The following is a 57,671-nucleotide window of genomic DNA, read 5'->3' as shown; positions in this document are numbered from 1 at the left end:
TCACCCGGGCGGAGGTCCCGGCTTCCCAAGCGCTGGAGACCCGGGGCTTCCCGCCGCGGACGATCGACGGTTTCGTCCGTCCGCTGCTGGTCGCGCTCCTCGCCGACCCGGCGCTGCGGACCTCCAGCCGCTGTGCCGACCTGGCCCTGCGCACCTTCGTGACGGGCCGGTTGTGCGTCCCGGAGGGCGGCGCCGACACACTGCCGGAACTGCTCGCGGCCGGGCTGCCACCGGGCTCGGTCCGTACGGGCGTGGAGGTCACCGGGATCAGCACGACCTCGGTGACGACGGTGGACCACGGTGAACTCACCTGCCGTGCCGTGGTGCTGGCCACCGACGCCCGCGCCGCAGCCGACCTGCTCCCGGGTCTGCGGGTGCCGGAGTTCCACCCGGTGACGGTGCTGCACCACGCCACGGACGAGCCCCCGTTGGGCGATCCGGCGCTGCTGCTCGACGCCGACCGCAGCGGGCCCGTCTCGCACACGGCGGTCATCAGCCAGGTGGACCCGAGCCGGGCGCCGGCGGGCCGCGCGCTGATCACCTCCGTGGTGCTCGGCACTCCCCCGGACCCCGCGCACCTCGACGCCACGGTCCGCGCCCAACTGGCCCGCCTCTACCGCACCTCCACCACCCGCTGGGAACTCCTCACCGCGCACCACGTGCCCGAGGCCGTCCCCGCGATGCCCCCGCCCCACGACCCACGACGCCCCGTACGCCTCCTCGCCGGCCTCTACGTCTGCGGCGACCACCGCGACACCGGCACCGTGCAGGGCGCCCTCCACTCCGCCCGCCGGGCCGCCCACGCCGTCCTCACGGACCTGGACACCCGCCCGGCGCACCTGGAGGAACCGCTGGAAACGGCCGCGTGAGAACCGCGTGAGAGTGGGTTCGATGAACGACTGAGGGGCGCCCCGGCCCTCGCGGCGCGGCCGCGTGTCGACGAGGTCCGGGCGCCCCTGCACCGCGTCGTGCGCCTATCCCAGCGCCGCCACCTTGTCCCGGTACCCCCTCACCGGTGCCGCGTCGCGGTACGGCTCCAGCCGCCGCTCGAAGTCGCGGACGTACTCCACGGCCCGCACCGAGCGCATCTCGGCTGCCTGACCGGCGGCCTCCGCGCCCAACTGGCAGGCCTGGTCCAGCTCCCCGAGGCCGAGCCGGGCGGAGGCCAGGACCACCCGGCAGAAGAGGCGGCTCCGGGCGTACGCGGGGGCGCGCAGTTGCAGCGAGCGCTCGGCGTGCTGGGCGGCGGCCCGGTACTGCTGGAGGTCGCGGTGGCTGTGCCCGAACTCGTCGGCGAGCTGGGCCTCGTCGAAGAACCGCGCCCAGTACGGGACCTCGTCCCCGGGGCGGGCCGTCTCCAGGGCGCGTTCGGCCCGTACCAGCGCGGCCGTGGACGCCCGCACCTCGCCGAGCACCGCGTGCCCACGCGCCTCGACCGCGTGCAGCAGTGACTGCACCACCGGCGGCACGGCCGACCCGACGCCCTGCTGGGCGACGCGCGCGAGCTGCACGGCCTCCCGCCCGTGCCCCAGGTACACCGCCTGCCGGCTCATCGTGACGAGGACGTACGCCCCGTACGCCCGGTCCCCCGCCGCCTGCGCCAGGCGCAGCGCCTGCACGAAGTACCGCTGGGCGAGCCCGTGGGCGCCGATGTCGTAAGAGGTCCAGCCGGCCAGCCGGGTGAGGTCGGCGGCGGCCGCGAACAGCCGTCGGCCGGTCTGTTCGCCGTAGGTGCCGCGCAGCATGGGCTCGGCCTCGTGCTCCAGGTAGCGCACGAGGGCCTGGCGGGCGTGGCCCCCGCCGTACGCGTCGTCGAGGGCGCGGAACAGTTCGCCGACCGAGCGGAGGGCGGCGATGTCCCCACCGGTGACCTTCTGGCCGGGGCCGCGCTCGGTCTGACTGCGCTGCCGGGGGACGACCGGACGGCCCTGCGCGGGGACGCGGGTGGCGCCCGGATCGCCCCGGCCCACCCGGTCGTCGGCACGGCCGATCAGCCAGTCCCGGCTGGGGACCACCAGTCCGGCCGGGGTGAACGCGATCTTGCGGAGTTCGGCGTGGCTGCCGGAGTCCTTGCGCCACAGGCCGCCGACGATGTCGATGGCCTCCTCGGGGGTGGCGGCGAACTCCAGGCCCGCGTAGACGGGGGCGCAGGCGTCCAGTCCGAGGTCCTGGGCGGTGAGCCGGCGGCCGAGGCGGCGGGTGAACACCTCGGCGATGAGTGCGGGCGTCGTCCCCCGGGGCTGCTGACCGCGCAGCCAGCGGGTGACCGACGTCTTGTCGTATCTGAGGTCGAGGCCGTGTTCGAGACCGAGCTGGTCCACACGGCGCGCTAGTCCCGCGTTCGAGAACCCCGCTTCTGCGATGAGGGCGGCGAGCTGGCGGTTGGGGGTGCGCTGCGCGGGTCGTTCCGTCATCTGCGGTGCGGTCTCCTGCCTTCCGGGTGTCGGCGGGGTGTCCCGGATTGCCTGGTGAGAAGCCTTTGCGGCCTTGTGAACGGCGCGAATGTAGCGGAGGGTAAGCGTCCGATCGCACATTTCCGCGTCCATTCATCCGATCGTGTGAGGATTTGCCGCACTGCTGACGGGGCCGGCCTCGGACACGCGCCGGCTGGTCCCCCTCGTACGCCCGGCGGCCATGCCGTACGCCGAGCGCAGACCCTCACCGACGCGCCTCGCACGACGGGAGCCGGTCCGCGCGCCGCGTGCCGCGTGCCGTACGGCGGCCGGTGGACGGCGACGGGTGACGGGCGACGGGTGGCGGGTGGCGGGGGACGGGGGACGGGGGACGGCGACCGGGGAACGGGGAACGGCGACCGGCGGCGGGGCGCGTTGGCCGGCAGCCCCGCGCGCGGGACGTCGGCACCCGGCACCACTCGAACACCGCCCGCTCGTACGGTCGTACAGTGGCTTGGGCGCGTCACGCGCCTGACAGAGCCACAGGGCTATGCGGTGCCGCCGCCCGGCGGTGCCGCCGAGGGAGGCGCTTGCCGTGAGTGGGTTGCGGTTCGTCCGCATGGGATTCGGCACGGAGGCCGTCGAGTACCAGGAGGCGTGGGACGAGCAGCGCCGGGTGCACGCGGCACGCTTCGCGGACGAGGTCCCCGACACCGTGCTGCTCCTGGAGCACCCGCCGGTCTACACGGCCGGGCGGCGCACAGCCGACAACGAACGCCCCCTCGACGGCACCCCCGTCATCGACGTCGACCGCGGCGGCAAGATCACCTGGCACGGCCCGGGCCAGCTCGTGGGCTACCCGATCCAGAAGCTGCCGCGCCCGGTGGACGTGGTGGCACACGTACGCCGCCTCGAAGAGGCCCTGATCCGCACGTGTGCGGAGTTCGGGGTCGAGACCACCCGGGTCGAGGGCCGCAGCGGTGTGTGGGTGCTCGGCGATCCGCTCGAACAGCGGCTGGGCGGGCTCTCGCTGGACCTCGACCCCCGGATGACCGACGACGAGTTCGACCCCCGGATGAACGGGCCGGAATACGCGCCCTCGAACGCCGGGCAGCGGCGCGAGGACCGCAAGATCGCGGCGATCGGGATCCGGGTCGCGAAGGGCGTCACCATGCACGGCTTCGCGCTGAACGTGAACCCCGACAACAAGTGGTTCGACCGGATCATCCCGTGCGGAATCCGCGACGCGGGGGTCGCGTCGCTCGCGGGCGAGCTGGGGCGGGACGTCACGATCGCCGAGGTGTTGCCGGTGGCCGAGCGGCATCTGCGGGACGTCCTGGAGAACGCGGACCCGAAGCCCCGGGTGGTGGAACGGGCTTCGGCCTGACGACCGGGCCCCCTCGCCCCCACCGCCCCCGAAGAGGGGCGGCGGGGAAGCTGCGCGAACGGGTTCGGGGCGGAGCCCCGAGTCTTGACCGGGCGTCGAAGGGGCACGCGCCCCCTGGGGACGGGACGGGTAGGGACGGCGGGGGGCGAAGGGAATGCCGCCGTGAAGCCGAAGGTTGCCCACCCCGGAGACCGAGAACCGCACGGGCGTACCCTGGGGGACGCCGAAGAATCGAAGCACAGGGAGCCGATGTGTCCGCAGTCGCACCCGACGGACGCAAGATGCTGCGCCTGGAGGTCCGCAACAGCCAGACCCCCATCGAGCGCAAGCCCGAGTGGATCAAGACCCGGGCGAAAATGGGCCCCGAGTACACCAAGATGCAGAACCTGGTGAAGAGCGAGGGCCTGCACACGGTCTGCCAGGAGGCGGGCTGCCCCAACATCTACGAGTGCTGGGAGGACCGCGAGGCCACCTTCCTCATCGGCGGAGACCAGTGCACCCGACGCTGTGACTTCTGCCAGATCGACACCGGCAAGCCCGAGGCGCTGGACCGCGACGAGCCCCGCCGTGTCGGCGAGTCCGTGGTCACCATGGACCTGAACTACGCCACCATCACCGGCGTCGCCCGCGACGACCTCCCGGACGGCGGCGCCTGGCTGTACGCGGAGACGGTCCGCCAGATCCACCAGCAGACCGCGAACCGCGAGGCCGGCCGGACCAAGGTCGAGCTGCTGGCCCCCGACTTCAACGCCGTCCCGGAGCTGCTGGAGGAGGTCTTCGCCTCCCGCCCCGAGGTCTTCGCGCACAACGTCGAGACGGTCCCGAGGATCTTCAAGCGCATCCGCCCCGGCTTCCGCTACGAGCGTTCCCTGAGGGTCATCACCGAGGCCCGCGACTACGGTCTGGTCACGAAGTCGAACCTCATCCTCGGCATGGGCGAGACCCGCGAGGAGGTCAGCGAGGCGCTGCGGCAGCTCCACGACGCCGGCTGCGAACTCGTCACCATCACCCAGTACCTGCGCCCGAGCGTCCGCCACCACCCCGTGGAGCGCTGGGTCAAGCCGCAGGAGTTCGTCGAGCTGAAGCAGGAGGCCGAGGAGATCGGTTTCTCCGGCGTCATGTCCGGCCCGCTCGTCCGCTCCTCGTACCGCGCCGGCCGCCTCTACCAGATGGCCATCGAACAGCGTCATTCAGCCGCTCCGCAGCGGGGGGACTCGTACGCCGCCTCGCAGGCCGTCTGATTCGTCACATCGCGGCCCCGGCGTCGGCCGGACGACGCTCGGCCCGCGCTGGGCCGAATGGCACGGAGTGCCAGCACATCGTGTGAACCTGAGCACAAGAGGCTACTCGTCAGTAATGGCCGATTGAGCGCGGCCCCGACCGTCCTCGCAGATGAGGGCACTGTCGGGGCCGCGTCGGGGTTTCAACGGCCGCGCATCCACGTTTCATGCGTGTTTGACCAGCCGGTCATGCCCTGGTAACACCAATCAGTGACCCTGGTTTTACACCCGGTACAGGCCTGGCCCAGGCCTGCCATTCCCGAGGGGACCTCCACCATGCAGGCCGCGCCCGTTCGCGCCACCGCGATCCCGTCGTTCACCGATGCACTCCGTGCCGTCGAGTCGCTGCTGCTGAGCAGCGGTCAGCGCACCGCCCGCCGCAACGCCTGGACCTCCGTCCTGGAAGACCGCCGCCGCGCCAAGGACCGGTTCGAGGCCGAGCGCGTCCTCGAAGAGGCCGTCGTCGCGTCGCGCATGTCGTAACCACCGAACCACCGACACCCCGCCCCGACGCATTACACCGTTCGCGCGGCACACCGTTCGCGCGGCATACGGTTCGCGCGGCACACGGTTCGCGTGCCGCAGCGAGGCACCACACCGTTCCCGCACGACCACCGTTCCCGCTCCACGTCGGCCCGCCGCCGCCCGGCGCCGCTTCCCCAGCGCGCTGCCGCCGGTCTCCGGTCCCCACCGGCACCGCCGTCGTCCTCGCTTCCCCGGACACGTAGACTTCGTGCCATGGCGAGGAAGGAAACCGCAGCGGACGCTGCGAACCCCGGGCGACTCAAGCAGATCGCTCTGACGTACAAGATGACCCGCAGGGCCGACAAGAAGATCGGTCTTGTACTCGCGGCTGTCGGAATCATCACTTTCGGTGTCTTCCTCGCGATCGGTTTCTTGATCGGTCACCCCATCTATCTCGGCATCCTGGGCTTCCTGCTCGCCTTCCTCGCGACGGCGATCGTCTTCGGACGGCGGGCCGAGCGGGCCGCGTTCGGGCAGATGGAGGGCCAGCCGGGCGCCGCAGCGGCGGTGCTGGACAACGTGGGCCGTGGCTGGACCACGACGCCCGCGGTGGCGATGAACCGCAGCCAGGACGTGGTGCACCGGGCCGTCGGCAAGGCCGGCATCGTCCTGGTCGCCGAGGGCAACCCGAACCGTGTGAAGAGCCTGCTGGCCGCCGAGAAGCGGAAGATGGCCCGCATCGTGGCGGATGTCCCGGTGCACGACCTGGTCGTGGGCACCGGTGAGGGCCAGACCGAGCTGAAGAAGCTCCGCACGACCATGCTCAAGCTGCCCCGCGTCCTCTCCGGCCCCCAGGTGACCGCCACGAACGACCGCCTGCGCGCCATGGGCGACCTGATGAGCAACATGCCGCTCCCCAAGGGTCCGATGCCCAAGGGCATGCGCATGCCAAAGGGCGGACCCAAGGCTCGCTGACCACCGACGCGGATTTCCCCTCGTACGAGAAAGGGGGCGCCCGGATCATTCCGGGCGCCCCCTTCGTCGTATCAGCGTGCCGAGCCTCTCGTCCTGGCGCCGGGCCGAGATCCTCGTCGTGGCGGCGGGCCGAGCGTCATATCGGCGTCAGATGCGGATCTCCACCGTGCGCGCCAGCCGGTCGTGCAGGCCGCGCCCGTCGCGGTCCCAGACCAGGGGCGGGATGGCCAGGCAGAGGAGCACCGTGCGGACGGCGGCCCGCCAGGGGTTCACCGTGCCGGTGTCCTGGGCGACGACACGCAGGCCGAAGAGGCGCTTGCCCGGGGTGAAGCCCACCGTGCCCAGGGTGAGGACGTGCAGCAGGAAGAAGATGAGCAGGGCCCAGTTGCTGGTCGCCTGGTCGTAGCCGTCGGTGATCAGGCCGTATGCGATCAAGAGGCACAGCCCCCAGTCCACGGCGAGGGCCCCGAGGCGTCGGCCGGGGCGGGCGATGGATCCAGACCCCTCCTCCGGCAGACCGAGTTGCTCTCCCCTGTACCCGAAGTCGACTCCGGCGTCCTCCGCGGCCGCGCGGGGGCCGGAGAGCCACGATCCGATTGCTTGCCTCTTGTCCACCCGACCACGGTACTGCGACCGTTCTGCCATACGGACAGGTGGGGTGCGGGGCGGGATGTCCGGTTAACTTGTGCGAAACAAATGGGTCACGTACGAGAAACCACCCGTCCCTAGTGTCGACGACAGCGTGTGCCACCGCACTGGCAGCACGAACGAACTACCACCCCGGCAGGAGACGTCGGGAGTAGGAGGAGCTGGATGTTCCAGAACGCCGACGAGGCCAAGAAGTTCATCGCGGACGAGGACGTCAAGTTCATCGACGTCCGCTTCTGCGACCTGCCGGGCGTGATGCAGCACTTCACGATTCCGGCCGAGGCCTTCGACCCGGCCGAGGAGCTGGCCTTCGACGGCTCCTCGATCCGCGGCTTCCAGGCCATCCACGAGTCCGACATGGCGCTGCGCGCCGACCTGTCCACCGCGCGGGTCGACCCGTTCCGCCGCGACAAGACGGTCAACGTCAACTTCTTCATCCACGACCCGATCACGGGCGAGCAGTACTCCCGCGACCCGCGCAACGTGGCGAAGAAGGCCGAGGCGTACCTGGCGTCCACCGGTATCGCCGACACCGCGTACTTCGGTCCCGAGGCCGAGTTCTACGTCTTCGACAGCGTGCGCTTCAAGACCTCGGAGAACGAGTCCTTCTACCACATCGACTCCGAGGCGGGCGCCTGGAACACCGGTGCGCTGGAGGACAACCGCGGTTACAAGGTCCGCTACAAGGGCGGCTACTTCCCGACCCCGCCGGTCGACCACTTCGCCGACCTGCGTGCGGAGATCTCCCTGGAGCTGGCCAAGTCCGGTCTCCAGGTCGAGCGCCAGCACCACGAGGTGGGCACCGCCGGCCAGGCCGAGATCAACTACAAGTTCAACACGCTGCTCGCCGCGGCCGACGACCTGCAGCTCTTCAAGTACATCGTGAAGAACGTGGCGTGGAAGAACGGCAAGACGGCGACCTTCATGCCGAAGCCGATCTTCGGTGACAACGGCTCGGGCATGCACGTCCACCAGTCGCTGTGGTCGGGCGGCTCTCCGCTCTTCTACGACGAGGCCGGTTACGCGGGCCTGTCGGACACCGCGCGCTACTACATCGGCGGCATCCTCAAGCACGCCCCGTCGCTGCTGGCCTTCACCAACCCGACGGTGAACTCGTACCACCGTCTGGTCCCGGGCTTCGAGGCCCCGGTGAACCTGGTGTACTCGCAGCGCAACCGCTCTGCCGCGATGCGTATCCCGATCACGGGTTCGAACCCGAAGGCCAAGCGTGTCGAGTTCCGCGCGCCCGACTCCTCCGGCAACCCGTACCTCGCCTTCTCGGCCCTGCTCCTCGCCGGCCTCGACGGCATCAAGAACAAGATCGAGCCGGCCGAGCCGATCGACAAGGACCTCTACGAGCTCGCCCCCGAGGAGCACGCGGGCGTCCCGCAGGTCCCGACCTCCCTCCCGGCCGTCCTCGACTCCCTCGAGCGCGACCACGAGTTCCTCCTCCAGGGCGACGTCTTCACGCCGGACCTGATCGAGACGTGGATCGACTACAAGCGCACCAACGAGATCGCCCCGCTCCAGCTGCGCCCGCACCCGCACGAGTTCGAGCTGTACTTCGACGTGTGATCGAGCCGCGCTCCACGAGTGAGGTGTTGACCGGCCGCTGAGCCGTTGCACGGCGCCCCCGTTCCCGTTTCCCGGGACGGGGGCGTCGTCGTATGGTGCTGGCACGGCTGTTCGAGAGAGACGACGGGGAGACACGGGGATGCCCGAACAGGACGATTACGAGCGCGAGTTCGACATCAAGTGGGCCGACAACGCCGAGCACAAGGAGCCCTCCGCGCGCGCCCGGATGCTGGCCGCCCGCTGGAAGGAGAACCCGCCTCGGCCACAACCGTTCCGTGCGGATCCTGAGCATGTGGGGCGGCGGCGGTCGTCGTGGGTGTCGACGACCGTGGTCTTCGGGACGGTGGCGGCGATCATCGTGTTGGTGGGGTACGTCAACTTCCGGGCGCAGTACTAGGGAACGCTCTTGTGGATACCCATGCCTGCCAGGGGTATCGGGCTGCATGATGTTGTAGAGCCTCTTGGGTGATGCAACGTCGGAGTCCGCGTCAAGATCGGTTGGTCAGGTGTGGCAGCAGCCCGTGCGCGTACAGCGATCATCTTCACGGCCCTTCCGGTCGAATACGAGAAGGTCGAAGCCCATCTCACGAACGCACCGGCCACACTTGTGGCCGACGAGGCCGATCACGTCGTCTACACGCTGAACGGCCGGGTGCCCTGGCGGGTGTACCTCGCGAAGACCGGGGTCGGCAACACCACGACCGCCACGGTGGTGAGCCGCTGGCTCACCGAGGTGAAGCCCGAGGTCGCGTTCTTCGTCGGGATCGCCGCGGGCCGGAAGGACGCCGACCCCAGGGACGTCGTCGTCGCCGAGACCGTGTACGAGTACCAGCGGGGCAGGCAGTCCGCGGACGGCTTCCAGGCCCGCCCCAGGAGCTGGGAGCCGCCGGACGACGTCGTCCGCACCGCAGAGCGGGTGGCCCGCGGACTCAGCGCGCTGAGCACCTACAGGATCCACTTCAAACCGGTCGCGTCCGGCGACACCGTGATCGACTCCCCGGACGCCCCGGAGCACCGGATCATCCGGACCTTCTACGAGGACACGGCGGCCATCGAGACCGAGGGCGCCGGCTTCGCGAAGGCCGCCCAGAGCCAGGTCTCCAAGGGACTCCAGTGGCTCCTCATCCGGGGCATCAGCGACCTCGCGGACGGTGACAAGAAGCTCATGGAGGCGGCGAACGCCCAGGAGCACGCCGCGCTCAACGCGGCCGAGGTGGCCGTCCGCATACTCCGCGCGCTCGACATCGAGCCGTTCGCCCGGCCGGCCCGTACCCTCCCCACCCTCTCCCTTCGCCTGCCCTCGAAGGAGAGCAGGCCACCTGGCGAGCCCGAGCCCGAGGCGGCGTCCCGTCCGGTCCCGCCACCCCCGAAGGAACCGGCCGCCGGTGCCGGCCGGCGAAGACTGCTGTGGGCGATTCCGTCGGTCGCCGTGGTGACCACGCTCGCACTGATCGCCCTCCAGTCGTGCGGGAACGACGACACCGGCACCGAGCGCGGCAAGCCGCTGTCCGCCTCCGCCACGCTGCCGACGTGCGAGAAGGCGGACACCAGCCTGTACATAGCCGCCTCCGTCGACAAGTCGGAACCCCTGCGGAACGCGGCGAAGACCTACGGTCACCGGAGCAGCGACGGACGATGCGTGGAAGTCGTCGTCGAGGACAAGAACTCGGGCGAGGCCATGCGGGCGCTGACGCGGGGCTGGGGTGAGGACGACGGCAACGAGCCCGACGTATGGGCGCCGGCCGGGTCCTCGTGGCTCTCGATGGCCCGTGCCGATGCGAAGGGCGAGGCCAGGAACGTGTTCCCGAAGCAGGCGAAGTCGATCGTGAAGAGCCCGCTCACCGTCGCGATGCCGAAGCCGATGGCCGATGTCCTGGACTGGCCCGAGAACCAGTTCTCCTGGAAGGAACTGGCCGGCTGGTCGAGGAACGCCAAGGGCTTCTGGAGCCGGAAAGGCCGCGGAAAACCGGCGTGGGGCGACTTCAGGCTGGGGAAGACCAACCCCGCCTACTCCACCTCCGGACTCAACGCCACGATCGGCGCCTTCTACGCCGCGACCGGCACCATAGGCGAGCTGACCGAGGCGCGCCTCGACGACGCCGAGAACCGCGCGTTCGTCGAGAGCATCGAGCAGTCCACGGTCCACTACGGCGAGACCACGCTGACCTTCCTCACCAATCTCCGCCGGGCCGACGAGATCAGCCCGCAGAAGGCCATGTCGTACATCTCCGCCGTCACACTGGAGGAGAGCACCGTGGCGGCCTACAACGCGGGATACCCGTGCGGTGCGCTCAGCGGGGAGAAGGGCTGCGAGAAGACCACCGAACCGGACACGCCCCTGGTCTCCTTCTATCCGACGGACGGCATCCTCTACTCCGACCACCCCTACATCGAGCTGAACAGCATGAGCGAGGCGAAGAAACAGGTGGCGGAGGACTTCCTCGCCCATCTGCGGAGCCCTCGGACCTTCGACGAGGAGTTCGCTCGCTACGGTTTCCGCACCCACGACGGCGAGGTCCGCCAGGGCTCCCTGCTGCTGGACAAGGACAGCGGAGTCGTGCCCGACACGCGGCTCGACGCCCTGTCCACGCCCCAGGACGACGTCCTGCTGCACCTGCTGGACATCTGGCCCTCGCTGCGCCGGCACACCAACGTGCTCCTCGTCATCGACACCTCGGGGTCGATGAACGACGAGATACCCGGCACGGCAGACACGAAGCTGGCGCGGCTGAAGCAGGCGGAGGCCGAGCTGTTCGGCGAGTTCACGGGGTCGGACCGGGTCGGACTGTGGAAGTTCTCCGACGCGGAGGACCTGGGCGGCGACAAGGACTACAAGGAACTGGTACCGATCGGTCCCTACCACGAGAAGCTGGCCGGCGGCACGCGGCAGAAGCTGCTGTCCGAGAACTTCAAGGCCCTGGAGGCGGAGGGTGCGACCGGTCTCTACGACACCCTCGACGCCGCCACGGCCGCCATGCGCGCGGCCTACGACCCGAAGGCGATCAATGCGATCGTCCTGCTCACTGACGGGCGGAACGAGGACAACGGCAGCCTTTCGAAGGAAGTACTGCTGGAGCGCATACGGGACACCTCGCAATCCCAGGTGCGGATCTTCACCATCGCCTACGGCAACGAGGCAGACGAGCTGGATCTGAAGGGCAGGACCGTGCTCCAGGAGATCGCGGACGCCGGCAGCGGGCAGATGTACGACGCGCGCAAGGCCGAGACGATCGAGAAGGTGATCACCAGCGTGATCTCCAACTTCTGAAACCGGGGTCGGTGCACACTGGGCAGTGGGACGAGTGCCTGACTGCGGGGTGGTGCAGATGCAGAGCCGGTTCCGGAGCGATCCTCGGCTGACCGCGCGGATGACGGTCACGGTGTTTCTGCTCGGGTTGTTGTACGTGGTGTTCGTGGCCGCGTTGATCGCGCTGCTGAAGTCGTGGGTGCTGGTCGTGGTGATCGCGGCGGTGCTGCTGGGGGCGCAGTACTGGTTCTCGGACCGGGTCGCCCTGTACGCGATGCGCGGGCGGGTGGTGGAGCGGGAGGAGTATCCACTGCTGCACGGGGTCGTGGACCGGCTGTGTGCGGTGGCGGACGTGCCGAAGCCGCAGGTCGCGGTGGCGGACATGGAGATGCCGAACGCGTTCGCGACCGGGCGGAACGCCGACCACGCGGTCCTGTGTGTGACGACCGGGCTGCTCGGGCGGCTGGAGCCGGACGAGCTGGAGGGTGTGCTCGCGCACGAGCTGTCGCACGTGGCGCACCGCGATGTCGCCGTCATGACGGTCGCCTCGTTCCTCGGGGTGATCGCCGGACTCGTCGTTCGGTTCGCGTTCTACTCGCACATGTTCGGCGGGCGGCGGGACCAGAACACCGCCGTCGTGTTCAGCGCGGTCATGGGTGTCTCCGCCGCCGTGTACGTGCTGAGCTTCCTGCTGATCCGCGTGCTGTCCCGGTACCGGGAGCTGGCGGCCGACCGGGCGGGCGCCCTGCTCACCGGGCGGCCCTCGGCGCTCGCCTCCGCCCTCACCAAGGTCACCGGGGACATCGCACGGATCCCGACCCGCGACCTGCGCACCTCGCAGGCCTTCAACGCCTTCTACTTCACCCCCGCGCTCGGCGACCACCCGCATCTGGCCCGCTTTTTCGCCACCCATCCGCCGCTGGAGCAACGGCTCGACCAACTGGCCCGCATCTCGACAGAGTTGAGCGGGGCCTCCTCCATACCGAAATCCGGGGGATCCGGGGGATCCGGGGGATCCGGGGGATCCAGGGGATCCGGGGGATCCGGGGGATCCGGGAAGGCGGGCTGAGCGGGCATGGGGCTCCTGGACATCATCCTCGGCCGTACGAAGCCGGTCGCGCCCGACCTCGACCGTCTCTTCGCCCTGCCGTCGGCCGCGATCACCCTGGAGGCGGCCCTCTCCCTCACTCCGACCGGCACGGGCGCGGTGTGCTTCGCGACCGTGGAGGGCGCGGCCTTCGACGGCGTACGACAGGAGGTGCGAGCCCTGCTCGACGCGGACGCCGGGCGGACCGGGCCACCCGTGGGGATCGAGCGGGACGAGTACGGCTACTCGTGGCTGGTCTCGCGGCGGGAGCCGCAGGATCTGCCCGCCCTCGTGAGCGATCTGCACGCGGTCAACAGCGCCCTCGAGAGCGACGGGTTCGGGCCGCAACTGCTGTGCTCGGTGATCGGCTTCCGGGGAGACCGAGAGGGCCACGGTGAGGACGAGAGGGAGGGGAGGGACGAGGGCGGCGGCGGTGCGCGGCTCGGGATCGTCTATCTCTACAAGCGCGGGACCTTCTATCCGTTCGCGCCGCTACCGGGTGCGGGACGGCGGGACAACGCGCTGGAGCTGAGGGTCCGGGCCGCCCTCGGGGCCGATCTGCGGATAGAGCCCGAGCTGAGCCGGTGGTTCCCGATCTGGGGTGCCCCGGGGCTGTGACCGGCCCCGAGGCGCCCTGCTTCCGTTACCGGTTGCCGCTGCCGCGCTCCTGCCGACGTGTCTCGAAGGGCCGTTCGCGACGGTAACGGCGCTCCCACTTCGCCTGCTGGTCACGGCGGTCGCGGTACGCGCGGTAGGAGCCGGGCTGTGCCGAGCCGCCGCCCGCCGGAGAGCCGGACGAGGACGCCGCCGAGCCTCCACCCGTACGGCCGTAGCGGATGTACAGGTAGAGCAGGGCGACTGCGGCAAGCCACAGAACTTGGTTGGAGAAACCCAGGACGACCAGAACCGCGGTCGCCGAGAGGATCAAGGTGCCCATGACGGGACTCCTTGGGGCGTGGCGTCGGTGATGACTGGCAGAGTAGTCCCGGGGCCGGAAAGCGATGCCTCCCCTGCGGGGGTCCGGTGCTCGGCGACTCCGCTGCGCGTGTCCAGGATGCTGGTGGGAAGGGTGCGCGGGCATCCCATTTATACGGCAGCCTGGTCGCATGAGCTTTGACGGTCAGGAGTGGGAGGCGACTCGGGCGTGGGTCGCCAAGCAGTTGCCGGAAGGCCGCTCGGTGCTGAACTGGGCTGATCTACGGGGTGGTTGGACCTCCGAGATGCGGCGGCTGACGCTTGACGACGGGACGGGCCTCGTCCTGCGGTCGTTCGTGCGGCCGTTCTTCCGGCAGCACGCTCCCGGGCTGTTGAACCGTGAGGCCACGATCCTCACGGTGCTCGCGCCGTACGACGACATTCCCACGCCTCACCTCCACGCCGTCGACCCGACCGCCGAACTCACCGACCATCCCTCGCTTCTGATGTCGTTGCTGCGGGGGTCGGTCCGGGTGGAGGAGGACGCGGACCTGGAGGCGCGACTGGATCTGCTGGCCGGGCAGTTGGCCCGGATCCACGCGGTCGTACCGGCCACGTCGGAGGAACGGCCCCGTACATATCAGGCGTGGACCTCAGCCGAGCGGGTCCGCACGCCCGGCGGCCCGTTGTGGGAGCGGGCCGTGGACGTGATCCGGCGGGAGGCTCCGCCGTACGAAGGGTGCTTTCTGCACCGGGACTTCCATCCGGGGAACGTCCTGTTCACGGGTACAGGTGCGGGTGAGGGTGAGGGGGCGGGCGAGGGTCTGCGGATCAGCGGGGTCGTGGACTGGGTGGAGACCTCGTGGGGCCCCGCAGATCTCGATGTGGCCCACTGCTCGACCGCCGTGGCGCTCTTGTACGGGGCGGAGTACGGGCTCGGGTTCCGCGAGCGGTACGAGGCGCGGGACGGGCGTCGACTGGCCGCGGACCGAGCCCACTTGTACTGGCGGCTGCTGGACGCGCTCGCCTACGCGCCCGACGCGGAGAAGCTGGCGGTGCCCTGGCGGGAACTGGGGCGGACTGACCTGACGCCGGTGGTGCTGGGGGCGCGGCTGGAGGCGTATGTGGGCGGGTTGGTCGAGCGGTACGCGTAGTTCGGCCGACGGGGGGACGGGGGAGGGACGGGGGCGTCCGGCGCCTCGGCGGGCGCACACCGCCTGGACTCCCGGCCGACGGCCCGACGGGCCGGACGAGGACAGGACGAGGGCCGAACGCAAGCCCGACGCGGGCCGGACGCGGGCCAGACGCGGGCCGGAGGCGGGTTACGGGGTCGCCTGAGCGGCGGCACGGCATACGGCGGGCGGCGCGACACCCCCCCTCGTCCCCAGGTCTCCATGGCTCCCCGAGGGAGGCATGTCCTCGGGGCCGGCTCCCGGCGCGTCCGATTGTCAGTGGGGCCAGGGAGGATGTGGTCGAGGACTTTCGGGCCGGGGGCGGAGGCAGCGGGATGGGCGACGGACAGCGGTATGTCGGGGTGGCCGAGCGGCGGGCGCGGCTGGGGCTGCGGCAGAGATTGGCCGGATCCGTGCGGGCGGCCGGGCCGGAGGAGGTGGCCGGCTCGCTGGTCGCACTGCACGGCTCGGATCCCTCCACGGTGTATCTGGCGGTGGGCGCACGGCTCGTCGACCCGGCGCGCACGGTGGCCGAGACCGAGCGGGCCCTGTACGCGGACCGGACGCTGGTCCGGATGCACGGCATGCGGCACACCGTGTTCGTGTTCCCGACGGGTCTGACCGCCGTGGTGCACGCCTCGACCGGCATCACGGTCGCCGCCAAGGAGCGGACCGCGCTGCTGAAGCAGATGGCGGCGGCCGGCGCCCCGGACGCGGCCTGGCTGAAGGAGGTCGAGGAGTCGACACTGGCCGCGCTGGCCCGCCGTGGCCAGGCGACCGCGTCCGAACTCGCCGAGGACGAACCGCGGTTGCGGACGCGGTTCGTGTACGCGGCGGGAAAGAGCTACGAGGGCATGCACACCGTCTCGACCCGGCTGCTCAAGGTGCTGGGAGTGGAAGGCAGGGTCGTACGGGGACGGCCGCTCGGTTCCTGGACGTCCAGTCAGTTCCGCTGGGCCCTGACCCCCGCGCACCGCGAACTGGACGTGGCCGAGGCCCAGGCGGACCTGCTCGAACAGTGGCTCGCGGTGTGCGGTCCGGCGACCGAGGCCGACCTCAAGTGGTGGACGGGGTGGCGGGTCACGGAGGTCCGCCGGGCGCTGACGGCGATCGGGGCGCGGGCCGTGGCGTTGGACGAGGGCACGGGCTATGTGACGGCCGACGACGAGGCGCCCGTCGCCGATCCCGCCGAGCCCTGGGCCGCGCTCCTTCCCGCGCTCGACCCGAGCGCCATGGGCTGGCAGCAACGCGATTGGTACCTCGCCCCTGAACTCCGGCCCGCCCTCTTCGACTACAGCGGCAACGTCGGGCCGACGGTGTGGTGGAACGGCCGTGTGATCGGGGGCTGGGCCCAGCGGGCCGACGGGGAGATCGTGTGGCGGGTGCTGGACGCGGAGGGGGTGGGGCGGGAGGCCGAGTCAGCGATCCGTGCGGAGGCTGAGCGGTTGCGGGAGTGGGTGGGCGCCACCAGGGTCACACCGCGCTTCCGGACCCCGCTGGAGAAGGAGTTGGCGTCGGCGTGAGTTCCGCGCCAGGGCTCGGCGGTCTGGGTTCATCGGCGGGTGCGGGTGGCGGGGACTTCTCGCGCAGTTCCCCGCACCCCTGAGAAGCAGGGGCTACGCCCCTTGCTTTTCGCCCCGCAGGGCCGAGTCTTGAAGGCGCGGGGAACTGCGCGACCAGCCCCCACCGCCCGCGGAAGGACAACGGCCCTCGGAACCCTCGTGCCGGGCGCCCGAAGACAGCAGGCACCCGGCACCACCGGCTCACCCGGAGGGACACTCCTTCCAGGCCAGGTGGTAGATCGTGCTGATGTCACCGTCCGTGGAGTCCATGGTCATGAAGCTCGTGCTGTTCGCCGGCGACGACCCCCGGTTGACGCGCAGCTCCGTGTTGATGTTGAAGTTGCGCTCGACTCCACAGGGCGCCCAGACCAGTTGGGCCCAGTCGGTCTCGTCGGTTGCCTGCCAGTTGTCCTCGTAGGGGCCGTTGAACGTGTGGGTCCTGGAGGCCGTGTCCGGGGAGCCCTGGAAGTAGTACGAGGCCTTCTCGACGCCGCTCGCACCGCGCTGGAGGGAGGCGAAGCCCCGGTAGTCGACGCTGGCGATGGCGTAGGTGAAGCCGCCCGGCACATGGACGATCAGGTTGAGCTGGCAGTTCTTGCGGAACGCGGTGGACGGGGCGCCGCCGCCGACCTGGGCGAGGTAGTCGCTGTACGTCACCGTGAACGCGGTGTTGTCCGGCGAGACGGCGACCGCGGCCGTGCCCTGCGGACAGCCGGAGCCGTTCACCGTGGCGACCTTGATGATGATCTTGTCCGGCGGCGGGTCGACGAACGGGGATTCGGCCTGCGCGGGCAGCGCGGAGGCGAAGAGGGCGGCCACGGCGCCACCCAGGAGGAGACCACGAACCATGGGGGGTTCTCCCATCAGAGACATGCACATGTCAATAGACATGCACGAGGACCCCGCGGCCTGTGAAAGAGCTGTGAAGACCGAGGGGCGACCGCATCGTATGGACCCGGGGCGGGCACGGCTAGAGCGATCTCCGGCCAACCCTGGCGGCCGGAGATCACCCCCCTCACCCCTCGACGCCACCGCCGCCACCGACGCCACCGACGCCACCGACGCCACCGACGCCACCGACGCCACCGACGCGAGACCCTCGACGCACCGGTGCCGCCCGACTCCCGAGGAGTGGACGGCACCGGAAGAGTCGACCGGGCGGTGTCAGCGGGTGTAGCGCATCAGCGCCCGGACCATGTGGCACGTGGTGTCCGACGGCGGATGCACACCGATGATCTCCGCCGTGCTCCGGATCGTCTCGTTGCGTGCCTGGTTCGGCATGTGGACACCGGAGTCGAGCAGGGCGATCGCGAGGCGCATGGCCTTCAGGCGCCGGTTGTGCGTGATGTACCACTCACGCGGACGGCCCGGCGGCAGGGTGTGCTTCACCACCGGGGCGTAGGGCAGGTCGAGCAGGACGGGACGCTGAGCGGTGGACTGGGTGGGCAGCGGCTTCGACTTCAGTGCGGCAGCGGGCACGGACATCCTCCTGTCGCGGTCTGGGCGCCGCCGGAAATCCCCCGTCGGCAACCCTCGAACACTGCTTCTATTTTACTACCCCCCACTGACAATCGCCCCTGGCCAGACGGCATTTCGGGGGCTCTGTGACACGGGTGCAACACGGGTCCCCGGGACGCTCCCGCTAACGTTGGCCGCATGGAGATCTGGATCAATCCGGCCTGTTCCAAGTGCCGTAGCGCGCTCAGTCTGCTCGACGCCGAGGGCGCCGACTACACCGTCCGCCGTTACCTGGAGGACGTCCCGAGCGAGGACGAGATCCGGGACGTACTGGACCGGCTAGGACTCGAACCGTGGGACATCACCCGCACTCAGGAGGCCGCCGCCAAGGAACTCGGTCTCAAGGGGTGGGCCCGCGACGCCGACACTCGAGACCGGTGGATCAAGGCGCTCGCCGAGCACCCGAAGCTCATCCAGCGGCCGATCATCACCGCGGACGACGGCTCGGCGGTGGTGGGCCGCACGGACGAGGCCGTACGGGACGCGCTGTCCCGGTAGCGGATGGCACGCGGAGCACCGCTCCGGAAGCGGGCGGTACGGGTCGACAGTTCCGCGATGACCCGGCGACGCGGGTAGCACCCGATCGAATCGGTGAGGTGAGGAGATCGGCCGCCGCCCGGGCAGCCGTACCGCCGTTCGGCTCCGCCGCTCTCCTCGGAGGGCGGCGGAGCCGACGCACGTTGGGCGCCGACGGGCCACGCGCCCGGTTCAACCGCATCGCATACGAGCCGTCGAGCCGTCGGGCCGTCCCGCGCCGTCGCCTCACAGCGGGGGAACGGCCGGTGTGAACAGCGCGTGCGCACACTCGATGGACGTGAGTCGCGCCACAGAGACACCAGGTAACACGGGGTTCACATTCGAGCAATGACCGGGAAATCGCACGTTGACAGGCTGCCGGGCATCAACGCGGCGTTTCAGTGCCGCAGCGCCGCAGCACCCGCACATGCGCCTAGTGACCCACCCCGAAGGATGTGTCCCGTGACCTTCAAGGCTGAGTACATCTGGATCGACGGCACCGAGCCGACGGCCAAGCTCCGCTCCAAGACCAAGATCATCGTGGGTGAGCCCGCCGGTCTGGACGCGCTGCCGATCTGGGGCTTCGACGGGTCCTCCACGAACCAGGCCGAGGGGCACTCCTCGGACCGCGTGCTCCAGCCGGTCTTCACCTGCCCGGACCCGATCCGCGGCGGCGACGACGTCCTCGTGCTCTGCGAGGTCCTCAACATCGACATGACGCCGCACGAGTCCAACACCCGTGCCGCGCTGCGTGAGGTCGCCGAGAAGTTCGCCGCGCAGGAGCCGATCTTCGGCATCGAGCAGGAGTACACGTTCTTCCAGGACGGCACGCCGCTCGGCTTCCCCAAGGGCGGCTTCCCGGCCCCCCAGGGCGGCTACTACTGCGGTGTCGGCGCCGACGAGATCTTCGGCCGTGACATCGTCGAGGCCCACCTGGAGAACTGCCTGGCCGCCGGTCTCGGCATCTCCGGCATCAACGCCGAGGTCATGCCCGGCCAGTGGGAGTTCCAGGTCGGCCCGCTCGCGCCGCTGGAGGTCGCCGACCAGCTGTGGGTGGCCCGCTGGCTGCTCTACCGCACCGCCGAGGACTTCGACGTCGCCGCCACCCTCGACCCCAAGCCGGCCAAGGGTGACTGGAACGGCGCGGGCGCGCACACCAACTTCTCCACGAAGGCGATGCGCGAGGGCTACGACGCGATCATCACCGCGTGCGAGTCGCTGGGCGAGGGCTCGAAGCCGCTCGACCACGTCAAGAACTACGGCGCCGGCATCGACGACCGTCTGACGGGCCTGCACGAGACCGCCCCGTGGAACGAGTACTCCTACGGTGTCTCCAACCGTGGCGCCTCGGTCCGTATCCCGTGGCAGGTCGAGAAGGACGGCAAGGGCTACATCGAGGACCGCCGCCCGAACGCCAACGTCGACCCGTACGTCGTGACGCGGCTGATCGTCGACACCTGCTGCACCGCTCTGGACAAGGCCGGCCAGGTCTGATCCACCCGGGCCTTCGGAGCCCGAGCTTCCGAGAGGGCGTCCACCAATTCCGGTGGGCGTCCTCCGGCGTTGTCGGTGGGGCCTGTCATGGTGGGGGCATGAAGATCGACGGGGGCGACCCGAGAGAGATGAACACACTCGCCGTCAAGGTCGAGACGGAGAACCGGGAGACGCACGTCCGGATCTCCGCCGAGCGGCTGCGCGAGCTGGTGCGCCGGATCGGGGCGGACGGCGACCGTTTCCTGGTCGTGCAGCGGATACCGGACGTGCCGGACGTCTTCGTCCAGGTCTGGCACCAGCGGGAAGGCGACGGCAGCGGCGACGGGTCTGACGGGTCTGACGGGTCTGACGGGTCTGACGGCGAGTATCAACTGGAGTACCGGGAGGGCCGGGACCGGTTCTACGGGGCCGTCCTCACCGACCGGGAGCGGGTCGCCGAGGCGATGACCGGCTGGGCGCGGCGGGCGCCGGGCTGGGAGAGCGGCATCGACTGGACCTCCCTCGACCACGACGCCCCCGAGGAGGTACCGGAACTCCCCGAGGAGGTGCGGCACCAGGTCGAGGAGCGGGTACGGGAGCTGCTGCGCTGCGGTTACGACGACCGGGCCCGGTTGAGCGAGACCGCCGAGGAGTATCTCGTCGACGGCGCCCACCGGCCCGTCTCCCGCGCGCAGGCGCGACAGCTCGTCGACCGGCTGTGGGTGGAGCGGCTCGCCGAGCAGGAGACCTGGGACGGCATCACCGACCCCGAGCGCCTCACCCTCGCCTTCGAGGCGCTCCGGACGGTCCACGGCATCACGGCACGGGAGAACTTCACCTGCTGCCGCACCTGCGGTACGAGCGAGATAGGCGCCGAAAGAGCGCCGGGGGACCGGGGATTCGTCTACTTCCACTCGCAGTGCACGGAGGGCGCCGCCGCCGGGCACGGACTGATGCTGTTGTACGGCGGGTTCGACGGGTCCGCCGACTCCACGGCGGCGGTCGGGCACCAGGTCGTCGCGGCCCTCGCGGCACAGGGTCTGTCCACAGAGTGGGACGGCGATCCCTCCACCGCCATCACGGTCACCCCGCTGGACTGGCGCAAACGCCTGGTCGGATGAGGGCACGGCCCAGGTGCCCGGAGGTTCGAGAAGCGTCCGAGCAGTGAAAGGAGACTGCTGCGGTGGGCCGGTGTCTGCTTCAATGGGACGCATGGCCAGCCTCCAGAACCGACGCGCTACGGGTCGCCATGACCTGGAGCCCTTCTGGCCCTCCCGTCAGCACCACGACTTCGACCGGGTGTGTCGCCGCGTGATGAACGCGCCGGCCCTCTAAAGCCGCACACCCGGCCTTCGGTCGGCGCGAACGACGTACGTCCCTCGGCGGGTCCGACCACGAACTCGGTCGCCGAGGTCCTCCGGACGAACCTCTCGCGCGAAAGAGCTGACCTCTCATGGCACACACCGGTTCCCTCCCGACCGCCACCTCTCGCACCGCCACGCCCGGCTCCGCCCCTGCCGCCGTCCCCTCCCCCGGCACGTCCCCCCGGCACCGGCTGCGTGCCGTGGGCCGGGACGAGGTCGTCGACCAGCCGGGCTTCCTGCCGCCGGGTGCCACCTGGCTGCCCGCTCCCCAGCACACGCTGCCCACTCTGCCGGGCCGGCCGCCGATGGTCGGCTATCTGGTCCTCGTACCGGCCGATCAGCGACTCCCGGTGCCGCCCTTCGCGGTCGCCGCCGAGCAGGCGGCCGAGGAGGCCGGCTCCGGGGAGGCCGAAGCCGGGGACCGGTTGGTCCGTGTCGACACCGTGCGGCGCACCGCCGAGGTCGCCGGGCGACCGCTCGACCTCACCTACCTGGAGTTCGAACTCCTCGCCCACCTCGTCGCCCATCCCCACCGGGTCCACACCCGCGACCAGTTGGTCACCACCGTGTGGGGCTACGGGCACGTGGGCGACGGCCGGACCGTCGACGTCCACATCGCCCGGCTCCGCCGCAAGCTCGGCGCGGAGTTCCGCCAGACGATCCGGACGGTACGGCGGGTCGGCTACAAGTACACGCCGCCGCTCGGCCGTTGACCGTCGTCGCGCTCTCCTGAGAGCAGATCACGGTTCCGTACCGGCCGCCCTGCGGGCAGAGTCGTCGGCATGAGACTTCTGATGCTGGGTGGTACGGAGTTCGTGGGTCGCGCCGTCGTGGAGTCGGCGCTGGCCCGCGGCTGGGAGGTGACCGTCTTCCACCGGGGACGACACGAACCTCCGGCCGGGGTGCGGTCGTTGCTGGGCGACCGCACCGCACCGGACGGGCTCGCGGCACTCGTCGACGCCTCCACCACCGGCCCGACCACCGGCCCCGCCTCCGGCGGGCGCGGGTGGGATGTCGTCGTCGACACCTGGTCGGCGGCACCGCGAGCCGTCCGGGACACCGCGCGGCTGCTGGACGGTGTGGCCGAGCGGTATGTGTACGTGTCGAGTTGCTCGGTGTACGCCTGGCCGCCGACCGCCGGCTACGACGAGCGGGCGCCCCTGGTGGAGGGCGCCTCAGCCGACGCGGAGCAGACCGACTACGCCCTCGACAAGCGGGGTGGGGAGCTCGCCGCGGTCGAGTCGTTCGGCGCCGGCCGCTCCCTCCTCGTACGCTCCGGGCTGATCCTCGGGCCGTACGAGAACATCGGCCGTCTGCCCTGGTGGCTCAACCGTGTCGCCCGGGGCGGCCCCGTCCTGGCGCCGGGCCCACGGGACCTCCCCCTCCAGTACATCGACGTCCGCGATCTCGCCTCCTGGACGCTCGACGCGGTGGAACGGGAGTTGAGCGGTGCCTACAACCTGGCCGGGCCGCCGGGGACCACCACCATGGGTGAACTGCTGGAGACATGCGTACGGGTGACCGGTGGCGCGGCCGAACTCCGCTGGACCGCGCCGGAGTCGATCCTCGGCGCCGGGATCGAACCGTGGACGGGGCTGCCGGTGTGGGTGCCGGAGGGAAGCGACCTCCATGACGCGCTGCACCGGGCGGACGTGTCGCGGGCAGTACGGGACGGGCTCCGCTGCCGGGACGTGACGGAGACCGTACGTGACACCTGGGAGTGGCTGACGGACCTCGGCGGGGTCGCCCCGCGTCGACCGAACCGGCCGGTGGTGGGACTGGACCCGGCGGCGGAGGCGAAGGTGCTGGAGCTGTAGTCCCTCACCCGTCGGCGCGGGGCTGTCCCTCACCGGATCGTCGGCGCGGGCTGTAGTCCCTCTTCGGCGCGATCGCGCCCCGATCCGGACGAGCGGTGCCTGGGGACGACAATCGGCGTGGGGACGGCGGTTCTCGCGCATCCCGGCCAGGGCCGCCGAAACGGTGCCTTCCCGGACTCCGCCGGGGCCGTCACCACGCACACGCCGTAGGGGATCGACAACTCCCGGTGTTTCGTGGGGTGTTGAAACCAGTTTGTCCCACGAATCTCTCATCAATTCGTGAGTCGTCTGAACGCTCCTGGGACTCACCGCGTATCTGAGGGAGCCGCTTCACTCCTGTCGGGCGCCTCGATGCCCCGCAAGGAAGTCAGAGGAGTTCCATGGGACGCAACACAAGGAAACGACGTTCGCCGCTGGCCGTTCGGGCCATTGCCGCATCCGCGGCGCTCGCGGTCGCGGGCGGCGGCCTGGTCTGGGCGAACTTCTACGCCTCGGCCGGTGAGTCGAAGTCCAAGCAGAACAGCACGCTCGCCTCCGCACAGGTGGCCACCATCGACTGCCCGGATGTCGGCCAGCAGCTGACGAACGTGCCCGACAAGGCGCGCGCGAACGTCGCCAAGGAGCTGGCGCTGCTGGACCAGCAGATCACCGAGGCGTACAAGCGTCTCGCGGACACGCGCCAGGCCCAGGCGGGGGATGCCGGCTTCGTCGACAACGCCATCGTCGGCCCGCTCAAGTCCAAGCGGGTGGCCACCATCGACCGGATCGGCATCAACATCCGGAACGCGGGCGGCCAGGTTCCGCAGGGCATGGACCAGCTCGCCGCCTGCAAGGGCGTCGCAGACCCGAACCAGGCCAACGCCGGCGGTGGCCAGAACCAGGGCGGCAACGGCGGCGGCCAGAACCAGGGCGGCAACGGCGGTGGCCAGAACCAGGGCGGTGGCCAGGACGGCCAGAACCAGGGTGGCGGCGGTCAGAACCAGGGCGGCAACGGGGACGGTCAGAACCAGGGCGGTAACGGCCAGGGTGACAACGGTCCGGCCGCGGGCGACTTCGTCGACATCACCCAGGTCCAGCCGAACGGCGGCCCGAAGGGCGTCAACGGCAACGGTCTCGCCGCGAACGGCGACAGCGGTTCAACGGGTACCTTCACGACGAGCTGTGGCACCAACGGGAACGACAACCACAACTCGGACAACGTCATCGTGGCTCCTGGTGTCAGCAACGGTGCGCAGCACATGCACGACTACGTCGGCAACCAGGACAACGACGCGTTCACCAGCGACCAGGAGTTCCTCCAGGCCGACTCCAGCTGCCAGAACCAGGGCGACAAGTCCTCGTACTACTGGCCGGTGTTGCGTCTGCGGGACGGTACGGCCGAATTCGACGCGAACGCCCCCGGTGGCGGCCAGGACGGCAACATCGGCAAGATCCTCGAAGCCAGCGAGGCCCAGCTGAAGTTCGTCGGAAACAAGAAGAGCGATGTCGTGGCGATGCCGCAGGCCCTGCGCATCATCACCGGTGACGCCAAGGCCTTCACCAACGGCCTCAACAACGCCAACACAAACTGGAGCTGCACCGGCTTCGAGGACCGGCAGCTGACGGACAAGTACCCGATCTGTCCTCAGGGCAGCTCCGTCGTACGGACGTCCTTCTTCCAGAGCTGCTGGGACGGCCAGAACATCGACAGCGCCAACCACCGCACGCACGTGGCCTTCGTCCAGCAGGACGGCAGCTGCCCCAACGGTTTCCAGGCTATCCCCCAGCTCCAGGCGCGCCTGGTCTACGACGTCCCGGCCCCGCAGATCCAGAACGGACAGGTCGTTAACCCGTACGCGGTGGACGGCTTCCCGGACCAGCTGCACAAGGCCATCACCGACCACAACGACTTCATCAACTTCTTCGACGAGAACACGATGAACCAGGTGGTCGACTGCATCAACAGCGGCCAGGACTGCCAGTAGTACCCCATACCCAGGCGGTAGCGCCGAAGCAGTGACGAGGAAGCCGGCGGTGGGATCTCCCACCGCCGGCTTTCGTCTTCCCTCGTGCCCGGCCGCCGCGCTCAGCCGCCTCAGCCGTGGTGCTCAGCCGCTGTGGTTGCCGTTGTTATGACTCCCCCCGGGGTTCATGTGTTCGGACCCCTCCTGCATCTCGCCGCCGAGCGTGCCCTGCAGCCCACTGACCGTCTTCTTCTCGCCGACGGCGACCCACTTGCGGCCGACGAGGTAGTAGCCGCCGTAGTCCTTGGCGCCGGCGAGCCATTCCGCCTGGCCCCGGTCGGTGGCGAAGGTCGCGAGGACGAACCTGCCGTCGAAGTCGCCGTCCTTGTTCGTGCACAGGGCCTGCCGGATCGTGTCCGCGTCCGTCTGCATGTCCGGTTTGCAGCCCACCTCTCCGGCGATGTGCTCCAGCGTCCCCGTCGCCGTCTTGGGAACCGCCTCGGCCTCGTCGGCCGAGCCGCAGCCGGACAGCACCAGCAGGGCGGCGGCCGCACCGGCCGCACTCATGGCGAGCCTGCGCACCGCAAGCCTCTCGTGCGTCATTTTCATCCGTCGTACCTCCGGTCCATTCCGGCGAAACGAACTCGCCGACTCCGTGCGCACCGTTGAGCACAGGCGTCCGTCCGGCTAGCGTGCCGCATCTGCCGACACAGGGGGCACACAGTCATGAACTCTCCGTCGCGACGCTCGGTGCTGGGCTCGGCCGGTGCCATCGGCCTCGGGACCACCCTGGGACTGACGGTCCCGGTCCACGCCGCTGAGAGCCCCGGCCAGGGCCCTGCCTTCGATACGGCTCCGGCAAGCGCAGCACTCAATCGGCTGCTGCCCGGACACGCCGACCAGTTCCGGCTGACCCTCGTCAGGAAGCAGGGTACGACCGACCGCTTCCGGGTCACCGGCACCACCGGGCGCATCGAGGTGCGGGCCACCACACCGGCCACCCTTCTCATGGGGGTCCACTGGTACCTCAAGTACGTCTGCGGGGCGCACCTTGCCTGGAACGGCGGCCAGCTGGACCTGCCGAGGCGGCTGCCCGCGCCCGCACGGCCCCTGGAGAGATCCACGGCCCTCCCCCACCGCTTCGCCCTCAACGACACCAACGACGGCTACACCGCCCCGTACGCCAACTGGCCGTACTGGGAACACCAGATCGACCTCCTGGCGGCGCACGGCTGCAACGAGGTGCTGGTCATCGCGGGCATGGAGGCCGTCTACCACCGGCTGCTGAAGGACTTCGGCTACTCCGACGCCGAGTCCCGCGCCTGGCTCCCCGCCCCCTCGCACCAGCCCTGGTGGCTGCTGCAGAACCTCTCCGGCTACGGCGGCCCGCTCTCCCCCGAGCTGATCGCCCGCCGGGCCGCCCTCGGCCGACGGATCGCCGACCGGCTCCGCGAGCTGGGCATGTCCCCGGTGCTGCCCGGCTACTACGGTCATGTCCCCAAGGAGTTCGTGGAGCGCAACGGCGGTGACGCCCGTGTCGTCCCGCAGGGCATCTGGCACGGCTTCGAGCGCCCCGACTGGCTCGACCCGCGCACCGACTCCTTCGCGCGGGTGGCCGCCTCGTTCTACGGCCACCTCAAGGACGTGTACGGCGAGGCGGCCCACTTCAAGATGGACCTCCTCCACGAGGGCGGCACTGCGGGCGACGTGCCCGTCCCGGACGCGGCCCAGGGCGTGGAACGCGCCCTCCAGGCGGCCCACCCGGGGGCGACCTGGGTGATCCTCGGCTGGCAGGAGAACCCCCTGCCCGAACTCCTCGACGCCATCGACCGGTCGAAGATGCTGATCGTCGACGGTGTCTCCGACCGCTACGCGAGCGTCACCGACCGCGAACGCGACTGGGGCGGCACCCCGTACTGCTTCGGCACGATCCCCAACTTCGGCGGCCGTACGACGATCGGGGCCCGCACCCACATCTGGGACGACAAGTTCTTCGCCTGGCGGGACAAGGCGAACAGCGCGCTCGTCGGCACGGCGTTCATGCCGGAGGCCACCGACCGCGACCCGGCGGCCTTCGAGCTCTTCTCCGAACTGGCCTGGACACCGGGGAGGCCGGACCGGGCCGCCTGGTTCTCCTCGTACGCCGACTTCCGCTACGGCGGCCGTGACGACTCCGCCCGCCGGGCCTGGCGGGCGCTGCACGACACGGCCTACCAGCAGCGGGCGGTGGAGCGCAGCGACCCGCACGACTCGCTCTTCTGCGCCCGCCCCGACCTCGCCGCGGACCGGGCCGCCGAGTACGCGCCGAGGACACTGACGTACGACCCGGGCCGCTTCGACGCCGCCCTCGCCGGGCTGCTGGGCGTGGCGGGCGGTCGGCGTGGCAACGCGGCGTACCGGTACGACGTGGTGGACGTGGCGCGGCAGGCGCTCGCGCACCGCGGCCGTCAGTATCTGCCGCAGTTGCGGGAGGCCTACCGGCGCAAGGACCTTCAGACCTTTCGCGCCCTGTCCACGCTCTGGCTGCGGCTGATGCGGCTGTCCGACGAGGTCACGGGCGCCGACCCGGCCTTCCTGCTGGGCCCGTGGGTGAACGACGCCCGGCTGATGGCCACGAACGACGCCGAGCGGGCCGAGTTCGAACGGACGGCGAAGGTCCTGATCACGGTGTGGGGTGGGCGGGCGACCTCGGACACGGGAAACCTGCACGAGTACGGCAACCGCGAGTGGAACGGTCTCATGGCCGACTTCTACGTCCCGCGCTGGCAGAAATGGCTCGACACCCTTCAGGACGCGCTCTCCACGGGGACCGCTCCGGCCGCCGTGGACTGGTTCGCGTTCGAGGAGCCGTGGACGCGGGAGCGCAAGGACTATCCGCTGCGACCGGTGGGTGACGCGTACGCGCTGGCCCGGCGGGTGCGCGAGGTGCTGGCGCGAGCGCCGTACCAGGGGACGCTGACCGTCACCGCCGAGCCGCCGGTGTTGCCGCCCGGTGGGAGCGCGCGGGTCTCGGCCGGGTTCCGGAACGTCAACGGATTGCGGGCGACGGGGCGGGTGGACTTCGCGCTCACCGGGTTCGCCGGGACGGTGGAGCCGGAGGGGCCGACATCGTTGGCGAGCGTGCCCGCGGCGGGGACGGGGACGGTGCGCTGGCGCGCGGACGCGCCGGACGCGCCGCTCGACCGGCCGTTGCGGCCGCTGCCGTACACGATCACCGTCCAGTACGGTCCGCGGGGCGAGGAGCGGGTGAGCAGCCGGTTCGACGGGACGCTGTTCGAGGCGGGGGCACTGGACGCGGGGTGGCGTACGTACACCAACAACGGGGCGGTCTTCGGGCAGTTGGGGGAACGGTTCGCCATCGACGGGGGCGGGACGGACCTGTGGCGCGGGACGTCCGAGTTCGGCACGGTCTACCGGCCGGGGGCGCTGGGGGTCGGTACGTCCGTCGTCCTTCGGGTCGACTCGCAGGCGGTGACGGGGAACTGGGCGCGGGCGGGGATCGTGGTGCGGAACCGTCTCGGTACGGCTGGGGCGGCGGGGTTCCTGAATCTGGCGGTCACTCCGGCGAACGGGGTGGTGTTGTCGTACGACAGCGGCGGGGACGGGACGCTCGACATGTATCGGCGGATCACGGGGATCAAGGCGCCGGTGTTGTTGCGGCTGACTCGGACGGCCGCCGGTTCTTACACGGGGGAGTGCTCCACGGATGAGGGTGGGAGCTGGCGGGTGGTGGCTTCGGTGAGTGTGCCGGGGGCGGCGTCGGGGGCGCAGGATGTGGGGATGTTCATGAGTGCGACGAACGGGGGGAGTGGGGCTCGGGGGACGGTCGAGTTCAGTGGGTGGTCGCTCACGTAGCGGCCTCCTCGCCCCCGCCGCCCCTACCCACCCCGTCCCCAGGGGCGCTGCCCCTTCGACCCCGAGTGGTTTGTTCTTCGGGTGCGGGTGGGTGGGGGCTGGTCGCGCAGTTCCCCGCGCCCCTGAATCATGGGGCGCCACCATCCGGCCATTCGCTCGTTTTGTTGAATGTGCAGTCACAGGATGTCGCCCCCCGTCCCCCATCCCCCCGCACCGCTCAGGAATCGGTCGTGGACGTCGAGACGGCGGAGGCCGCGCTCGTCGAGCACTACCCGCGTCTGGTGCGGCTCGCCTATCTGACGTTGCCACCGGGTCTCGGCCGGAACCGCCGTGTGCTGACGGCGCACGCGCTGACGCAGCGGGCGTTGCCCAGGGGACGTAGATCGGCGTCACCGATCCCGGCGCAGGCGACGGCGGCGGGCCGGGAGCGCAGTCCCGGGTACGCCTATGTGCGGCTCCAGGTGATCCGTACGGCCCTGGAGGCGGGTCACCCGCTGCGTCGCTGGGCCTTGCCGAAGCTCTCCCAGCTGCCGCCGCTGCTGCCACGGGTGTGGGGCCTGCGCCTCTCGCCGCGCTCGGGCGGCGCCGACGAACTCGCGCTGGACCAGCGGCTGTCGGCGCTCACCTGCCCGGCCCGCGCCGCCTATGTCCTGCGGGGCCTGGAGAAGCTCCCCGACCCGGCGATCAGGGCACTGCTCGACGAGGCCGGTGTCGACGACCCGACGGCGGCGCTGAAGGAGGCCGGCTCCGTCCCGCCGCAGCAGTACCCGCTCCTCGCCTCCCCCGAGTACGACCCCTGCTCCCTGCACGCCCGCCCCACGGATCTGATGCGCCGCCGTCAGCACACGAGGGCCGCACTGGCCGCCACGGCCGCCGTCGTCGTGTGCGGCGCGCTCCTCGGTCTGCCCGGGGAGGCGTGGGGGCCCGACGGCGCGGCGGCGCCCCCGTACGCGCGCAACCCGGCGGCGCAGGCCGCCCTCGATCCCGCCGAGCTGACGACGGCGGCGGCCACCGCGTGGCAGGCGACGGGACGGACCGACTTCGCCACCTGGCCGGCGCGCGGCGGCCTCACCGGCGACCAGGCACTGCTGCGGCGCGCCCTCGCGGTGTGGGCCCGCCCGGGCGAGTCCGTCCAGGTGGCGGTCACCCTCGGCACCCAGGCCGGCCCTCCGCCGGGCCCGCCGCAACTGCTGTACGCGGGCAGGGTCGACCACCTCAACGTCGTCCTGCTGTTCGACGGTCTGCGCATCGCCCGCTACGCCGAGCCCCTGGACGACCCGGGTACGGCCGCCCTCGACCTGACCCGGGTCGACGGGGCGACCGGCGCCGGTGCGAGCGCCCTGGTACTGGGGCGGGCCGACGGCAACGTCCGCTATCTGACGGCGCCCTGGGTGCGCGAGGCGGCCGTACGGGATCTGGCCGAGCCCGACGCCGAGGCGCGGACGCTGGCGCTGTCGGAGGACGGGGTCACGTCACCGTTCGCCAGCCCGGCGGTGCGTTCCGGGAAGTGCCGGTCGTGGGACGTGCTGCACCTGACCGACGCGAGGGGAGGGACGTGGTCGCTGACCGACCTGGCGGAGGTGACGCCCGCCCATCTCACCGTCGGCCGCCCGTCGACCGGGCGTGGCCGTGACGCGTCCGCCGCCCCCGCGACCTGGTCGCCGTTCGCCTGCTCGCTGGCCGCCGTCCGCTCGCAGGGGGTGCGGACCGTGAACGCCTGGCAGTTCGCCCGTCAGCCGCTCCCCGACGGCAGTGGCACGGCCGACTGGGTGTGCACCCGTACCGAGACGTGGCGAGGCGTGGGGACCCGGGCGATGACCCAGTTCGACACCGCGTCCGGCGCGTATGTCACGGCGGCCGCCGACGAGGTCCCCGCCTGCGGCCCCGCCGACCCCCATGTGCTGGCCGTCGCGCCGTGGAAGTCCGCGACCGGCGAGTCCTACCTCCTCGCCGCCGGAAGCAAGGACACCGTCTCCGTCGAACTGAGCGGCGGGGCGAGCGGCTCGGCTCCGGGCAATCTCCTCGCCGTACCGGCCGAGGAGGGTGCGCAGGCGGAGTTGAAGGGCACGCTGGCGAACGGCCGGGAGATCGAGGCACTGCGGTCGACACTCCGGTCGCCGTGATGAGGCACCGGGTCGGGCGCCGCCCCGGTCGCCGTGATGAGGCACCGGGTCGGCGCCGCTCGACTCGTCCGAACACGCATACGCGATCCAGCCCCTCGCAGGCTGGAATCAATCGGTAAGGTGTTCGCATGCGAACCGGTGCGCGCCGCAGGATGGGTGTGGAGGAGCGGCGGCAGCAGTTGATCGGGGTCGCCCTGGAACTGTTCAGCCGGCGCTCGCCCGACGAGGTCTCCCTCGACGAGATAGCGTCGGCGGCGGGCATCTCACGCCCGCTGGTCTACCACTACTTCCCGGGCAAACTCAGCCTGTACGAGGCGGCGTTGAAGCAAGCCTCCGACGATCTCGCGAACCGTTTCGTCGAGTCCCGCGAGGGTCCTCTGGGCGCCCGGCTGCTCCGGATGACACACCGCTTCTTCGACTTCGTGGACGAACACGGTCCCGGTTTCTCCGAACTGATGGGGGGCGGCCCGGCTGTCGGCTCGTCCCGGACCAACGCCCTCGTCGAGGGCGTACGCCAGGCCGCCTATGTCCAGATCCTTTCGCACCTCGACGTCGACACCGCGCCCGCCCGTCTGGAACTGGTCATCCGCTCCTGGATCTCCCTCGCCGAGTCCACCGCCCTGCTGTGGCTGGACGGCCGCCGCATCCCCCGGGACGAGCTGGAACTCCAACTCGTCCATGACTTCGCGGCCCTGACGGCGGTGAGCGCGGCGCAGGACGCGGACATGGCGGCCCTGTTCCGCAAGATGCTCGCCGACGAGCCCCGGGAGGGCCCGTTCAGCGATCTGGTAGGGCACCTGGTGAGCCTGGCCGACGCCTAGAGACGATCGCCGGCAGTTCGCGGCCCCCTCGGTCCTAGATCTCGAACTTCCGGTATGAGGGGTCGAGGTCCCGCACCTCCGCCGACGCGTGGAAGGTGAGCCCCTCCCCCACCTTCACATGCTCCCGCAGCAGCCCGAGGACGTTCTCCGTCAGCGTCGCCTTCGTCTCGTCGGTCCGTCCCGCGAGCAGTCCCAGCGTGACGTGCACGATCGCGTGGCCGGTCGCCTCGGGGCCGACCGTCGTGTCCTCGGTGGCCCGGAACTGCGTCTTGCACGCCTCCGGCTTCGCGGCGGCCGTCCGCACGACCTCCTCGTGCAGGGCCTTGGCGAACGCCGGCCGGTCGAACCCCTCGGTGAGTACGGCGGAGTGGTCCACGGTGATCTGCGGCATGGGGCGCCCCTCTTCGGCAAGGTCGACAACGGCAAGGTCGACAACGGCAAGCAACCAGGTCAGCCTAGCCGCAGGCCCGAAGTGCGAGCATCGCGATGTCGTCCTCACGGTCCCTGCCGAAGCAGTGCAGCAGGGTGTCGCAGAGGGCGACCGTGCCGAGCGGGGCGTCGGCGGCGGCCGTGCGCAGATGCTCCAGCGAGAGGGAGAGGTCGATGCCCCGGGTCTCCACGAGCCCGTCCGTGACCATGAGGAGCCGGTCGGTCGGCCACAGCACCGTCTGCGTGGGCTCGGGCCGTTCGAGGCCCAGTCCCAGCAGCGGCCCGGCGGCCTTCACATACGCGGCCTCGCCCGACTCACGGACGATCAGCGGCGGGATGTGGCCCGCGTTGGCGACCCGTACGCGCCCGCTGTCCGGCTCGACGAGGGCGAGGCAGACGGTGGCGGTGACATCGGGGTGGTAGTGCTGGAGCATCCGGTCGAGGCGATGGGCCAGCGCCGCGGGGTCGGACTGTTCCACGCAGTAGGCGCGTAGGGCGTGCCGGATCTCGACCATCACCGTGGCCGCTTCCAGCGAGTGTCCGACGACGTCGCCGACGGCGGTGAGGACACCGCCGGGGGTGGACAGCGCCGCGTAGAAGTCGCCGCCGATCTCGGTCTGGCGGGAGGCGGGAACGTATCGGACGACGACTTCGAGGCCGGGGAACTCGGGTACCCGCTGGGGCAGGAAGCTGTGCTGGAGGGTGAGCGCCACATGGCGTTCGACCTGGTACATGAGCAGGGGCTGCGCGGCCAGGGCGGTGGCCTGGGCGAGGCGGGCGACCAGCCCCGCGGTGTCGGACGCCGCGACGCGGGAGCCGTCCACGGGCGTGGCGACGCAGACGGGCGTGCCGCTCTCGGTACGGGCCAGGACCAGGCGGGCGTCGTCGGTGACGCCGGGCCGGAAGAACCCGGCCGGCCACAGGGGCGCGGGCACGACGGTGTCGTGCGGTCCGGGATCACCGTCCGTGATGCGGCGCAGGAGCCGGGCCACGGCCTCGTGCGCGCCGGTGTCGGGGAGGGTGGTGCGCGCCCTGGCCCCGGAGGTGCCTCTGTAGAGGTGGCCGTCCTCGCCGAGGACGAACACGGCGGCGGGCGACCTGGTGAGCCGGGCCGCGCCGTCGGCGGCGGCCCCGGCCAGTTCCTCCAGGGTGCGGGCGGCCTGGACGTCGACGATGGTCTCGGACAGCAGGGTGAGCCGTCGTACGAGGGCCTCGGCGCCGTTGCGCACCCGGGCGCCGCGCACGGCGGCGCGGACGACCGCCTGGATCTCCTCCGGTTCGGCGGGGACGGTCAGATAGGCCTCGCCGCCCGCGTCGAGGCCGCGGCAGCGGTCGATGGGGGCGACGGCGGCGGCGGAGAAGTGGACGACGGGCAGGGCGGCCATCGGGGGCTGGGACTTGAGGCGGCGGCAGAGTTCGAAGCCGCTCATGTCGGGCAGACCGACATCGACGAGGGCTACATCGGGCAGGACACCCGAGCGGAGCCGCAGGTCGAGTTCGGCGAGGGCCTCGCCGGCGCTGGCGACGGGGACGACGCTGTGCCCGGCCCGACGCAGCACCGCGCCCATGGCGTAGCGACTGGCGGCCGCGTCGTCGACCACCAGAACCGTGCTGCTTGCTTCGTCGGCCATGGGACTCAAGAGGACTCACTCGGCGCTCAGACGGTGCGGGCCGTCCTGCCCGCACCATCCAAGCTAGCGCCCTACCGGTCGGATCGTGCGAATACTGCGACGGTCCGCCCCGGAACGACGAACGTCCCCGATTCCGCTTCGTAGGAGGAGTCCCGGACGGTAGAGTCCGCGCCCTCGGCCTGCACCGGGTGCAGTGCGTAGGCCGTTCCGGCGAGGTCCGTCACCGACTGCTGCCTCCTCCCGGGGGTCGCGTTGAAGACGACGACCAGGTCACCGAGCTCCATGGTGATCACACCGGGTGTCTCGTCCGTACCGGACAGCGGGAAGGACAGTTCCGACTGCACCCGCGCCGCCGTGCCGAGGGAGAACACGTCCTCCGTCGTACGGATCCGCAACAGGTCCCGGTACGCGGCCGAGGCCCCGTCGATCTGCTCGCAGCCCACCCCGACCGAGGTCAACAGGGGCTTGGCGTAGGGCCACTTGGACTGGTTGTCGGCCGCGACCGGCAGTCCGCGCCCGAAACCGTTGCCGTCCCGGCAGTCCCAGTGGATCGCGTTGAACCAGTCGCCGCTGTCGTAGGAGTTCCGGTCGAGCGACTTGGAGCGCAGCAGGTCGGTGCCCGCCTGGGAGAGCGCCGGGCCCTGCGAGAGGGCGGCCGTCGCCAGGGCGAGGACCTGCATCCGGGCCCGGTCGTCCGCGCTCGTGGACTTGGGCAGCTTGAAGGCCAGGGCGTCGAACAGTGACTCGTTGTCGTGCGCGTCGACGTAGGCGAGGGCGTCGCCGGGTGTGTCCGCGTATCCGGCGGCGGCCCCGTTGTAGTCGACCTCGGAGCCCTTGACCTCCCTGCCGCTGCTGTCGGTGAACCGGTAGTGCGCGAGGCTGCCGGTCAGTCCGACCTTGATGAGGTCCTGGTAGTGCAGCAGGCGGGCCTTCTGCTCGGCCGGAGTTCCGTTGCCCTGCGCGGAGTTGGGGTCGGTGAAAAGGCCGGAGGCGAAGCCCTGGACGCCCGGGTCCTCGTCGAACGGGCCGCCGCCGCGCACGGCGTCTCGGGCCCGGTCGGAGAAGGTCGCGACGCCCGTCCCGGCCATGTTCTTCTGCGTGGCCTGCTCGAAGCGGGCGCCGTCGGCGACCTCGCCGAAGTTCCAGCCCTCCCCGTACAGGATGATCCTCTTCCCGTCGACGCCGTCCTTCCTGAGCGTCAGCGCGTCGAGGGCCTTGCGGACGGCCAGGATGTTGGCCTTCGGGTGGTGGCCCATGAGGTCGAAGCGGAATCCGTCGACCTTGTACTCCCTGGCCCAGGTCACCATCGAGTCGACGACCAGCTTGCCCATCATGGTGTTCTCGGGCGCGGTGTTGGCGCAGCAGGTGGAGGTGGCGACCGAACCGTCGGCGAGCAGCCGGTGGTAGTAGCCGGGGACCACCTTGTCGAGGACGCTCCTGTCGGCCTGGCCGCCGGCCGGGGTGTGGTTGTAGACCACGTCCAGCACGACCCCGAGACCGTCGTCGTTGAGCGCCTTCACCATCTTCCGGAACTCGACCGTGCGGCGCGTGCCGTCCGGGTCGGTCGCGTAGGAACCCTCCGGGACGGTGTAGTGGTACGGGTCGTACCCCCAGTTGAACCCGTCCTTCGCGGCGGCCTTCGCCACGCACTCCTGCTGCTGGTCGGAGTCGCCGGCGTAGGAGCCGAGGTCGCAGTCGACGCTCGTCTGGTCCGCCTTCTTCTCGGGGATGGTGGCGATGTCGGCGACGGGAAGGAGATGGACGTACGACGTGCCCGCCTTCGCCAGCGCGCGCAGGTGCCTGGAGCCGGCGCTGCCCTTGTCGGTGAAGGCGAGGTAGGTGCCCTTGTCCTTCGCGGGCACGGTCCTGTCGTCGATCGAGAAGTCCCTGACGTGCAGTTCCTGGATCTGCGCGTCCTGCAGCGGTACGGCCTTCGGCTTGGTGTACGACGACCAGCCGGTGGGCGCGAGCGCCTTGTCGTCCAGGTCGACGACGAGGCTGCGCTCGGAGTCGGCGGTGAGGGCGACGGAGTAGGGGTCGGTGACCTTGTTGGTGACGACCTCGCCGACGCTCGGCGCCCACACCTTGACGACGTACCGGTAGGGCTTGTTCTTCCAGGACTTGGTGCCGGTGACGGACCAGACCCCGGTGGTGTCGTCCCGTTTCATGGGGAGGTTCCGGCCGTCGAGTTCGAGGGACACGCTCTGCGCGGTGGGCGCCCAGACGGCGAGCGTGGGACGGCCGTCGCGGAAGACCGGGCCGAGGTCGGCGTCCGATCCGTCGTGCAGGTCGTCGAGGACACCGGCGATCTGGACGCCCGTCGCCGCCGACACGGCTCCGTTCGCGGCCCGTTGGGAGGCCACGACCTGCCCGCGCAGGGCCTCGCGGACCCGGTCGCGGTCGCGGGGGTCGACGGTCCACGCGGTGTACGACCTCAGATGCGGGAACTTGGCTTTCTGGGCGTCAGTGAGCGCCGACCTGGCCAGGCGCAGCCACCGCTCGTCGGTGCTGGTGAGAATGCCGTCCTTCGCCGTGATCGAGCCGGTGCGCGAGTACAGCAGCTGGGTGGAGGCGGCGGTGTCGTCGCCGTTCCAGGCCACGGTGTTCCGGTCGATCCAGACCGCGTTGGAGGTGGTGAGGTCGAGCGCGGCGGCGGACCCGGCGGGCTGCGGGAGGAGGTACTTCTCCTGTCCGCTCAGCAGCCACACCTCGTGGCCGTTGGCCTTGAGGTCGAGTGCCTGGTCGGTGGGGAGGTCCTTCTCGTCGCCCTTGTGGATGAGGTAACTGAGGCTGGTGGCCCCGTCGGTGAGGGGCACCTCGAAGACGGCGCCGTAGGCGTCGGTCCGCACCGGCTCCAGGGGCTTCGACCAGTCCGTGGGGTTCGCGGCGCCGGACCAGACGTGCAGGCCCCAGCCGTCGTGGTCCCCGTCGGCGCGGTGGTAGTGGAGGACGGCCTTGGTCTTGTCCTGCTCGGGGTAGTCAGCGGCCGGTCTCTCCGTCAGTACGGCCTCCTTGCCCTGCTCGACCCAGATCTCGCCCGTCTTCGTCACGTCGATCGAGCGGTCGGCGGAGACGTCCTTGGTGCCGTCCTTGTCGATGACGAGGTAGTCGACGCCGGTGGCACCGGGCTTGAGCTTGACGTAGGCGAAGGCGCCGTACGCGTCCCGCCCGACGAAGTCATGGCCGTCCGGCCAGGTGGTCTCCTCGCCCTCGGCGATGTCGCCCCAGGCGTACAGCCGCCAGTCGGTGTAGTCGCCGTCGGCGCGCTTGTAGTGGACGATCACGTGGTCGCGCGAGGAGGCGGTGGGGACCTCGGGAGCGGTCGGGGTGCCCGTGGTGGACGTCGCGGTGGCGCTCGCCGTTCGTCCGGTCCGGTCGATCACCACTGCCTTGTACCGCAGGGCTGTTCCGGAGGGAACGTCCTCGTCGATGGTCTGGGTGACCTTGTACGGGGGGTGGTCGGCGGAGCCGAGGGTCTTCCACCTGCCGTTGCCGGTCTGGGCGGCGAAGACCACCCGGTTGAGCTGTCCGCCGTCGACATCGGCGGTGAGCTCGACGGTGCCGGTGGCGCCGGTGGCCGGGGCCTTGAGGGTGAGGGAGGGCTTGGTGGCGGGCTGGGCGAGGGCGCCGGCGGCCTTGAGGACGACGGCCGAGCGGGCGGGGACGGTGACGGTGACCTGCTTGTCCGTACCGCTCGTCACCTTGCCGTCGGTGCCGTAGACACCCTTGAAGGTCATACGGGCCGATCCGGTGGCGAAGGTGGCCTGCTCGGCGTGGTCGGCGTTGTTGAAGGCGACGACGAACTCGGTGCCGGTCCGGGCGTCGGTCCGCGAGAAGGCGTAGACGCCGGGCCCGTCGGCCGCGTGGCGCTCGGTCTGGACGCCGTCGGCGAGGGCCGGGTTGGCCTTGCGGAGCTTGGCGAGCGCGCTGATCTGCCGGTAGAGCGGCGCGCTCGTGTCGTACGCGTCCTCGGCGTGCGTACGGTCCGTGCCCAGCAGGTCGTCGTCCAGGTAGTCGGCGGTCTTCGAGGCGAACATCGTCTGGCGGGCGTCCTTGTCGCCGCCCGCGCCGGTGAAGCCCTGTTCGTCGCCGTAGTAGACGACGGGGTTGCCGCGGCTGAGGAACATCAGCTCGTTGGCGAGCCTGTCCTTGGCGAGCAGTTCGGCGTCGGAGGCCTTGGGGTCGTCCTGCTGGAGGAAGGTCCCGATGCGCCCCATGTCGTGGTTGCCGAGGAAGGTGACCTGCTCGTAGGCGTTGGCCTTGTCGGTCGTGTACCTGTAGTCGTCCCCGAAGACCGAGGCCAGCCTCTTCGCACTGCCGCCCTGGGAGGCGTACGAGCGTGCCGCGTCCTGGAAGGGGAAGTCGAGTGTGGAGTCGAGGCGGCCCCGGGTGACGTACGGGGAGGTCACGGAGGTGTCGGCGGAGTAGACCTCGCCGAACATGAAGAAGTCGTCGCGGCCCTTCTTCGCGGCGTACGCGTCGAGCGCGGTGGCCCACCGCGTCCAGAACTCCATGTTGACGTGCTTCACGGTGTCGATCCGGAAGCCGTCGATGTCGAAGTCCCTGACCCACTTCTCGTAGATCTTCTCCATGCCGGAGACGACCTCGGGGCGCTCGGTCCACAGGTCGTCCAGGCCCACGAAGTCGCCGTAGGTGGCGGATTCGCCGGCCCAGGTGGAGTCGCCCCGGTTGTGGTACATCGTCGGGTCGTTGAGCCAGGAGGGGACTTTGGTGTTCTTCTCGGCGGCCGGGACGACGGGGGTCCGGGGGAAGGAGTCCCGGTCGACGGTCGGGAAGTTCTTCCTCCCGTCCGCGTAGTCACTGTCGTCGAAGGGCTTCCCGTCCTTGGTCAGGTAGGGGAAGGCGCCCTTGGAGAGGTAGTCGTAGGACTTCTCGTCGTAGTCGACGACGTCGGCGGTGTGGTTGGTGATGACGTCGAAGAAGACCTTCATGCCCTTGGCGTGGGCCTTGGAGATGAGGTTCGCCAAGTCCTGGTTGGTGCCGAAGTGCGGGTCGACCTGGGTGAAGTCGGTGATCCAGTAACCGTGGTAGCCGGCGGAGGCGTTGGCCCCCGTCCCCTGCACGGGCTGGTTCTTGAAGAGGGGGGCGAGCCAGATGGAGGTCGTGCCGAGGCCCTTGATGTAGTCGAGCTTCTCGGTCAGGCCCTTGAGGTCGCCACCCTGGTAGAAGCCCTTGTCGGTGGGGTCGTATCCGGTGGCGAGGCGCGAACCGGTCAAGCCACCCTTGTCGTTCGCCCTGTCCCCGTTGGCGAAACGGTCCGGCAGGACGAAGTAGAACTGCTCGCGGGTGAGGTCGTGACGGGCGGCGGTCTTCGCCAGCTTCGCGTCGGACGGCGGTGCGGGCGGTGCGGCGGCTCCGGCGGCCAGGGGCTGGACGAGCCCCGTGGTCAGCGCGGTCACGGTGACCGCGCCGACCACGGCGGCCCGTCGGGCGTGGGCGGTTCGGCGCCTCGACGGCGTCGGCCATCTCGGTATCACGCATGGGCTCCTTGCGATGACGGCTCTGGTGGGTCCGACCCCGCGCGACCGTATCGCCGCCGAAAGTGTTTCAGCAAGAGGCTTGAAAGTAACGGTAAGGACTTACAAGTACGTTCAGCAGCTGGCCCTGCCCGTGTGGAGGGCGAGGGCGGTGTTGGGGCCGAGGGTGGCAGTGAACCGGCCGGAGCCGTTCACGGTGACCGTCGTGTTGTTCTGCACGTCGCAGTAGGTGCCGGCCGGGAGGGAGGTCTGGTACGTCCGGCTGAGGCTGCCCGACTCGTGGTTGATGGCGACGAAGCCCTTGCCGCCGCGCCCGAAGGCGATCGCGTCACCCCCGTTGTCCCACCAGTTGGTGACGGCCTCACCGCGGGTGGCGTTGCGGAAGCCGACCATGCGCGTGATCTCCGGCCAGGCGTGCTGGCACTTCCAGCCGTTCTGCCAGCAGGCGCCGACCGCACCACCGTTGGGCGGGCCCGCGTCGTGGTCGGTGAACTCGTAGCCGGAGTTGATGTCGGGCGCTCCGTACGGGTAGGCCAGCATGAAGACGTTGGCCAGCGTGTAGTTGGCGCCGTCCTTGTAGCTGAGGGTGGAGCCGTTGCGCTCGGTGTCGTGGTTGTCGACGAAGACGCCGGCGACGGAGCTGCTCATGTACCCCCAGCCCTCACCGTAGTTCTTCAGGTAGGCGAGGTTCTCGTTGTTGAAGACCCGCTTGAGGTCGAAGGCGTACCGGAACTCCTGTACGTCCCCGTTGCCCGTGTACTCGCTCGGTTGGACGGCCTCACCGCTGCCGTAGATGGCCTCCTGCTTCCAGTACACGGACGGGTTGTTCAGCCGCGACTTGATGTCGGCCAGGTCGGCGGCCGGGATGTGCTTGGCCGCGTCGATCCGGAAGCCGTCGACGCCGTACCCGAGCAGGCTGTTCATGTACCCGGCGATGGCCGACCGCACGTACTCCTCTCCGGTGTCGAGGTCGGCGAGGGTGACGAGTTCACAATTCTGGACGTTTGCGCGGTTGGTGTAGTCGCTGATGGCGGCGGTGCAGTCGTCGAAGTCGAAGGACGAGTACAGGCCCGGGTAGACGTACTTCGTGTACGACGAGCCGCCGGTGCCGGTGCCGCTCCCGGCCGACATGTGGTTGACGACGGTGTCGACGACGACCTTGACGCCGGCCGCGTGACACGTGTCGATCATGTTCTTGAAGGCGGTGGCGTCCCCGAGGCGCCCGGCGATCCGGTAGCTGACAGGCTGGTACGACGTCCACCACTGCGCGCCCTGTACGTGCTCGGCGGGCGGCGAGACCTGGACGTAGCCGTACCCGTTCGGGCCGAGCGTGTCGGTGCACTCCTTGGCGACGGAGGCGAAGTTCCACTCGAACAGGACGGCGGTCACGTCCTTGGCACCGGGCGGCGAGGCGTACGCGCTTCCCGTGGGCACCGCGAGCGCGATCGACGCGCCCGCCGCGAGAGCGAGCGCGCCGGAGAGAGTTCTGCTGGCCATGTGTGGGGTCCTTCTCCGTTGAAGGGGTCCGAATGAAGGGGTCCGAAGGGCTGGAGGTCCTGGGGAGTCCTCGACAAGATCCGTTGCCAGTTCTTGCTGCAAGATGGCTGAAAACTTTCAATCGTCAGGAAGGTACGAGTCCGCTTGTCGCACGGTCAACCCTCCGGACACACCCTCTTCACGTCCCCGGAATCTCTTCACGGGGTGGGGTGTTGGAGCGGGACGGCCTCAGGAGAGGTCAAAGAGATCCTCCGGGGTGAGGGTGATCGATGCGGCGGCGGTGTTCTCCTCCAGATGGGCGAGAGAGCCGGTACCCGGGATGCCCAGCGTGACGGGGGGGGAGGCGGCGAGCAGCCAGGCCAGGGCGATCTGCGGGACCGTGGCGCCGTGTCGTTCCGCGACCCTGGTGATGCGGTCGCCGGTGAGATCGATGAGGCCGCCGCCGAGCGGGAAGAACGGGACGCGACGCCGAGAGCCGGAAGGCCCTGCGCGCACTGGGTTCCGGGGCCACCGACGAGACCGCCGCGCGCCACCTCGGCATGTCCACGCGGACCTACCGCCGCCGGGTCGCCGGACTGCTCGACACGTTCGACGCGGGCTCCCGTTTCCAGGCGGGGGTGCGGGCGGGTGAGCTGGGCCTGAGCGGTCGGCTCGTCCTGCCCAGGACGGGGCCCGCCGCGCGGAGCTGAGGGCCCGTTGCCGCTCTCGGCAAGCAGGAGGGCCCGCCACCCGGGGCCGGGTGGCGGGCCCTCACGTCCGAGGCCCGGTCAGCCCGTCGTCCACCAGACCGTCGTGTCCTCCGGCAGCTTCGCCTCGTCCTCGGCCACCGTGACCTCGCCGCTGGCGATCAGGACGCGGCCGTACGCGGGGATGGTGACGGCCTCGCCCGTGGTGTTCGCGATGCACACGAACTCGCCCCGGCGGAAGGCGAGGACGCCCTCGGGCGCCTTCAGCCACTCGACGGAGTCGCCCGCGCCCAGGCCGGGCTGCTCACGGCGTACCGCCAGCGCGCTCCGGTACAGCTCCAGGGTCGAGTCCGCCGCCCCGGTCTGGGCCTCGACGCTCAGCTCGGCCCACTCGGCCGGCTGCGGCAGCCATGAGCCGCCGGGTCCGAAGCCGTAGGACGCCCCCGTACGGGTCCAGGGGATGGGGACCCGGCAGCCGTCGCGGAAGCCGTCCTGGCCGGCACCCCGGAAGTACGCCGGGTCCTGGCGGACCTCGTCCGGGAGGTCGACGACGTCGGGGAGGCCCAGCTCCTCGCCCTGGTAGACGTATGCCGAGCCCGGGAGTGCCAGCATCAGGAGGGAGGCGGCGCGGGCGCGGCGCAGGCCCAGCTCGCGGTCGCCCGCGAGGCGGATCTGCGTGCCGAGACCCGGTTCGTTGGCGAAGCGGGTCGCGTGGCGGGTCACGTCGTGGTTGGACAGGACCCAGGTGGCGGGGGCGTTCACCGGGCGCATGGCGTCCAGGGTGCGGTCGATGACGGCCTTCAGCTCGGCCGCGTCCCAGTCCGTGCTCAGGTACTGGAAGTTGAAGGCCTGGTGGAGCTCGTCCGGGCGGACGTAGTTCGCCGTGCGTTCGACGGTCGGGGTCCAGGCCTCGGCCACGAAGATGCGGTCACCCGCGTACTCGTCGAGGACCCGGCGCCACTCCCGGTAGATCGCGTGGACGCCGTCCTGGTCGAAGAACGGCATGACATCGTTGCCCAGCAGTTTCAGCTGGTCGTGGGCGCCCAGGTCCGGGAGGCCCGCCGCCTTCACCAGGCCGTGGGCGACGTCGATACGGAAGCCGTCGACGCCCATGTCCAGCCAGAAGCGCAGGATCGAGCGGAACTCGTCGCCGACCGCGGGGTGGTCCCAGTCGAAGTCGGGCTGCTCCGGGGCGAAGAGGTGCAGGTACCACTCGCCCGGGGTGCCGTCCGGTTCGGTCACCCGCGTCCACGCCGGGCCGCCGAAGATGGACTCCCAGTCGTTCGGGGGGAGTTCGCCGTTCCGGCCCTTGCCCGCACGGAAGTGGTAGCGGTCACGCAACGGCGAACCGGGGCCCTCCGCCACCGCCCGCTTGAACCATTCGTGCTGGTCGGAGGAGTGGTTGGGGACCAGGTCGACGATGATCCGCAGTCCCAGGTCGTGCGCGTCGCGGATCAGGGCGTCCGCGTCCAGCAACGACCCGAACATCGGGTCGACCGCGCGGTAGTCGGCGACGTCGTAGCCGGCGTCGGCCTGCGGGGAGGCGTAGAAGGGGCTGAGCCATACGGCGTCGATGCCGAGGTCGCGCAGGTACGGGAGTCGGGAACGTACGCCCTCCAGGTCGCCCATGCCGTCGCCGTCGCTGTCGGCGAAGCTGCGCGGATAGACCTGGTAGATCACCGCGTCGCGCCACCAGTCGCGGCGCGGGGCGACGGTTGCGAGCGCGGAGTTGTCGGCCGGGTCGGTGGCGTGCTGGTTCATAACGTCCTTGGTGCGTAACGGAGTTGAGGTCATCGAACGTCTCAGGTCGGGAAGGTCTCAGGCCGGGAAGGTCTCAGGTCCGGTTGGCGAGGCGGCCGCGGTGACGGCGGGGTCGGATGGACACCGCGGCCGCCTCGGGTTTTCGGGAGGGGGTGTGAGCGCCGCTTCGGGGGGCGTCCCGTCGCCGCCCTCCCGGCGGAGCGTCACCCCTTGGTGCCGCCCGCCGTCAGGCCGGTCACCAGGTTCTTCTGCACGAGGTAGAAGAACGCTGAGACGGGGATCGCGACCAGGACCGCGGTGGCGGCCATCAGGTTGCGCTGGGCGTCGTGCTCGCTGACGAAGCTCTGCAGACCGACGGCGAAGGTGTACTTCGTGTCGGACAGCATGAACGTCGAGGCGAAGGCGACCTCCCCGAAAGCGGTGATGAAGCTGTAGAACGCGGCGACCGCGAGGCCGGGCTTGGCCAGCGGCAGGATCAGCCGCGCGAACGTGCCGAAGGGGGTCAGCCCGTCGACACGCCCCGCCTCGTCGATCTCGAACGGAACCGTGTCGAAATAGCCCTTCAGCAGCCAGGCGCAGTACGGCACGGCCGTCGAGCAGTAGACGAGGACGAGTCCAAGGTAGCTGTCGACGAGCCGGAGTTCCGACAGGATCTCGTACATCGGCACCATCAGGACGGCCACCGGGAACATCTGGGTGACCAGGAGTACCCACATGAACCTGCGGTAGCCCGGGAAACGCATGCGCGAGACCGCGTAACCGGTGGTCGCCGCGATCAGCACACCGATGACGGTGGCGCCGAGCGAGACGACGAGCGTGCTGACGAGCCAGTCGAAGAACGGCGTCTCCTGGAGGACGAACGAGTAATTGTCGAACGTCATCTTGCCGAAGATGCGCCCGGGATGCAGGTAATCGTCCTTGTCCGGGCCGAGGGAGAGGAAGACCAGCCAGGCGATCGGGAAGAGCGCGGCCAGGCTCGCCACGATGAGGATCGCGTGGGAGACCAGGGAGCCGGCGAGGCTGTTCTCGCCGCGTCGGCGTGTCCTGCGGGGCGCGGTCGCCGGCGTCACCGGCCGGGCCTCGGGAGCCGTGGGCTTGACGGTCGTGGTGCTCATGGGGGCTCCTGCCTCAGATCGCGAGCTGCTGCTCATCGCGGTTCAGCCAGCGGCGGTAGACGGAGGTGAAGACGATCAGGATGGCCAGCAGCAGGATGCCGTAGGCCGCCGACTGTGCGAAGTCACGCGGCTGCTGTCCGAAGCCGAGGTAGTACGCCCACGTGACGAGGATCTGCGCCTCGGGAGCGGTGTCGCCGAACAGCAGGAAGATGACGGCGAACTGGTTGAACGTCCAGATGACGCCGAGGAGGACGACGGTGGAGCTGACGGTCCTGAGGCCCGGCAGGGTGATGTGGCGGAAGCGCTGCCAGGCGCTCGCGCCGTCCATCTCGGCGGCCTCGTAGAGCGAGGAGTCGATGGACTGCAGTCCGCCGAGCAGCGAGACCATCATGAACGGCACACCGCACCAGGTGTTGACCATGATCGCGGCGAACCGCTGCCAGAAGGTGTCCTCCAGCCACAGCGGTGCCGGCAGGTGCAGCGCTTCGAGTCCGGCGTTGATGACTCCGCCGTCGGCGAGCATGAACCGCCAGCCGAACACGGTGACGAAGGTGGGAACCGCCCAGGGCAGGACCAGGATCAGCCGGTAGAGGGTACGGCCGCGCAGCTTCTGGTTGAGCAGCAGCGCGAGGCCGAGGCCGATGACGTAGTGCAGGGTGACACAGAGGGCCGTCCAGACGATCGTCCAGATGAAGTGGGACCAGAATCGGTCGTACGAGGTCGGGCCCCACAGGATGTCGGCGTAGTTGTCCAGGCCGATGAACTCGTAGGTGGCCTCGATCTCGTTGACGCCGATCGTGCGCGCCGAGTTCAGGCTGTTGGCGTTGGTGAGCGTGAGGTAGAAGCCGCGTGCCAGGGGGTACACCACGAGGACGCCGAGTACGACGACCACGGGGGCGATCATCGCGTACGCGTACCAGTAGCGCTGGTACCCGTGCCTCAGACGCGTCAGCGGACCGGGGCGCCCGCCCGGCTCACCGCGACGCTTGCCGGTCGCGCGGTCGATGGCGACTGTCATCGTTCGACACCTTCTGGAAGATCACTGGAGTTGAGCGGGGCGGGTACGGGCCGGTGACCGCCGCATCCGTCCCCCGGGGAACCCGTTCGGATGCGGCGGTCACGCGGGGTCACTTGCTGAAGTCCGGGACCAGCTTGGCGATGGCGGTCTCCGCGTTGCCCAGACCCTTGTCGAGGGACTCCTTGCCCCCGGCGATCGCGAGGAGCTCGGTGTCGAGCGGCCCCCACAGGGAGCTGTACTCGGGCAGCTCGGGGCGCGGCTGGGCGGCGGCGAGCACGGTCTGGTAGCCGGCGATACCCGGGTCGGCCTTGACCTCGGCGGTGTAGGCGTCGTCCCGCGTGGGCAGCGTGGCGTTCTCCAGGGCGATGGTCTCCTGGGCCTTCGCCGAGGTCATGAACTTGACGAACTTCAGCGACGCCTCCTGCTTCGCCTTGTTCGAGCCGGCGTAGACGGAGAGGTTGTGGCCGCCGGTCGGGGCGCCCGCCTTGCCGGAGGTGCCGGCCGGGACCGTGGCGATGCCGAGGTTGCCCTTGTCCTTGAACGCGGAGCCCTTGTAGAAGTTCGTGATCTCCCACGGGCCCTGGATGATCGAGGCGACCTTGCCGTTGACGAAGGCGTCCTGGATATGGGCGTAGGCGTCGGCGGTGGTGTCGGCCTTGTGCAGCCCCTTGCCGTCGAAGAGGTCCAGCCAGGTGCCGTACGCCTTCTTGGCCTCGGCGGAGTCGACCGTGATCTTCCTGGCGGCGACGTCGACGGTGTCGGTGCCGTCGCCGTAGAGGAAGGACTGGGCGTAGTAGGCCTGGGTGGAGCCCCAGTAGCCGTCGGCGCCGGTCTTGTCCTTGATGGTGGCGGCGGCCTTCTTCAGGTCGTCCCAGGTCTTGGGGGCCTCGACGCCGGCCTTCTCGAAGAGCGCCTTGTTGTAGACCAGCGCGAGGGTGTCGGTGACGAACGGGACGCCGTAGGTCTTGCCGTCGTACTGGGCCTGCTTGATCAGGTTGGGCTGGAACTCGTCCTGGTCCGCGAGGGCCTCGGTGCCGTCCAGCGGCAGGAGGAAGCCCTTCTTGGCGAAGGCGGGCGTCCAGCCGACCTCGGAGCGCAGCACGTCCGGGGCTCCGGTGGCGCCCGCGGCGGTGTCGAACTTGTTCTGCGCCTGGTCGAAGGGCACGTTGACGTACCTGACCTTGATGTCCTTGTGGGCGGCCTCGAACTGCTTGACCAAGGCTTTGTACGTCGGTGCCTCATTGGTGGCGTTGGAGGTGTCCCACCAGGTGATGGCGACCGGACCGTCGGCCGAGTCGCCGCTGTCGCTTCCGCCGCAGGCCGTCGCCGTGAGGGCGATCGACGCCACCAGTGCGGTGGCCGCTATGCCACGCCGCATGAGATCTCCTTGAGGGTGAAGGCCCGTGTGCTGGGCAGAGGGCCCGTCCGCCGCTGCTGCCGGTTCCGGTGGCGCCGTCGCCGCCGGGCGTGGCCGAACGTAACAGCGATGTAAGCGGCGCGAAAGGTCTTGCTGCAAAAATATGCAAGAAACGTGGATGGTTACCCCGCCGTGACCTGCGTGCGGGTACCGGAAACCCTGCGGTTTCCGGTGCTCAGCGCCTATGGGAGCGGTTGTGTAAGACTCTGCAAGCTCTTGCCATCTCTTGCGAGGGCGGGAATCATCACCCCGTCGGCGCCTTGCGGTAGCCCACCCCCCTTTCCGCGCAGGAGCCCCCCACCGGACACCGACCAGAATCACGAGGGACCGCGATGACGCAGCAGCCCGCAGTGGGCCGCATTCCCACCCGAACCCGGCGCCGGGCCGGTGGGCAAGCGGACACCCGGCCGGTACAGTCCACTGCTGTGACCACACGGCTTGCCGACATCGCAGCCCAGGCGGGGGTCAGCGAGGCGACTGTCAGCCGCGTCCTGAACGGGAAGCCGGGCGTCGCCGCGACCACTCGCCAGTCCGTCCTGGCCGCCCTCGACGTACTGGGCTACGAGCGGCCCGTACGACTGCGTCAGCGCAGCGCGGGCCTGGTCGGTCTCATAACCCCGGAGCTGGAGAACCCCATATTCCCGGCTCTGGCCCAGGTCATCGGCCAGGCACTGACCCGGCAGGGCTACACTCCGGTCCTCGCCACCCAGACCCCCGGCGGATCCACCGAGGACGAGCTGACGGAGATGCTCGTCGACCGCGGGGTCGCCGGCATCATCTTCGTCTCCGGTCTGCACGCCGACACCTCCGCCGACATGCAGCGCTACGAGCAACTGCGCGCGCAGGGTGTTCCCTTCGTCCTCGTGGACGGCTTCTCGCCGAAGGTGCAGGCCCCTTTCATCTCGCCGGACGACCGGGCGGCCATGTCTCTCGCGGTGACGCATCTGGTGTCGCTGGGGCACACGAGGATAGGTCTGGCCCTGGGCCCCAAGCGCTTCGTCCCGGTCCAGCGCAAGATCGAGGGTTTCGTCCGCACGGTGCGGGACCAGCTCGGCATGGACGCGGCCGCGGTCGAGTCCGATCTGGTCCAGCATTCCCTGTACACCCTGGAGGGCGGTCAGGCGGCGGCCATGGCGCTCATGGACCGGGACTGTACGGCGGTGGTGTGCGCGAGCGACATGATGGCGCTCGGCGCGATCCGGGCGGCCCGGCAGCGGGGGCTGGAAGTGCCGAGGGACGTCTCGGTCGTGGGTTTCGACGACTCCCCCTTGATCGCCTTCACCGATCCCCCGCTGACGACGGTCCGCAAGCCGGTCCCGGCCATGGGGCAGGCGGCGGTGCGTACGTTGCTGGAGGAGATCGGGGGGACTCCGGCGCCGCACAGCGAGTTCGTTTTCATGCCGGAACTGGTGGTGCGGGGGTCGACCGCTTCGGCTCCCGGCGACCGCGGTCGTGGCCGAGTGGTGGGTAGTACCTGAGGGGGAGGGATCGAGCGTGGTGCGATACGTGCGGAGGAGACGGCCCCCCGCGGTACCCCGATGAATGTGCGCGCGGAACCCGACCAGAGGATGATCGGTGGGGTACCGCTTTTCTGGCAGACTCTGTGCCCATGGGTGAATCAACCGTGACGACACTGGAGGAAGGCCGGGAGCAGGCCGCTCCGCGGTCCGTCACGGATGCGCCGGGGCAGGGGTACCTGCACCGGCTGAGGGCTCCGCGTCGCCCCCGTTTCTGGTTCGAGATCCTGCTGATCGCGCTCAGTTACTGGACGTACTCGCTGATCCGCAACGCGGTCCCGGAGCAGAAGACGCAGGCGCTGAGCAACGCCGACTGGATCTGGAAGGTGGAGCACCACCTCGGGATCGCGGTCGAGGAGACCGTCAACCACGCCGTGAACTCGGTCACATGGCTCATCGTCGGGATGAACTACTACTACGCGACACTGCACTTCATCGTCACGCTGGGTGTCCTCGTGTGGCTCTACCGTAGTCATCCCGGTCGTTACGCGGCGACACGCCTTGTGCTCTTCGCCACCACGGCCGTGGCGCTGGTCGGCTACTACTTCTATCCGCTGGCCCCGCCCCGTCTGATGACCGGCGAGAACTTCATCGACACGGTCGTGGTCCACCAGACCTGGGGTTCCATGGCCTCCGGCGACCTGAAGAACATGTCGAACCAGTACGCCGCCATGCCGTCCATGCACATCGGCTGGTCGCTGTGGTGCGGCCTGACGATCTTCGCGCTGGCGTCCGTGCCGTGGGTGCGCGTGCTGGGCCTGCTCTACCCGGCCCTCACCCTCGTCGTGATCGTCGCCACCGCCAACCACTTCTGGCTGGACGCGGTGGGCGGAATGCTGTGCCTGGCGTTCGGCTTCGGGGTGGCCCGGGTCTGGTACGGGGCGCTGCCGTATGCGCTGCCGCGCCAGGTGGCCAGGGGCGCGGGGGCGCGGGAGCCGGCGCCGCTGAAGGTCTAGGCAGGCCCCCGGGGGCCTGCCCAGCCTGAGCACGGGGCGGTGCGATCACTCCGGCACGCCTTCGGCGAGGCGGTCCCCGCTGTCACACGGCGGGACGAGGGCCACTTGGCGACCGCCCAGGAGCGTGGCGGGCGGCCCGCGCGGTACAGCCCGGCCCAGGGCCCGACCGCGGCCATGCTCGTGGTGACGGCGACGAGACCCGGGTCGGGCGACCACCCGAACGGCCACCCCGACAGGACGACCACTCCGTAGAAGGCGAGCCCGACGAGTTCCAGCAGCACGGTGGACATCACGCGCTCGGACACCCCCGGGTGCCACGGACAACCCCCGGGTGCCACGGACGGCGCCGTGACGCGCCGCTCCGTCCGTCCTCCTCGTCCATCACGTCGGCAGCTGACGGCGTAACCGTAGGTACGGCGAAGGGCGCCGCCCGGGACGGCGGCACTCCTGCCACGCCGAGCGGCCCTCGCCCCGCACGACCCCTCCCGGCCGACCGGCGCTTCTCCCAGGCTCTCCGGCTAGGCTCATGCCGGTACGACCTTGATCAGTGATCGGCCGTCGACGATCGGGCGGTCCATGATCGGGTGAGTGAGCGGGACCGATCCGACGGGAGGCCGGGATGACGGCGCCGGGGCGCAGGAGCAGCACGTTCTCGCGACTGCTGCGGCACGGTTTCACCGATCCGTCGGCGGCCGAGCGGCTGCTGGACGGCGCGGAGCTGTCGGCCGTACGGAACGATCCCGTGCTGCTGGACGCGCTGGGGGCGACCGCCGACCCCGATCTCGCGCTGCTGGGCCTCGTCCGGCTGCTGGAGGCGCAGCCGGACCCGACGGGGCGGCGGGCGGTGCTGGACACCCTGATAGCAGCCAAGCCGTTGCGGGACCGGCTGCTGGGGGTGCTCGGCGCGTCCGCCGCGCTCGGCGACCATCTGGCCCGGCACGCGCAGGACTGGCGGGCGCTCGTGACGTACGAGCCGCGGGACCTGCACCCGGGGATCGAGGAGTTCGAGCGGGGCCTCGCGGAGGCGACCGACCCCGTGTCGCTGCGCGTCGCGTACCGCCGCTGTCTGTTGTCCATCGCCGCCCGTGACGTCTGCGGTACGACCGATGTCGCCCAGACCGCCGCCGAGCTGGCCGATCTGGCCACCGCCACGCTCCGCGCCGCCCTCGCGATCGCCCGTGCCGCCGCGCCGGACGACGCGGCGCTGTGCCGGCTCGCGGTGATCGCGATGGGCAAGTGCGGCGGCCACGAGCTGAACTACGTCTCCGACGTCGATGTCATCTTCGTCGGGGAGACCGCGGACGGGGCCGACGAGCAGAAGGCGGTCCGGGCGGCCACCCGCCTCGCCTCGCACATGATGCGGATCTGCTCCGAGACGACCGTGGAGGGCAGCATCTGGCCCGTCGACGCCAATCTCCGGCCGGAGGGACGCAACGGCCCGCTCGTACGGACGCTGAGCAGCCATCTCGCGTACTACCAGCGGTGGGCGAAGACCTGGGAGTTCCAGGCGCTGCTCAAGGCCCGTCCCGTCGCGGGGGACCTGGAGCTGGGCGAGGAGTACGTCGCCGCGCTCGAACCCCTGGTGTGGAAGGCCGCCGAGCGGGAGAACTTCGTCTCCGACGTGCAGCGGATGCGTCGCCGGGTCGTCGAGAACATCCCGGTCGCCGAGGTCGACCGTCAGCTCAAGCTGGGGCCGGGAGGCCTCAGGGACGTCGAGTTCGCCGTGCAGCTGCTCCAGCTCGTGCACGGACGCGGCGACACCTCGCTGCGCAGCGGGACCACGCTCGACGCGCTGCGCGCGCTGGCCGCCGGCGGGTACGTGGGGCGGACGGACGCGGCCCAGCTCGACGACGCGTACCGTTTCCTGCGGTCCATGGAACACCGCATCCAGCTCTTCCGCCTGCGCCGCACCCACCTCGTCCCCGAGGACGACGGCGATCTGCGGCGCATCGGCCGTTCGCTCGGCCTGCGCACCGATCCCGTCGGTGAGCTGAACCGCGAGTGGCGGCGCCACGCGGCCGTCGTACGCCGGCTGCACGAGAAGCTCTTCTACCGGCCGCTCCTCGACGCCGTCGCCCAACTCGCCCCCGGCGAGACCCGGTTGCGCGCCGATGCGGCCCGCGAACGTCTCGTCGCCCTCGGCTACGCCGACCCGGCCCCGGCCCTGCGCCATCTGGAGGCGCTGGCCTCCGGGGTCTCCCGCAAGGCCGCCATCCAACGCACCCTTCTGCCGGTCCTGTTGGGCTGGTTCGCGGACTCCGCCGACCCGGACGCCGGGCTCCTCAATTTCCGCAAGGTCTCGGACGCCCTCGGCCGGACCCCCTGGTATCTGCGGCTGTTGCGCGACGAGGGCGCGGCGGCGGAGAACCTGGCCCGCGTGCTCTCCGCCGGGCGCCTCGCCCCGGACCTCCTCATGCGCGCCCCCGAGGCCGTCTCCCTCCTCGGCGACGGGGACGGCGTCGCCGGCGGCGCGGGTGGCCTCGAACCCCGCGAACGCGCGCACCTGGAACAGGAGATCCTGGCCGCCGTCCGCCGCGCCGACGGCGCCCAGCAGGCGGTCACGGCCGCACGCGGTGTCCGCCGCCGCGAACTCTTCCGCACGGCCGCCATGGACATCGTCGGCTCCTACGGCACCGAGGCGTCCCCGGCCCCCGCCGACCAGGGCGTCCTCGTCGACCTCGTGGGCGGCGCGGTCTCCGACCTCACGGCCGCGACGCTGGCGGGCACCCTGCGGGCCGTGGTCCACGAAGGCTGGGGCGACACCCTCCCCACCCGCTTCGCCGTCATCGGCATGGGCCGCTTCGGCGGCCACGAACTGGGCTACGGCTCCGACGCCGACGTCCTGTTCGTCCACGAGCCGCGCGAGGGCGCCGACGAGCAGGAGGCGGCCCGTGCCGCGAACGCGGTCGTCTCCGAGATGCGGCGCCTGCTCCAGATCCCCAGCGCCGACCCGCCCCTCCTCATCGACGCGGACCTGCGCCCCGAGGGCAAGTCGGGGCCGGTGGTCCGGACACTGAAGTCGTACGAGGCCTACTACCGCCGCTGGTCCCTGGTGTGGGAGTCACAGGCCCTGCTGCGCGCGGAACCGGTCGCCGGTGACGAGGAGTTGGGCCGCCGCTTCATCGAGCTGATCAATCCCCTCCGCTACCCGGCGGACGGGCTCGGCGACGACGCCGTACGCGAGATCCGGCGCCTGAAGGCCCGTATGGAGTCCGAGCGACTGCCGCGCGGCGCCGACCCCACCCTCCACACCAAGCTCGGCCGGGGCGGTCTGTCCGACGTGGAATGGACCGTGCAGCTCCTCCAGCTCCAGCACGGCCGGCACGAGCCGGGCCTGCGCACCACCCGCACCCGCGAGGCCCTGGCCGCCGCCCGTGACGCCGACCTGGTGAGCGCCGAGAACGCGGCCGTACTGGACGAGGCCTGGGTGCTGGCCACCCGTGTCCGGAACGCCGTGATGCTCGTACGCGGGCGCGCGGGCGACACGTTCCCCTCCCACGGCCGCGAACTCGCCGCCGTGGGCCGCTACCTGGGCTACGGCCCCGGCCACGTGGGCGACATGCTCGACGACTACCGCAGGATCACACGGCGGGCTCGGGGAGTGGTGGAGGAGTTGTTCTACGGGGGGTGAGACCGCCCGATGAGTCCGCCCGGTGGCGCCCGGCACGGTTTTCGGCTTCGGTGAGGGAGAGCCGTTCAGCCGGACGCGGTGGCGGTTCGGCTGACAGACAGGGCCGGTACGACGCACCGGCACGGACATCCGCACAGGCACTTCCGTCAACGGCGACCTGGAGGACCAGGGATGCAGTACACGCTCGAAGTGATTCCGCTGCCCGTGAGCGACATCGACCGGGCCCGGGACTTCTACCGGGACAAGGTCGGGTTCCACGTCGACATCGACCAGGAGGTCATGCCGGGCATGCGGATCGTCCAGCTGACGCCCCCGGGCTCCGGCTGTTCGATCGCCCTCGGCGACGCCATCTGGGACATGGCCCAAGGCCCCAAGCCGGCCCCCGGCGCCTACCAGGGCCTCCAGCTCTGTGTGGCCGACATCAAGGCCGCCCACGCCGAACTCCTCGAACGCGGTCTCGACGTCTCCGAACCCGTCCAGTACGCCCCCGACGACGGCGCCACCTTCATGTACTTCAAGGACCCGGACGGCAACGGCTGGGCGATCCAGGAGTACCGGCGCCGCGCCACGGAACCGCTGCACCAGGTCCTGGCGGATTTGGCGCGGCAGCAGTAGCCCCGGGAAAATCCGCTCGCGGTTCCGGCCCGGCGCTGGCAGGGTGCCGCGCATGGCTCCCCAGTACGAGATCCGGGCCGACTACGACGCCCGCACGATCGTGGTCTACCAGGCCTACGCACCCGCGATCGCCGACGCGGCGCTGCGGGCGGGCCGTTTCGTCGAGCCGTTCTCGTTCCGTCGGATGACGTGGATCAAGCCGTCGTTCCTGTGGCTGATGCACCGCAGCAACTGGGCCCGCAAGTCCGGCCAGGAGCGGGTGCTCGCGGTGCGGATCACCCGCGAGGGGTGGGAGGAGGCGCTGTCGCAGGCCGTGCTGACGACGGCGGATCCGGCGGCGGTGGCCCGGGCCGACGTCCATGTCCAGTGGGACCCGGAACGCTCGGCGCGCGGGGCCGCGTTGAACCACTACAGCATCCAGGTCGGCATCGGCCGCCACCTGATCCGGGCCTTCGCCGACGAGTGGGTCGTCGGCCTCACGGACCTCACCCCTCAGGTCCGTAAGGCCGCCGCCCTGGTGCAGTCCGGCCGGACCGCGAAGGCGCAGCGCCTGTTCCCCTCCGAGCGCGTCTACCCGCTGCCCCCGGCGCTGGACGGCCTCGGCACCCCGAGATGAACCGTCCCGCCGGGAGCGGTGGAAGCACCGCCCGGTCCCCGCCCCGGCGCGTCAGACGACCCCGGTCGCCGCGTACCGGCAGCCCTCCAGACGTCGGTACCACCGGACTCCGCGCCGCCACTCCCGGCGGGTGTCGACGAACGGGTCCGGCAGGGTCCGCTCCAGATACACGGCGTCGAGGGACGCGACCAGGCGGCCCAGTTCGGTGCGGGCCCGCGGGGGCAGTCGGCGAAGCACCATGCCGAGCACGTCGCGCACATGTCTGACATCGTCGAGGGAGCAGCCCCGGCAATCGCAGTCGCTGAGGAACGGGTAACGCGGTCGGCTCCCCGGTGGGCTCAGGAAGTCCCTGTACCGCAGCAGCGCGCGGGCGGTCACACCGGGGAAGACGTAGTACTCGGTCGAGAGCGCTTCCAACCGGTGTACGGCGGCGCTGGTAGGGGCCGAAAGCCCTGGGATACGGCTCTCCGGTGGCCTGTCCCAGTTCCGGGGGCGGTCTCCTTGGAGCCTCCGCTGTGCGGCGCGCAGCGCGCCGGGCCGCTTACGCGGCATCGGCCTTTCGTCGGTACGTGTTCGGAGTCACGGCGATCATCATGCCGCATCCCGCCGGTGCGCGGAACGGCGGTTCCCGGAGGCCGGGCTCCCTCGTACGGGAAGCGGTCTGCGTCCGATGGCCGTACTGTCGAGCCCGTCACCGAGGAGGACTCCTGATGCGCAGCGTGACCTATTCGATGGGCGTCTCACTGGACGGCTACATCGTCGGGCCGGACGGCGGCTTCGACTGGACGGAGCCCGACCCGGAGGTCTTTCGCTTCTGGATCGACGAGATCCGAGAGGTCGGCGTCCACCTGATGGGACGGCGGCTGTACGAGACGATGCTGTACTGGGAGACCGCCGACCAGGATGCCGCGCTCGACGAGGCGGAGCTCGAGTGGGCCGCGCTCTGGAAGCCGCTCCCGAAGGTGGTGTTCTCCACCACGCTGTCGGCGGTGCGGGGCAACGCCCGCCTGGCCTCCGGGAGCCTGGTGGAGGAGATCGAGCGGTTGCGGGCCGAGCCGGAGGAGGGCGACATCGCGATCGGCGGCGCGACTCTCGCCGCCCAGGCGGCCGAGGCGGGCCTGATCGACGAGTACCGGGCCGTGGTCCACCCGGTGCTGGTCGGCGGTGGCATCCCCTTCTTCCCCCGGCACGAACGCCGGGTGGACCTCGAACTCGTCGAGACCCGCACCTTCCATGCGAAGGTCGTCTACCTCCGCTACCGGGTGGCGCGCTAGTAGTGCGCTGGGCCTACGACAACGGCATGGTCAACTCCAGAGATGGACGGGCCGTCTACGAGCAGCTCCTGAGGGCAGCGCCGGACGAAAGATGTCCCCTGGGTGGGCATGGAATGGTCCGCACTCTGGAACACTTCCTGCCCAAAAGGATGTTTGAACCGCTCCCCGAGTTGTCGACCGAGCGCCGATGGCTGACGCACGTCAATAAGTCGTCCGAGGCCGGTGCGCCACGGCTGCACCAGAGAACCCTGGCGCCGTTGATCGACCGGGAGGGCGTCTCGGGCGTCACCGCCGCAGCAGCGGCGCCCGCCCTCCCCGCCACGCGGCCAGAACTCGGTCCTGGAAGTCGCCCAGTAGCATTCAAGCCCTGCTTCAGGCCAGCAGGACCGTGGCCGACATACTCAGCCGCAGCGAGACCACCCCAGCACGCCCACGCGCGGCAAGAGCAACGCCGCAACGCCCGCCCCGAACTGCTGGGCGAACTGGCCGAAGACGACAAGACCGACCCCGGTCAGCCGACCCCTCGCCGGACCCGTGTCGGGCCCGGCGAACGCGGATGCGACGGGCTGCGACGCAGTGCGTACGGGGATGTCGGCCATGACTGTTGATCCGTTCAGTGATGAGGGAATGGGTGCCCCGCAGTGCAGGACGAGAGGCGCTCAGCCGCGTCGCTATACCGCGGGGACGGCGATGTACTTGTATTCCAGGAACTCGCCGATGCCGACGCGGCCGCCTTCGCGGCCGAGGCCGGACTGCTTGATGCCGCCGAAGGGTGCGGCGGGGTTGGAGACGAGGCCGGTGTTGAGGCCGATCATGCCGCTCTCCAGACGCTCGCTGACGCGCAGGGCGCGGTCGAGGTTCTGGGTGAAGAGGTAGGCGGCGAGGCCGAATTCGGTGTCGTTGGCGGCGGTGACTGCCTCGTCCTCGTCGTCGAAGGTGATGATGGCGGCGACGGGACCGAAGACCTCGGTGGTCATGATGGCCGAGTCGGTGGAGACGTCGGTGAGGACGGTGGGCGGGTAGAAGCAGCCGGGGCCGTCGGGGAGTTCGCCTCCGGTACGGACCTTGGCGCCGTGCTCGACTGCGTCCAGGACGACGCGGTGGGCCTTGGCCTGGCCGGCTGTGTCGATGAGGGGGCCGACGTCGGTGCCGGGCAGGGTGCCGTCGCCGACGGTGAGGGCGGCCATGCGGGTGGTGAGACGGGCGGCGAACTCGTCGGCCACGGAGGAGTGGACGAAGATGCGGTTGGCCGCGCAGCAGGACTCGCCCATGTTGCGCATCTTGGCGACCATGGTGCCCTCGACGGCGACATCGAGGTCGGCGTCGTCGAAGACGATGAGGGGGGCGTTGCCGCCGAGTTCGAGGGAGGTGCGGATGACGGTGTCGGCGCACTGGGCCAGCAGGATGCGGCCGACCTGGGTGGAGCCGGTGAAGGAGAGCTTGCGGATCTGACCGCCGCGCAGCAGGGGCTCGACGACTCCGGCGGCGTCGGAGGTGACGACGACGTTGAGGACGCCGTCGGGCAGGCCGGCCTCCTTGAGGATGGCGGCGAGGGCGAGGGTGGTCAGGGGGGTCTGGGGGGCGGGCTTGAGGACCATGGTGCAGCCGGCAGCGATGGCCGGGCCGATCTTGCGGGTGCCCATCGCCAGGGGGAAGTTCCACGGGGTGATGAGCAGGCAGGGGCCGACGGGCTGGCGGGTGACCAGGAGACGGTTCTTTCCGTCCGGGGAGGTCGTCATGCCGCCGTCGATGCGGACGGCTTCCTCGGAGAACCAGCGCAAGAACTCGGCGCCGTAGGCGACCTCGCCGCGGGCTTCGGTGAGGGGTTTACCCATCTCCAGGGTCATGAGGAGGGCGAGTTCCTCGGTGCGGGA

43 protein-coding genes and 3 pseudogenes (1 of these 46 running past the window's edge) are annotated in these 57,671 nt (G+C 70.5%); 28 read left to right on the top strand and 18 right to left on the bottom strand.

Translation table 11 applies throughout. The features are described 5' to 3' along the window. Nucleotides 1-869 carry the 3' portion of an FAD-dependent oxidoreductase gene (locus ACFY9I_RS28595; RefSeq protein WP_391006760.1) on the top strand. Its footprint begins 529 nt before the window's first position, so 869 of the gene's 1,398 nt are visible here — the last part of the coding sequence; the start codon falls outside the window, past its left edge; the stop codon is at nt 867-869. A 105-nt stretch (nt 870-974) separates the two neighbouring features. On the opposite strand, the gene ACFY9I_RS28590 is transcribed toward ACFY9I_RS28595, so the two are convergent. Further along, nucleotides 975-2,414, bottom strand: coding sequence for a regulator (locus tag ACFY9I_RS28590; RefSeq protein WP_391006758.1), 1,440 nt, complete (start codon nt 2,412-2,414; stop codon nt 975-977). 574 nt (nt 2,415-2,988) lie between these two features. On the opposite strand from ACFY9I_RS28590, the gene lipB reads away from it, so the two are divergent. The 4 genes from lipB (at nt 2,989) to ACFY9I_RS28570 (ending at nt 6,500) form a co-directional block, all read left to right on the top strand. Continuing rightward, nucleotides 2,989-3,780, top strand: coding sequence for a lipoyl(octanoyl) transferase LipB (gene lipB / locus ACFY9I_RS28585; protein ID WP_391006756.1), 792 nt, complete (start codon nt 2,989-2,991; stop codon nt 3,778-3,780). Between the two features lie 251 nt (nt 3,781-4,031). Next, a complete protein-coding gene (gene lipA / locus ACFY9I_RS28580; RefSeq protein WP_391006754.1) occupies nt 4,032-5,021 on the top strand; it encodes a lipoyl synthase in 990 nt (329 codons plus the stop codon). Between the two features lie 315 nt (nt 5,022-5,336). Further along, complete coding sequence (locus ACFY9I_RS28575; protein WP_391006752.1) at nt 5,337-5,543, top strand: hypothetical protein; 207 nt, start codon at nt 5,337-5,339, stop codon at nt 5,541-5,543. Between the two features lie 255 nt (nt 5,544-5,798). After that, nucleotides 5,799-6,500, top strand: a complete 702-nt coding sequence (locus tag ACFY9I_RS28570; RefSeq protein ID WP_391006750.1) for a DUF4191 family protein — start codon at nt 5,799-5,801, stop codon at nt 6,498-6,500. Nucleotides 6,501-6,647: 147 nt separating this feature from the next. On the opposite strand, the gene ACFY9I_RS28565 is transcribed toward ACFY9I_RS28570, so the two are convergent. Next, nucleotides 6,648-7,115, bottom strand: a complete 468-nt coding sequence (locus ACFY9I_RS28565) for an RDD family protein (protein ID WP_391006748.1) — start codon at nt 7,113-7,115, stop codon at nt 6,648-6,650. A 198-nt stretch (nt 7,116-7,313) separates the two neighbouring features. On the opposite strand from ACFY9I_RS28565, the gene glnA reads away from it, so the two are divergent. From glnA to ACFY9I_RS28540, 5 genes and pseudogenes are all read left to right on the top strand, one after another. After that, nucleotides 7,314-8,723, top strand: coding sequence for a type I glutamate--ammonia ligase (gene glnA / locus ACFY9I_RS28560; RefSeq protein WP_391006746.1), 1,410 nt, complete (start codon nt 7,314-7,316; stop codon nt 8,721-8,723). 139 nt (nt 8,724-8,862) lie between these two features. Next, entirely contained in the window at nt 8,863-9,120 is a 258-nt protein-coding gene (locus tag ACFY9I_RS28555; protein ID WP_391006745.1) for a hypothetical protein, read from the top strand. 111 nt (nt 9,121-9,231) lie between these two features. Further along, on the top strand, nt 9,232-11,991 hold the full coding sequence (locus ACFY9I_RS28550) for a substrate-binding domain-containing protein (RefSeq protein ID WP_391006743.1): 2,760 nt from the start codon (nt 9,232-9,234) through the stop codon (nt 11,989-11,991). Nucleotides 11,992-12,049: 58 nt separating this feature from the next. Next, nucleotides 12,050-12,961 (top strand): annotated as a pseudogene (gene htpX / locus ACFY9I_RS28545) (zinc metalloprotease HtpX); the annotation flags it as partial. An 84-nt stretch (nt 12,962-13,045) separates the two neighbouring features. Further along, the gene (locus ACFY9I_RS28540) at nt 13,046-13,675 is read left to right on the top strand and encodes a hypothetical protein (protein ID WP_391006741.1); all 630 of its coding nucleotides are present in this window, start codon (nt 13,046-13,048) and stop codon (nt 13,673-13,675) included. A gap of 25 nt (nt 13,676-13,700) precedes the next feature. Here ACFY9I_RS28540 and ACFY9I_RS28535 read toward each other — a convergent pair whose 3' ends face one another. Continuing rightward, on the bottom strand, nt 13,701-13,994 hold the full coding sequence (locus tag ACFY9I_RS28535) for a hypothetical protein (protein WP_391006739.1): 294 nt from the start codon (nt 13,992-13,994) through the stop codon (nt 13,701-13,703). 169 nt (nt 13,995-14,163) lie between these two features. Between ACFY9I_RS28535 and ACFY9I_RS28530 the strand changes: the two genes are divergently transcribed. Together ACFY9I_RS28530 and ACFY9I_RS28525 are read left to right on the top strand one after the other, a co-directional pair. After that, a complete protein-coding gene (locus ACFY9I_RS28530) occupies nt 14,164-15,126 on the top strand; it encodes a phosphotransferase (protein ID WP_391006737.1) in 963 nt (320 codons plus the stop codon). A gap of 353 nt (nt 15,127-15,479) precedes the next feature. Beyond that, entirely contained in the window at nt 15,480-16,667 is a 1,188-nt protein-coding gene (locus ACFY9I_RS28525) for a DNA glycosylase AlkZ-like family protein (protein WP_391006736.1), read from the top strand. A gap of 240 nt (nt 16,668-16,907) precedes the next feature. Here the strand turns inward: ACFY9I_RS28525 and ACFY9I_RS28520 are convergent, their stop codons facing one another. Both ACFY9I_RS28520 and ACFY9I_RS28515 read right to left on the bottom strand, forming a co-directional pair. Beyond that, nucleotides 16,908-17,555 carry a DUF4360 domain-containing protein gene (locus ACFY9I_RS28520; RefSeq protein WP_391006734.1) on the bottom strand — a complete coding sequence of 216 codons (648 nt, stop codon included), beginning with the start codon at nt 17,553-17,555 and terminating at the stop codon, nt 16,908-16,910. Nucleotides 17,556-17,870: 315 nt separating this feature from the next. Further along, complete coding sequence (locus ACFY9I_RS28515) at nt 17,871-18,185, bottom strand: hypothetical protein (protein WP_391006732.1); 315 nt, start codon at nt 18,183-18,185, stop codon at nt 17,871-17,873. Between the two features lie 177 nt (nt 18,186-18,362). Between ACFY9I_RS28515 and ACFY9I_RS28510 the strand changes: the two genes are divergently transcribed. From ACFY9I_RS28510 to ACFY9I_RS28485, 6 genes are all read left to right on the top strand, one after another. Beyond that, nucleotides 18,363-18,722, top strand: a complete 360-nt coding sequence (locus tag ACFY9I_RS28510) for an ArsC/Spx/MgsR family protein (RefSeq protein ID WP_391006730.1) — start codon at nt 18,363-18,365, stop codon at nt 18,720-18,722. A gap of 480 nt (nt 18,723-19,202) precedes the next feature. Next, a complete protein-coding gene (gene glnII / locus ACFY9I_RS28505; RefSeq protein ID WP_391006729.1) occupies nt 19,203-20,234 on the top strand; it encodes a glutamine synthetase in 1,032 nt (343 codons plus the stop codon). A 98-nt stretch (nt 20,235-20,332) separates the two neighbouring features. Continuing rightward, on the top strand, nt 20,333-21,334 hold the full coding sequence (locus ACFY9I_RS28500; protein WP_391006727.1) for a DUF6891 domain-containing protein: 1,002 nt from the start codon (nt 20,333-20,335) through the stop codon (nt 21,332-21,334). A gap of 332 nt (nt 21,335-21,666) precedes the next feature. Then, complete coding sequence (locus ACFY9I_RS28495) at nt 21,667-22,290, top strand: winged helix-turn-helix domain-containing protein (RefSeq protein WP_391006725.1); 624 nt, start codon at nt 21,667-21,669, stop codon at nt 22,288-22,290. 69 nt (nt 22,291-22,359) lie between these two features. Beyond that, nucleotides 22,360-23,394, top strand: coding sequence for an NAD-dependent epimerase/dehydratase family protein (locus tag ACFY9I_RS28490; protein WP_391006723.1), 1,035 nt, complete (start codon nt 22,360-22,362; stop codon nt 23,392-23,394). 380 nt (nt 23,395-23,774) lie between these two features. Beyond that, the gene (locus tag ACFY9I_RS28485) at nt 23,775-25,358 is read left to right on the top strand and encodes a DUF1996 domain-containing protein (RefSeq protein ID WP_391006721.1); all 1,584 of its coding nucleotides are present in this window, start codon (nt 23,775-23,777) and stop codon (nt 25,356-25,358) included. 123 nt (nt 25,359-25,481) lie between these two features. Here the strand turns inward: ACFY9I_RS28485 and ACFY9I_RS28480 are convergent, their stop codons facing one another. Next, nucleotides 25,482-25,946: a hypothetical protein gene (locus tag ACFY9I_RS28480; RefSeq protein ID WP_391006719.1), complete on the bottom strand. Its 465-nt coding sequence runs from the start codon at nt 25,944-25,946 to the stop codon at nt 25,482-25,484. 117 nt (nt 25,947-26,063) lie between these two features. Here ACFY9I_RS28480 and ACFY9I_RS28475 point away from each other — a divergent pair, with 117 nt between their 5' ends. The 3 genes from ACFY9I_RS28475 to ACFY9I_RS28465 all read left to right on the top strand — a co-directional run bounded on the left by ACFY9I_RS28475 (nt 26,064) and on the right by ACFY9I_RS28465 (nt 32,136). Continuing rightward, nucleotides 26,064-29,192, top strand: coding sequence for an alpha-N-acetylglucosaminidase TIM-barrel domain-containing protein (locus ACFY9I_RS28475; RefSeq protein WP_391006717.1), 3,129 nt, complete (start codon nt 26,064-26,066; stop codon nt 29,190-29,192). 170 nt (nt 29,193-29,362) lie between these two features. Further along, nucleotides 29,363-31,315, top strand: coding sequence for a hypothetical protein (locus tag ACFY9I_RS28470; protein WP_391006994.1), 1,953 nt, complete (start codon nt 29,363-29,365; stop codon nt 31,313-31,315). Between the two features lie 128 nt (nt 31,316-31,443). Continuing rightward, nucleotides 31,444-32,136 carry a TetR family transcriptional regulator gene (locus tag ACFY9I_RS28465; protein WP_391006715.1) on the top strand — a complete coding sequence of 231 codons (693 nt, stop codon included), beginning with the start codon at nt 31,444-31,446 and terminating at the stop codon, nt 32,134-32,136. A 34-nt stretch (nt 32,137-32,170) separates the two neighbouring features. Here the strand turns inward: ACFY9I_RS28465 and ACFY9I_RS28460 are convergent, their stop codons facing one another. From ACFY9I_RS28460 to ACFY9I_RS28440, 5 genes and pseudogenes are all read right to left on the bottom strand, one after another. After that, a complete protein-coding gene (locus ACFY9I_RS28460) occupies nt 32,171-32,527 on the bottom strand; it encodes a 5-carboxymethyl-2-hydroxymuconate Delta-isomerase (protein ID WP_391006714.1) in 357 nt (118 codons plus the stop codon). Nucleotides 32,528-32,591: 64 nt separating this feature from the next. Continuing rightward, nucleotides 32,592-34,196, bottom strand: a complete 1,605-nt coding sequence (locus tag ACFY9I_RS28455; protein WP_391006712.1) for a SpoIIE family protein phosphatase — start codon at nt 34,194-34,196, stop codon at nt 32,592-32,594. Between the two features lie 71 nt (nt 34,197-34,267). Continuing rightward, nucleotides 34,268-39,694 carry a pullulanase-type alpha-1,6-glucosidase gene (pulA, locus tag ACFY9I_RS28450; RefSeq protein WP_391006711.1) on the bottom strand — a complete coding sequence of 1,809 codons (5,427 nt, stop codon included), beginning with the start codon at nt 39,692-39,694 and terminating at the stop codon, nt 34,268-34,270. 114 nt (nt 39,695-39,808) lie between these two features. Beyond that, nucleotides 39,809-41,191: an alpha-amylase family glycosyl hydrolase gene (locus ACFY9I_RS28445; protein WP_391006709.1), complete on the bottom strand. Its 1,383-nt coding sequence runs from the start codon at nt 41,189-41,191 to the stop codon at nt 39,809-39,811. A gap of 228 nt (nt 41,192-41,419) precedes the next feature. Next, a pseudogene (locus tag ACFY9I_RS28440) lies at nt 41,420-41,653 on the bottom strand (aldo/keto reductase); the annotation flags it as partial. A gap of 2 nt (nt 41,654-41,655) precedes the next feature. Between ACFY9I_RS28440 and ACFY9I_RS28435 the strand changes: the two are divergent. After that, nucleotides 41,656-41,880, top strand: a pseudogene (locus ACFY9I_RS28435) (hypothetical protein); the annotation flags it as partial. 78 nt (nt 41,881-41,958) lie between these two features. Here the strand turns inward: ACFY9I_RS28435 and ACFY9I_RS28430 are convergent. The 4 genes from ACFY9I_RS28430 to ACFY9I_RS28415 form a co-directional block, all read right to left on the bottom strand. Next, nucleotides 41,959-43,638 carry an alpha-amylase family glycosyl hydrolase gene (locus ACFY9I_RS28430; protein WP_391006707.1) on the bottom strand — a complete coding sequence of 560 codons (1,680 nt, stop codon included), beginning with the start codon at nt 43,636-43,638 and terminating at the stop codon, nt 41,959-41,961. Nucleotides 43,639-43,841: 203 nt separating this feature from the next. Then, complete coding sequence (locus tag ACFY9I_RS28425) at nt 43,842-44,753, bottom strand: ABC transporter permease subunit (RefSeq protein WP_391006705.1); 912 nt, start codon at nt 44,751-44,753, stop codon at nt 43,842-43,844. Between the two features lie 13 nt (nt 44,754-44,766). After that, complete coding sequence (locus tag ACFY9I_RS28420) at nt 44,767-45,771, bottom strand: ABC transporter permease subunit (RefSeq protein WP_391006703.1); 1,005 nt, start codon at nt 45,769-45,771, stop codon at nt 44,767-44,769. 109 nt (nt 45,772-45,880) lie between these two features. After that, nucleotides 45,881-47,149, bottom strand: a complete 1,269-nt coding sequence (locus ACFY9I_RS28415) for an extracellular solute-binding protein (protein ID WP_391006701.1) — start codon at nt 47,147-47,149, stop codon at nt 45,881-45,883. 464 nt (nt 47,150-47,613) lie between these two features. Between ACFY9I_RS28415 and ACFY9I_RS28410 the strand changes: the two genes are divergently transcribed. Both ACFY9I_RS28410 and ACFY9I_RS28405 read left to right on the top strand, forming a co-directional pair. Continuing rightward, nucleotides 47,614-48,666: a substrate-binding domain-containing protein gene (locus tag ACFY9I_RS28410; RefSeq protein ID WP_391006698.1), complete on the top strand. Its 1,053-nt coding sequence runs from the start codon at nt 47,614-47,616 to the stop codon at nt 48,664-48,666. Nucleotides 48,667-48,797: 131 nt separating this feature from the next. Continuing rightward, entirely contained in the window at nt 48,798-49,661 is an 864-nt protein-coding gene (locus tag ACFY9I_RS28405) for a phosphatase PAP2 family protein (protein WP_391006695.1), read from the top strand. Here ACFY9I_RS28405 and ACFY9I_RS28400 read toward each other — a convergent pair. Then, nucleotides 49,658-49,954 carry a hypothetical protein gene (locus ACFY9I_RS28400; RefSeq protein WP_391006692.1) on the bottom strand — a complete coding sequence of 99 codons (297 nt, stop codon included), beginning with the start codon at nt 49,952-49,954 and terminating at the stop codon, nt 49,658-49,660. The genes ACFY9I_RS28405 and ACFY9I_RS28400 overlap by 4 nt on opposite strands. Before the next feature lie 326 nt (nt 49,955-50,280). On the opposite strand from ACFY9I_RS28400, the gene ACFY9I_RS28395 reads away from it, so the two are divergent. The 3 genes from ACFY9I_RS28395 (at nt 50,281) to ACFY9I_RS28385 (ending at nt 54,523) form a co-directional block, all read left to right on the top strand. Further along, nucleotides 50,281-53,292, top strand: a complete 3,012-nt coding sequence (locus ACFY9I_RS28395; protein ID WP_391006689.1) for a bifunctional [glutamine synthetase] adenylyltransferase/[glutamine synthetase]-adenylyl-L-tyrosine phosphorylase — start codon at nt 50,281-50,283, stop codon at nt 53,290-53,292. Nucleotides 53,293-53,463: 171 nt separating this feature from the next. Then, nucleotides 53,464-53,907: a VOC family protein gene (locus ACFY9I_RS28390; RefSeq protein ID WP_391006686.1), complete on the top strand. Its 444-nt coding sequence runs from the start codon at nt 53,464-53,466 to the stop codon at nt 53,905-53,907. Nucleotides 53,908-53,959: 52 nt separating this feature from the next. Then, nucleotides 53,960-54,523 (top strand): DUF4291 family protein, encoded by a 564-nt coding sequence (locus tag ACFY9I_RS28385; protein WP_391006683.1) that lies wholly within the window; start codon nt 53,960-53,962, stop codon nt 54,521-54,523. Between the two features lie 51 nt (nt 54,524-54,574). On the opposite strand, the gene ACFY9I_RS28380 is transcribed toward ACFY9I_RS28385, so the two are convergent. Beyond that, nucleotides 54,575-54,940, bottom strand: coding sequence for a hypothetical protein (locus tag ACFY9I_RS28380; RefSeq protein WP_391006680.1), 366 nt, complete (start codon nt 54,938-54,940; stop codon nt 54,575-54,577). A gap of 293 nt (nt 54,941-55,233) precedes the next feature. Between ACFY9I_RS28380 and ACFY9I_RS28375 the strand changes: the two genes are divergently transcribed. Beyond that, complete coding sequence (locus tag ACFY9I_RS28375) at nt 55,234-55,797, top strand: dihydrofolate reductase family protein (RefSeq protein WP_391006677.1); 564 nt, start codon at nt 55,234-55,236, stop codon at nt 55,795-55,797. Between the two features lie 671 nt (nt 55,798-56,468). Here ACFY9I_RS28375 and ACFY9I_RS28370 read toward each other — a convergent pair. Further along, a partial coding sequence (locus ACFY9I_RS28370; RefSeq protein WP_391006674.1) for an aldehyde dehydrogenase family protein occupies nt 56,469-57,671 on the bottom strand: 1,203 nt, incomplete at its 5' end.

The organism is Streptomyces sp. NPDC012510 (genome assembly GCF_042955065.1).
GTDB lineage: Bacteria > Actinomycetota > Actinomycetes > Streptomycetales > Streptomycetaceae > Streptomyces.
Note: the sequence above shows the minus strand (reverse complement) of the source record. Positions and strands in the feature narration are given on the sequence as shown.

Coding starts and splice junctions, on each gene's coding strand:
- ACFY9I_RS28525 (WP_391006736.1), top strand. CDS start 15,480: ATGGGCGACGGACAGCGGTATGTCGGGGTGGCCGAGCGGCGGGCGCGG.
- ACFY9I_RS28390 (WP_391006686.1), top strand. CDS start 53,464: ATGCAGTACACGCTCGAAGTGATTCCGCTGCCCGTGAGCGACATCGAC.
- ACFY9I_RS28395 (WP_391006689.1), top strand. CDS start 50,281: ATGACGGCGCCGGGGCGCAGGAGCAGCACGTTCTCGCGACTGCTGCGG.
- glnA (WP_391006746.1), top strand. CDS start 7,314: ATGTTCCAGAACGCCGACGAGGCCAAGAAGTTCATCGCGGACGAGGAC.
- ACFY9I_RS28430 (WP_391006707.1), bottom strand. CDS start 43,638: ATGAACCAGCACGCCACCGACCCGGCCGACAACTCCGCGCTCGCAACC.
- ACFY9I_RS28535 (WP_391006739.1), bottom strand. CDS start 13,994: ATGGGCACCTTGATCCTCTCGGCGACCGCGGTTCTGGTCGTCCTGGGT.
- ACFY9I_RS28510 (WP_391006730.1), top strand. CDS start 18,363: ATGGAGATCTGGATCAATCCGGCCTGTTCCAAGTGCCGTAGCGCGCTC.
- ACFY9I_RS28375 (WP_391006677.1), top strand. CDS start 55,234: ATGCGCAGCGTGACCTATTCGATGGGCGTCTCACTGGACGGCTACATC.
- ACFY9I_RS28460 (WP_391006714.1), bottom strand. CDS start 32,527: ATGCCGCAGATCACCGTGGACCACTCCGCCGTACTCACCGAGGGGTTC.
- ACFY9I_RS28485 (WP_391006721.1), top strand. CDS start 23,775: ATGGGACGCAACACAAGGAAACGACGTTCGCCGCTGGCCGTTCGGGCC.
- ACFY9I_RS28465 (WP_391006715.1), top strand. CDS start 31,444: ATGCGAACCGGTGCGCGCCGCAGGATGGGTGTGGAGGAGCGGCGGCAG.
- ACFY9I_RS28425 (WP_391006705.1), bottom strand. CDS start 44,753: ATGAGCACCACGACCGTCAAGCCCACGGCTCCCGAGGCCCGGCCGGTG.
- ACFY9I_RS28455 (WP_391006712.1), bottom strand. CDS start 34,196: ATGGCCGACGAAGCAAGCAGCACGGTTCTGGTGGTCGACGACGCGGCC.
- ACFY9I_RS28495 (WP_391006725.1), top strand. CDS start 21,667: ATGGCACACACCGGTTCCCTCCCGACCGCCACCTCTCGCACCGCCACG.
- ACFY9I_RS28445 (WP_391006709.1), bottom strand. CDS start 41,191: ATGGCCAGCAGAACTCTCTCCGGCGCGCTCGCTCTCGCGGCGGGCGCG.
- ACFY9I_RS28420 (WP_391006703.1), bottom strand. CDS start 45,771: ATGACAGTCGCCATCGACCGCGCGACCGGCAAGCGTCGCGGTGAGCCG.
- ACFY9I_RS28490 (WP_391006723.1), top strand. CDS start 22,360: ATGAGACTTCTGATGCTGGGTGGTACGGAGTTCGTGGGTCGCGCCGTC.
- ACFY9I_RS28570 (WP_391006750.1), top strand. CDS start 5,799: ATGGCGAGGAAGGAAACCGCAGCGGACGCTGCGAACCCCGGGCGACTC.
- ACFY9I_RS28475 (WP_391006717.1), top strand. CDS start 26,064: ATGAACTCTCCGTCGCGACGCTCGGTGCTGGGCTCGGCCGGTGCCATC.
- ACFY9I_RS28540 (WP_391006741.1), top strand. CDS start 13,046: ATGGGGCTCCTGGACATCATCCTCGGCCGTACGAAGCCGGTCGCGCCC.
- ACFY9I_RS28520 (WP_391006734.1), bottom strand. CDS start 17,555: ATGGTTCGTGGTCTCCTCCTGGGTGGCGCCGTGGCCGCCCTCTTCGCC.
- ACFY9I_RS28415 (WP_391006701.1), bottom strand. CDS start 47,149: ATGCGGCGTGGCATAGCGGCCACCGCACTGGTGGCGTCGATCGCCCTC.
- ACFY9I_RS28555 (WP_391006745.1), top strand. CDS start 8,863: ATGCCCGAACAGGACGATTACGAGCGCGAGTTCGACATCAAGTGGGCC.
- ACFY9I_RS28590 (WP_391006758.1), bottom strand. CDS start 2,414: ATGACGGAACGACCCGCGCAGCGCACCCCCAACCGCCAGCTCGCCGCC.
- ACFY9I_RS28405 (WP_391006695.1), top strand. CDS start 48,798: ATGGGTGAATCAACCGTGACGACACTGGAGGAAGGCCGGGAGCAGGCC.
- ACFY9I_RS28575 (WP_391006752.1), top strand. CDS start 5,337: ATGCAGGCCGCGCCCGTTCGCGCCACCGCGATCCCGTCGTTCACCGAT.
- ACFY9I_RS28480 (WP_391006719.1), bottom strand. CDS start 25,946: ATGAAAATGACGCACGAGAGGCTTGCGGTGCGCAGGCTCGCCATGAGT.
- ACFY9I_RS28500 (WP_391006727.1), top strand. CDS start 20,333: ATGAAGATCGACGGGGGCGACCCGAGAGAGATGAACACACTCGCCGTC.
- ACFY9I_RS28385 (WP_391006683.1), top strand. CDS start 53,960: ATGGCTCCCCAGTACGAGATCCGGGCCGACTACGACGCCCGCACGATC.
- ACFY9I_RS28530 (WP_391006737.1), top strand. CDS start 14,164: ATGAGCTTTGACGGTCAGGAGTGGGAGGCGACTCGGGCGTGGGTCGCC.